The organism is Bradyrhizobium sp. USDA3010, assembly GCF_056429065.1.
Window position 1 is genome coordinate 244,993 of the sequence record NZ_JBWJZD010000001.1, and the last position, 57,671, is coordinate 302,663.

The 57,671-nt window shown below is 64.9% G+C and carries 44 protein-coding genes (1 of these 44 running past the window's edge); 18 read left to right on the top strand and 26 right to left on the bottom strand.

Annotated elements, in window-relative coordinates; genetic code table 11:
• Positions 1–189: 189 nt before the first annotated feature.
• From AC066Y_RS01035 to AC066Y_RS01050, 4 genes are all read right to left on the bottom strand, one after another.
• Positions 190–1,140 (bottom strand): electron transfer flavoprotein subunit alpha/FixB family protein, encoded by a 951-nt coding sequence (locus tag AC066Y_RS01035; protein ID WP_063695509.1) that lies wholly within the window; start codon positions 1,138–1,140, stop codon positions 190–192.
• The gene (locus AC066Y_RS01040) at positions 1,140–1,889 is read right to left on the bottom strand and encodes an electron transfer flavoprotein subunit beta/FixA family protein (RefSeq protein WP_478272274.1); all 750 of its coding nucleotides are present in this window, start codon (positions 1,887–1,889) and stop codon (positions 1,140–1,142) included. Before AC066Y_RS01040 ends, AC066Y_RS01035 begins: the two co-directional genes overlap by 1 nt.
• Positions 1,890–2,006: 117 nt before the next feature.
• Entirely contained in the window at positions 2,007–2,579 is a 573-nt protein-coding gene (locus AC066Y_RS01045; RefSeq protein ID WP_478272275.1) for a cob(I)yrinic acid a,c-diamide adenosyltransferase, read from the bottom strand.
• 32 nt (positions 2,580–2,611) lie between these two features.
• Positions 2,612–2,806 carry a twin transmembrane helix small protein gene (locus AC066Y_RS01050; protein ID WP_092123256.1) on the bottom strand — a complete coding sequence of 65 codons (195 nt, stop codon included), beginning with the start codon at positions 2,804–2,806 and terminating at the stop codon, positions 2,612–2,614.
• Positions 2,807–2,972: 166 nt separating this feature from the next.
• Between AC066Y_RS01050 and AC066Y_RS01055 the strand changes: the two genes are divergently transcribed.
• Positions 2,973–3,833: a YihY/virulence factor BrkB family protein gene (locus tag AC066Y_RS01055; RefSeq protein ID WP_478272563.1), complete on the top strand. Its 861-nt coding sequence runs from the start codon at positions 2,973–2,975 to the stop codon at positions 3,831–3,833.
• On the opposite strand, the gene AC066Y_RS01060 is transcribed toward AC066Y_RS01055, so the two are convergent.
• Both AC066Y_RS01060 and gluQRS read right to left on the bottom strand, forming a co-directional pair.
• Positions 3,760–5,085 carry an ATP-binding protein gene (locus AC066Y_RS01060; protein ID WP_478272276.1) on the bottom strand — a complete coding sequence of 442 codons (1,326 nt, stop codon included), beginning with the start codon at positions 5,083–5,085 and terminating at the stop codon, positions 3,760–3,762. The genes AC066Y_RS01055 and AC066Y_RS01060 overlap by 74 nt on opposite strands.
• Before the next feature lie 133 nt (positions 5,086–5,218).
• Complete coding sequence (gene gluQRS / locus AC066Y_RS01065; protein WP_478272277.1) at positions 5,219–6,088, bottom strand: tRNA glutamyl-Q(34) synthetase GluQRS; 870 nt, start codon at positions 6,086–6,088, stop codon at positions 5,219–5,221.
• Between the two features lie 201 nt (positions 6,089–6,289).
• On the opposite strand from gluQRS, the gene AC066Y_RS01070 reads away from it, so the two are divergent.
• Positions 6,290–6,943, top strand: coding sequence for a DNA-3-methyladenine glycosylase family protein (locus AC066Y_RS01070; protein WP_478272564.1), 654 nt, complete (start codon positions 6,290–6,292; stop codon positions 6,941–6,943).
• A 121-nt stretch (positions 6,944–7,064) separates the two neighbouring features.
• On the top strand, positions 7,065–8,666 hold the full coding sequence (locus AC066Y_RS01075) for a glycoside hydrolase family 17 protein (RefSeq protein ID WP_478272565.1): 1,602 nt from the start codon (positions 7,065–7,067) through the stop codon (positions 8,664–8,666).
• Positions 8,667–8,675: 9 nt separating this feature from the next.
• Here the strand turns inward: AC066Y_RS01075 and AC066Y_RS01080 are convergent, their stop codons facing one another.
• Positions 8,676–9,563 carry a LysR family transcriptional regulator gene (locus tag AC066Y_RS01080; RefSeq protein WP_478272566.1) on the bottom strand — a complete coding sequence of 296 codons (888 nt, stop codon included), beginning with the start codon at positions 9,561–9,563 and terminating at the stop codon, positions 8,676–8,678.
• Positions 9,564–9,737: 174 nt separating this feature from the next.
• Here AC066Y_RS01080 and AC066Y_RS01085 point away from each other — a divergent pair, with 174 nt between their 5' ends.
• The 5 genes from AC066Y_RS01085 to AC066Y_RS01105 all read left to right on the top strand — a co-directional run bounded on the left by AC066Y_RS01085 (position 9,738) and on the right by AC066Y_RS01105 (position 16,491).
• Positions 9,738–10,709 carry an NAD(P)H-dependent flavin oxidoreductase gene (locus AC066Y_RS01085; protein ID WP_478272278.1) on the top strand — a complete coding sequence of 324 codons (972 nt, stop codon included), beginning with the start codon at positions 9,738–9,740 and terminating at the stop codon, positions 10,707–10,709.
• A 59-nt stretch (positions 10,710–10,768) separates the two neighbouring features.
• Positions 10,769–12,364 carry an acyl-CoA synthetase gene (locus tag AC066Y_RS01090; RefSeq protein ID WP_478272567.1) on the top strand — a complete coding sequence of 532 codons (1,596 nt, stop codon included), beginning with the start codon at positions 10,769–10,771 and terminating at the stop codon, positions 12,362–12,364.
• A gap of 104 nt (positions 12,365–12,468) precedes the next feature.
• The gene (locus AC066Y_RS01095) at positions 12,469–13,554 is read left to right on the top strand and encodes a DUF2855 family protein (protein WP_478272279.1); all 1,086 of its coding nucleotides are present in this window, start codon (positions 12,469–12,471) and stop codon (positions 13,552–13,554) included.
• A gap of 112 nt (positions 13,555–13,666) precedes the next feature.
• Positions 13,667–15,454, top strand: coding sequence for a flavin-containing monooxygenase (locus AC066Y_RS01100; protein ID WP_478272280.1), 1,788 nt, complete (start codon positions 13,667–13,669; stop codon positions 15,452–15,454).
• Between the two features lie 62 nt (positions 15,455–15,516).
• On the top strand, positions 15,517–16,491 hold the full coding sequence (locus AC066Y_RS01105) for a peptidyl-alpha-hydroxyglycine alpha-amidating lyase family protein (protein WP_478272281.1): 975 nt from the start codon (positions 15,517–15,519) through the stop codon (positions 16,489–16,491).
• A gap of 161 nt (positions 16,492–16,652) precedes the next feature.
• Here AC066Y_RS01105 and AC066Y_RS01110 read toward each other — a convergent pair whose 3' ends face one another.
• Entirely contained in the window at positions 16,653–18,413 is a 1,761-nt protein-coding gene (locus tag AC066Y_RS01110) for a chloride channel protein (protein WP_478272282.1), read from the bottom strand.
• Positions 18,414–18,605: 192 nt separating this feature from the next.
• Here AC066Y_RS01110 and AC066Y_RS01115 point away from each other — a divergent pair, with 192 nt between their 5' ends.
• The 5 genes from AC066Y_RS01115 to AC066Y_RS01135 all read left to right on the top strand — a co-directional run bounded on the left by AC066Y_RS01115 (position 18,606) and on the right by AC066Y_RS01135 (position 23,108).
• Positions 18,606–19,163, top strand: a complete 558-nt coding sequence (locus AC066Y_RS01115) for an HNH endonuclease (RefSeq protein ID WP_456760521.1) — start codon at positions 18,606–18,608, stop codon at positions 19,161–19,163.
• Between the two features lie 306 nt (positions 19,164–19,469).
• Positions 19,470–19,988 carry a MarR family winged helix-turn-helix transcriptional regulator gene (locus AC066Y_RS01120; RefSeq protein ID WP_478272283.1) on the top strand — a complete coding sequence of 173 codons (519 nt, stop codon included), beginning with the start codon at positions 19,470–19,472 and terminating at the stop codon, positions 19,986–19,988.
• A 2-nt stretch (positions 19,989–19,990) separates the two neighbouring features.
• The gene (locus AC066Y_RS01125; RefSeq protein WP_478272284.1) at positions 19,991–22,042 is read left to right on the top strand and encodes an FUSC family protein; all 2,052 of its coding nucleotides are present in this window, start codon (positions 19,991–19,993) and stop codon (positions 22,040–22,042) included.
• Complete coding sequence (locus AC066Y_RS01130; protein WP_106323233.1) at positions 22,039–22,245, top strand: DUF1656 domain-containing protein; 207 nt, start codon at positions 22,039–22,041, stop codon at positions 22,243–22,245. Before AC066Y_RS01125 ends, AC066Y_RS01130 begins: the two co-directional genes overlap by 4 nt.
• Positions 22,242–23,108, top strand: a complete 867-nt coding sequence (locus tag AC066Y_RS01135; RefSeq protein ID WP_478272285.1) for an efflux RND transporter periplasmic adaptor subunit — start codon at positions 22,242–22,244, stop codon at positions 23,106–23,108. The genes AC066Y_RS01130 and AC066Y_RS01135 overlap by 4 nt, the downstream gene beginning before the upstream one ends.
• Positions 23,109–23,188: 80 nt before the next feature.
• Here AC066Y_RS01135 and AC066Y_RS01140 read toward each other — a convergent pair whose 3' ends face one another.
• Together AC066Y_RS01140 and AC066Y_RS01145 are read right to left on the bottom strand one after the other, a co-directional pair.
• Positions 23,189–24,052 (bottom strand): tetratricopeptide repeat protein, encoded by an 864-nt coding sequence (locus AC066Y_RS01140; protein ID WP_478272286.1) that lies wholly within the window; start codon positions 24,050–24,052, stop codon positions 23,189–23,191.
• A 37-nt stretch (positions 24,053–24,089) separates the two neighbouring features.
• Entirely contained in the window at positions 24,090–24,743 is a 654-nt protein-coding gene (locus tag AC066Y_RS01145; protein ID WP_478272287.1) for a FecR family protein, read from the bottom strand.
• A gap of 400 nt (positions 24,744–25,143) precedes the next feature.
• Here AC066Y_RS01145 and AC066Y_RS01150 point away from each other — a divergent pair, with 400 nt between their 5' ends.
• The gene (locus tag AC066Y_RS01150) at positions 25,144–28,851 is read left to right on the top strand and encodes a DUF5801 repeats-in-toxin domain-containing protein (RefSeq protein WP_478272288.1); all 3,708 of its coding nucleotides are present in this window, start codon (positions 25,144–25,146) and stop codon (positions 28,849–28,851) included.
• 69 nt (positions 28,852–28,920) lie between these two features.
• Here AC066Y_RS01150 and AC066Y_RS01155 read toward each other — a convergent pair whose 3' ends face one another.
• Positions 28,921–30,690, bottom strand: a complete 1,770-nt coding sequence (locus tag AC066Y_RS01155; RefSeq protein WP_478272289.1) for an alkaline phosphatase family protein — start codon at positions 30,688–30,690, stop codon at positions 28,921–28,923.
• Between the two features lie 303 nt (positions 30,691–30,993).
• Here AC066Y_RS01155 and AC066Y_RS01160 point away from each other — a divergent pair, with 303 nt between their 5' ends.
• Entirely contained in the window at positions 30,994–32,424 is a 1,431-nt protein-coding gene (locus tag AC066Y_RS01160) for a cytochrome c peroxidase (RefSeq protein WP_478272290.1), read from the top strand.
• Between the two features lie 9 nt (positions 32,425–32,433).
• On the opposite strand, the gene AC066Y_RS01165 is transcribed toward AC066Y_RS01160, so the two are convergent.
• The 4 genes from AC066Y_RS01165 to AC066Y_RS01180 all read right to left on the bottom strand — a co-directional run bounded on the left by AC066Y_RS01165 (position 32,434) and on the right by AC066Y_RS01180 (position 37,719).
• Positions 32,434–33,102: a hypothetical protein gene (locus AC066Y_RS01165; RefSeq protein ID WP_478272291.1), complete on the bottom strand. Its 669-nt coding sequence runs from the start codon at positions 33,100–33,102 to the stop codon at positions 32,434–32,436.
• 162 nt (positions 33,103–33,264) lie between these two features.
• Positions 33,265–35,322, bottom strand: coding sequence for a phospholipase C (locus AC066Y_RS01170; RefSeq protein WP_478272292.1), 2,058 nt, complete (start codon positions 35,320–35,322; stop codon positions 33,265–33,267).
• A 238-nt stretch (positions 35,323–35,560) separates the two neighbouring features.
• Positions 35,561–36,937: a cytochrome c peroxidase gene (locus AC066Y_RS01175; RefSeq protein ID WP_478272293.1), complete on the bottom strand. Its 1,377-nt coding sequence runs from the start codon at positions 36,935–36,937 to the stop codon at positions 35,561–35,563.
• Positions 36,934–37,719 (bottom strand): EfeM/EfeO family lipoprotein, encoded by a 786-nt coding sequence (locus AC066Y_RS01180; RefSeq protein ID WP_478272294.1) that lies wholly within the window; start codon positions 37,717–37,719, stop codon positions 36,934–36,936. Before AC066Y_RS01180 ends, AC066Y_RS01175 begins: the two co-directional genes overlap by 4 nt.
• Before the next feature lie 233 nt (positions 37,720–37,952).
• Between AC066Y_RS01180 and AC066Y_RS01185 the strand changes: the two genes are divergently transcribed.
• A complete protein-coding gene (locus AC066Y_RS01185) occupies positions 37,953–38,444 on the top strand; it encodes a prepilin peptidase (protein WP_478272295.1) in 492 nt (163 codons plus the stop codon).
• A 19-nt stretch (positions 38,445–38,463) separates the two neighbouring features.
• Here the strand turns inward: AC066Y_RS01185 and AC066Y_RS01190 are convergent, their stop codons facing one another.
• From AC066Y_RS01190 to AC066Y_RS01235, 10 genes are read right to left on the bottom strand one after another with little or no spacing between them, the layout of a single operon-like run.
• The gene (locus AC066Y_RS01190; protein WP_478272296.1) at positions 38,464–39,108 is read right to left on the bottom strand and encodes a hypothetical protein; all 645 of its coding nucleotides are present in this window, start codon (positions 39,106–39,108) and stop codon (positions 38,464–38,466) included.
• Complete coding sequence (gene gspM, locus AC066Y_RS01195; protein ID WP_224944000.1) at positions 39,108–39,671, bottom strand: type II secretion system protein GspM; 564 nt, start codon at positions 39,669–39,671, stop codon at positions 39,108–39,110. Before gspM ends, AC066Y_RS01190 begins: the two co-directional genes overlap by 1 nt.
• Entirely contained in the window at positions 39,668–40,741 is a 1,074-nt protein-coding gene (locus AC066Y_RS01200) for a PilN domain-containing protein (protein ID WP_478272297.1), read from the bottom strand. Before AC066Y_RS01200 ends, gspM begins: the two co-directional genes overlap by 4 nt.
• Positions 40,741–41,661: a type II secretion system minor pseudopilin gene (locus tag AC066Y_RS01205; RefSeq protein ID WP_478272298.1), complete on the bottom strand. Its 921-nt coding sequence runs from the start codon at positions 41,659–41,661 to the stop codon at positions 40,741–40,743. The genes AC066Y_RS01200 and AC066Y_RS01205 overlap by 1 nt, the downstream gene beginning before the upstream one ends.
• Complete coding sequence (locus AC066Y_RS01210; protein ID WP_478272299.1) at positions 41,661–42,368, bottom strand: PulJ/GspJ family protein; 708 nt, start codon at positions 42,366–42,368, stop codon at positions 41,661–41,663. Before AC066Y_RS01210 ends, AC066Y_RS01205 begins: the two co-directional genes overlap by 1 nt.
• A complete protein-coding gene (locus AC066Y_RS01215; protein ID WP_212017817.1) occupies positions 42,365–42,775 on the bottom strand; it encodes a prepilin-type N-terminal cleavage/methylation domain-containing protein in 411 nt (136 codons plus the stop codon). The genes AC066Y_RS01210 and AC066Y_RS01215 overlap by 4 nt, the downstream gene beginning before the upstream one ends.
• Positions 42,750–43,214, bottom strand: a complete 465-nt coding sequence (locus AC066Y_RS01220) for a prepilin-type N-terminal cleavage/methylation domain-containing protein (protein WP_478272300.1) — start codon at positions 43,212–43,214, stop codon at positions 42,750–42,752. The genes AC066Y_RS01215 and AC066Y_RS01220 overlap by 26 nt, the downstream gene beginning before the upstream one ends.
• 13 nt (positions 43,215–43,227) lie before the next feature.
• Positions 43,228–43,707, bottom strand: coding sequence for a type II secretion system major pseudopilin GspG (gene gspG, locus AC066Y_RS01225; protein WP_478272301.1), 480 nt, complete (start codon positions 43,705–43,707; stop codon positions 43,228–43,230).
• A gap of 53 nt (positions 43,708–43,760) precedes the next feature.
• Complete coding sequence (locus AC066Y_RS01230; RefSeq protein WP_478272302.1) at positions 43,761–44,972, bottom strand: type II secretion system F family protein; 1,212 nt, start codon at positions 44,970–44,972, stop codon at positions 43,761–43,763.
• 4 nt (positions 44,973–44,976) lie between these two features.
• Positions 44,977–46,653, bottom strand: coding sequence for a GspE/PulE family protein (locus tag AC066Y_RS01235; RefSeq protein ID WP_478272303.1), 1,677 nt, complete (start codon positions 46,651–46,653; stop codon positions 44,977–44,979).
• Positions 46,654–46,976: 323 nt separating this feature from the next.
• Between AC066Y_RS01235 and gspD the strand changes: the two genes are divergently transcribed.
• Both gspD and AC066Y_RS01245 read left to right on the top strand, forming a co-directional pair.
• On the top strand, positions 46,977–49,355 hold the full coding sequence (gene gspD / locus AC066Y_RS01240; protein ID WP_478272304.1) for a type II secretion system secretin GspD: 2,379 nt from the start codon (positions 46,977–46,979) through the stop codon (positions 49,353–49,355).
• 76 nt (positions 49,356–49,431) lie between these two features.
• Positions 49,432–49,905, top strand: coding sequence for a tetratricopeptide repeat protein (locus AC066Y_RS01245; RefSeq protein ID WP_478272568.1), 474 nt, complete (start codon positions 49,432–49,434; stop codon positions 49,903–49,905).
• Between the two features lie 103 nt (positions 49,906–50,008).
• On the opposite strand, the gene AC066Y_RS01250 is transcribed toward AC066Y_RS01245, so the two are convergent.
• Positions 50,009–57,671, bottom strand: partial view of a filamentous haemagglutinin family protein gene (locus tag AC066Y_RS01250; RefSeq protein ID WP_478272305.1) — the 3' portion only. 4,541 nt of this gene lie beyond the right edge of the window; 7,663 of the gene's 12,204 nt are visible here — the last part of the coding sequence; its start codon lies off the right edge, out of view; it ends in the stop codon at positions 50,009–50,011.

Here is a 57,671-nt window from a genome sequence, read left to right on the forward strand (position 1 = left end):
GTTGCCCAATCCGCCGGAAAACGCTTCCCGGGACCATGATGTGATTACGACGTAATCGCACCCGATCCATCTTCCCTGCCGGACACGATCCTTTCGGAAAACCGTTTCCGGATCGTTGCGCCCCAAGAGTTGCGCCCCAAGAATAGTAACACCGGCCGCAGCTTACCCACCCGGCCGGTGTCTTGTCGCTTACTTTCCGAGCTTGCCGAGCGCTTCGGTCAGCTCCGGAACCGCCTGGTAGAGGTCGGCGACCAGGCCGTAATCGGCGACCTGGAAGATCGGTGCGTCCTCATCCTTGTTGATGGCGACGATCACCTTGGAGTCCTTCATGCCGGCCAGATGCTGGATCGCGCCGGAGATGCCGACCGCGACATAGAGTTCCGGGGCCACCACCTTGCCGGTCTGGCCCACCTGCCAGTCGTTCGGCGCATAGCCGGCATCGACCGCGGCACGCGAGGCGCCGACGCCGGCGCCGAGCTTGTCGGCGAGCGGCTCGATGTACTTGGCGAAGTTCTCGCGGCTCTGCATGGCCCGGCCGCCCGAGACGATGATCTTGGCCGAGGTCAGTTCCGGACGGTCGCTCTTGGCGACTTCCTCGCCGACGAACGTCGACAGGCCCGGATCGGCGGCGGATGCGGCGTTCTCGATCGCGGCGCTGCCGCCTTCGCCGGCCGCGGCGAAGGTCGAGGTGCGGACCGTGATCACCTTCTTGGCGTCCTTCGACTTCACGGTCTGGATCGCGTTGCCGGCATAGATCGGCCGCTCATAGGTGTCGGGCGCGACGACCTTGATGATCTCGGAGACCTGCATGACGTCGAGCAGCGCTGCGACGCGCGGCATCACGTTCTTGAAGCGCGAGGTCGCGGGCGCGACGAACGCATCGTAGCCCGGCGCCAGCGCGACGATCAGCGCAGCCAGCGGCTCGGCAAGATCGTGCTCATAGGCGGGGCCTTCGGCCACCAGCACCTTGGTGACGCCGGCAAGCTTGGCGGCCGCTTCCGCCGCCGCCTTGGTGCCCTGGCCGCCACCGGCAACCAGCACGTGGACGTCGCCGCCGAGCTGGCTCGCCGCGGTCAGCGCCTTGTTGGTCGAGTCCTTCAGCGTCTCGTGGTCGTGTTCAGCAATCAACAGCGTCGTCATCAGAGAACCCCGGCTTCGGTCTTGAGCTTGTTCACGAGTTCGGCGACGTCCTTGACCTTGACGCCCGCCTTGCGGTCTGCCGGTTCCGCGGTCTTCAGCACTTCCAGACGCGGCGTGAGATCGACGCCGTAATCCGACGCGCTCTTGTCGTCGATCGGCTTCTTCTTCGCCTTCATGATGTTGGGCAGCGACGCATAGCGTGGCTCGTTGAGGCGCAGGTCAGTGGTGACGATCGCCGGGCCCTTGAGCTTGATGGTCTGCAGGCCGCCGTCGACTTCGCGCGTGACCTTGAAGTCGGAGCCTTCGACCTCGAGCTTGGAGGCGAAGGTCGCCTGCGACCAGCCGAGCAGCGCGGCCAGCATCTGACCAGTCTGATTGCTATCGTCGTCAATCGCCTGCTTGCCGAGGATGACGAGGCCGGGCTGCTCCGCCTCGACCACCGCCTTGAGGATCTTGGCAACCGCGAGCGGCTCGACATTACCTTCGGCCTTGACGAGGATGCCGCGGTCGGCACCCATCGCGAGCCCGGTGCGAATGGTCTCGGAAGCCTGCGCCGGTCCGATCGACACCACCACCACTTCGGTCGCCTTGCCGGCTTCCTTCAGCCGCAGCGCTTCCTCGACGGCAATTTCGTCGAACGGGTTCATCGACATCTTGACGTTGGCGAGCTCCACGCCCGTCCCGTCACTCTTGACGCGGACCTTGACGTTGTAGTCGACGACCCGCTTTACCGGCACAAGAACCTTCATCGATCCTCTTTCGCTTTGATTTTATGGGTTTCGGTTGGCTGGCGCGGAACCTAAAGGTCCCGTACCCCCCGGTCAACGCGGCAAAGCCAAAAAACCGTCCCTCGATTTTGAACCAGTTTAGCGGTTCTGGCCCGGCACCCACAACACGTCACCGGCCCCTTTATTATTCTGGAAGCGGCTGGCCACGAACAGGAAATCCGACAGTCGGTTCATATACTGGATGCCAGCGGCATTGACCGTCTCGTCCGGCCGGGCTGCGAGTTCCACCATCATGCGTTCCGCGCGGCGACATATCGTGCGGGTGAGATGCAGATATGCAGAAGCCGGCGTGCCGCCGGGAAGCACGAACGAGGTCAGCGGCGCCAACTGGTCGTTGAGGCTGTCGATGTCATGCTCGAGCCGCTCGACCTGGCTCGCCAGCACCCGCAGACGCTCAGCCTTGCCCTCGCGCTCGGGCACCGCAAGGTCGGCGCCGAGATCGAACAGATCGTTCTGGATCCGGCCGAGCATCGCATCGACCTCGGGACTGTCGGCCAGGTGCAGCCGCACCACGCCGATCGCGGCATTGGTCTCGTCGACGGTGCCATAGGCTGCAACCCGCAAATCGTATTTCGGCCGCCGTTCGCCGGAGCCGAGCGCGGTGGTGCCGTCATCGCCGGTGCGCGTGTAGATCCGATTGAGTACGACCATGGCCGTGATCCTCTAAGGTTTGCGCATCGCGTCTATCGCCCCATCGCCCAGACCGCGAGCATCGCGATGACGATGGCGACGAACTGCAGCAGCACGCGCAGCCGCATCAGCTTCTGCGATGTGTTCGGCGAGCCGCCCTTCATCATGTTGACGAGGCCGAGCAGGAGCACCAGCGCGACGGCGCCGACGGCAACGGGAAGAATGATCGTGCTGAGGACAGATGTCATCTGCGGTACATAACACCGCAGGACGCGGACTTCCACACAGGCGGCGCATGCAACCAACTGGCTTTTCACTGCGTAATATCAGATGCTGGGTCCGTCCTCGGACCGAGCGGTTTTCGACAATGCCGGGTGGAATGTGAAGCAGCTTCGTTACGTCTACCACGTCGTGATGGATGCCTTTTACACGTTCCTCGCCGACGACGGCTGGGCGATCGCGAGCCACATCGCGCTGTCGACCCTGATGGCGCTGTTTCCGTTCCTGATCGTGCTGACGTCGGTGGCCGGCTTCTTCGGCTCCAAGGAGCTTGCCGACCAGGCCGTCGGACTGTTGCTGCAGGTCTGGCCACAGCAGGTCGCCGAGGCCTTGTCCGGCCAGATCCACGACGTGCTGACCAACACCCGCGGCGGCATCCTGACCATCGGCGCGGTGCTCGCGGTGTACTTCGCCTCCAACGGCGTCGAGGCGCTGCGGGTGGCGCTGAACCGCGCCTATGCCGTGATCGAGCCGCGGCGCTGGTACTGGCTGCGGCTGGAATCGATCGGCTACACGCTGGTCGCGGCGTTCACCTCGCTCGCGATGGCATTCCTGATCGTGCTCGGGCCGCTGATCATCGAGGCGGCGCGGCGCTATATTCCGTTCTTCGTCGAATCGAACGAGAGCCTGCTCAACACCGCCCGTTACGGCATCACCGTGCTGGCGCTGGTCGTCGCGCTCTTCATCCTGCACGCCTGGCTGCCGGCGGGCCGCCGCGGCTTCACGCAGATCCTGCCCGGCATCATCTTCACCATAGTGGCGTCGCTGATCTCGGGCATCGGCTTCGGCATGTATCTGGCGCGCTTCGCCAACAACTACGTCACGATGTATGCGGGGCTCGCCTCGGTGGTGATCGCACTGGTGTTCCTGTATTTCATCGCCGCGATCTTCGTGTTCGGCGGCGAGCTGAACGCGGCGATCATCAAGTCGCGGCTGCCGCACGGCGTGCCGCTTCAAGCAGAGCAGTCGCGAGCGCCCGCGGAGAAACAGGTTTGACCAGGAAGGCGTCGGCGCCGGCGGCGCGCGCCGCGGCCTCGTCCTCGGCACGCCCGGAGATCCCGACGATCACGATGCGGCCGTGCGGCGGCGGCAGCGCGCGGATGCGCTTGATAGCTTCGACACCGCCGATGCCGGGCAGCACCATGTCCATCAGCACGGCATCGAAGGCCCCCTGTCCGAGCCGATCGGGCGCCCCCTCACCCTGACCGATGAATTCGGCATGGTGACCGAGTTCGGTCAGGATCGTGTTGAGCACGACGCGGCCGAACGGATTGTCCTCGACGCTGAGCAGCCGCAGTCCCTGCGATGACGGCACCGCCGCGCCTTCGCTCGACGCAGCGCCGGCCGGTCCTGCGGCTGAAACCAGCACCACGTTGAGCGTGAAGACGGTGCCGCCGCCCTTGCGCTGGGCCACGACGATGTCGCCGCCCATGGCGCGCGCGAGCTGCTTGACCGAGGACAGGCCGAGCCCGGCGCCGCCGAACCGCGCGGCGATCGAGACATTGGCCTGCGAGAACGGCCGGAACAGGCGCTTGACCTCCGATAGCGTCAGGCCGATGCCGCTGTCGGAGATCACAAAGGCAACGCCGATCCTGCCGTCCGCCTTTCCCTTGGCCGCTCCCTTGACCGCTCCCTTGGCCGCGCGCACCGGCGCGACATGCAGCTCGATGCTGCCCTGCTCGGTGAACTTGACGGCGTTGTCGATCAGGTTTTCCAGCGCCGCCCGCAGCCGGACGGGATCGCCGACCGCAAACGCCGGCAGCTTCGCGGAGATCTCGACCGAGGCCCGCAATCCCTTGGCTGCGGCACGGCCGGCCAGCGAATCCCCGGCGTGGCGCGCCAGCGTGCGCAGGTCGAAGAAATCCTGCCGGATCTCGAGTCCCGGCCCCTCGCTCCGGGCAGCGTCGACGAACAGGGTCGCAAGGCTCGCCAGATGCTCGGCGCCGGCCTTGATGGTATCGACCCAGCGCCGCTCGCGCTCGCCGAGATCCGATGTCGCGAGCAGGTTGCTGATCGCCAGGATTCCGGTCAACGGAGTCCGGACCTCATGGGCAAAGGAAGCAAGCGCGGTCTCGATCAGGCCGGGACCGGCCTTCGGGGAGGCCTTCGGCGCAGCCCGCTTGCGGCCCGGCTTGGCCGCCGCCTTCACGGCGCGCGTCTTGGTAGCGCGCGTCTTGGCAGCGCTCGGCTTCGGCGGCATCCGTTTGGATTGCCGCTTGCTGCGCCGTACGCGCGATTTTGACGCCATGGTCTCCGTGATCCCCGCCCCTGATAACAACATGGCATGCCCGGCGGGCCGGTGTCACGGCGCCGTTTGCGGCTCGCCGCAGCGGTGCCCTGTGATGGTAACCACCGTGCTTCGCGATCAAATGCGGCCGGATCTATGGCAAGCCGACCAGGCGGCGGATATCGGCCGGGCTAGCGCCCTCCGCCCGCAGCTCGCGCAGTCCGGTCGCCCGGGTCGATTTCGACAGCTTTTGGCCGGCGGCGTCCCGGATCAGCGCATGGTGCCGGTAGGCCGGCACGGGCAGGCCGAGCAGCTTCTGCAGCAGCCGATGCACGCTGGTTGACCAGAACAGGTCAACGCCCCTGACCACATCGGTGACGCCTTGCAGGGCGTCGTCGATCACGACCGAGAGATGGTAACTGGTTGGGGTCTCCTTGCGCGCCAGGATCACGTCGCCCCAAGCCTCCGGCCGGGCCGCCACGTCCCCGGTCTCGCCGGCCGGACCCTCACCCGCTTCCTGCCAGCGCAGGCCGCCGCTGCGCGCGCATGCTGCCGCCATGTCGAGCCGCAGCGCGAACGGCGCGCCCTGCCCGATCAGTCGGTCGCGCTGCTCGGCCGAGAGGGATTTCGCCGTTCCCGGATAGAGCGGCCCGCCGTCCGGATCGCGCGGCCACGCGCCAGCGGCCTCGCGTTCCGCGACCAGCCGCGCGATCTCGGCGCGGCTCTCGAAGCTCGGATAGACCAGCCGCTCGGCCGACAGGCGGTCGACCGCCGCGCGGTAGGCGGCAAAATGCTCCGACTGCCGCCGCACCGGGGTCTCCCAGGCGATGCCGAGCCAGGCCAGATCCTCGTAGATCGTCTGCTCGAATTCGACCCGGCAGCGCGTCGCGTCGATGTCCTCGATCCGCAGCAGGAAGCGTCCGCCCGCGGCACGCGCCAGGTCGTGGTTGAGCAGCGCCGAATAGGCATGGCCGAGATGCAGGTAGCCATTCGGACTCGGGGCGAAACGGAAAACGGGTGGCATGGCGTTCGATCGCGGGTCATTGCCGGGCCCGACCCGGCGATCCTTGTTTGGGCATGATCTTCGCGCAAACGCATTGCGTTTGTCGCAAGCGAAAACCGGTTTCCACTTTTCCGGACCATGCGGCTGGACAAGACTCTGTTACGATAGGAGATGGATGCGCGGGTCAAGCCCGCGCATGACGAGCCGAATGCAGATCCCGCAATGCTGATCCATCTCGAAACCCAGGCCGACCTCGACGAGGCCATCCACAAACTGGTCGACCAGGATCGCCGGCTGCGCCCGATCCTCGAACTGACCGGCATGCCGGCCATCCGGCAGCGCGAGCCGGGGTTTGCGGGGCTTGCCGCGATCATCTGCGGTCAGCAGCTGTCGACCGCGAGTGCTGCCGCTATCTGGGGCCGCGTGAGCCAGGCGTTCGACCCGTTCCACCATGATGCGATCCGCAAGGCGCGGGCCGACCGGCTCGGCCGGCTCGGGCTCTCGGCAGCCAAGATCAAGACGCTGAAGCATATCGCGCGCGAGCTCGCCGAGGAGCGGCTGAATCTCGACGTGCTCGCCAACGAAGAGGCCGATGCGGCGCACAACACGCTGACCGCGCTGCCCGGGATCGGCCCGTGGACCGCCGACGTCTATCTCTTGTTCTGCCTCGGCCATGGCGATGCGTGGCCGGCGGGCGACCTCGCCGTCCAGGAAGCGGTCAGGGTCGGGCTCGGGCTGAAGGAGCGGCCGACGCCGAAGCAGATGGCACCGCTTGCCGAGCCGTGGCGTCCGCTGCGCGGCGCCGCCGCGCATCTGTGGTGGGCGTATTATCGCGTGCTCAGGAATCGCGAAGGCGTGATCGCCGGCGCGAAGTAGGTCGTCGAGAAAACATTCCAACTGCGTGAACGCGTGTTATAGCATCAACAGACGAATACTCATTCAATTTGCCGGCCTCGCCCATTTTGCCCAGCACATCCTTCCTGCAAGGAGGACGGACCTGGTTTCACTTCGCACTCCGCTGCTTCTCCTGATATCCCTCGGGGCTATCGCCGCGGCGTGGTGGTGGCTGGGCATCCCGGTCAGCCTGGTGCGCGCTCCGATCGATCCGAGCGATAAAGTCCAGTGCATCTCCTACGCCCCGTTCCGCAACAATCAGACATCACTTGCTCCCGCGACGCAGGTCACGCCGGAACAGATCGCGGAAGATCTCGCGCAACTCGCGAAGATATCCGACTGCATCCGCACCTATGCGACCGATCTCGGTCTCGACCAGATTCCCGGGCTCGCAGCCAGGGCGGGGCTGAAAGTCATTCAGGGCATTTTCCTCGATCGGGATCGAAAGAAGAATGCAACGCAGGTCGAAACGGCGATACGCCTCGCCAAGCAATATCCAGACACGATCATTGCTCTCGTGGTCGGCAACGAGGTTCTGCTGCGCAAGGAAATGTCGGCGTCCGACCTCGGTGACCTGATCCGCTCGATCAAGGCGCAGGTTAGCGTCCCCGTCACCTACGCCGACGTCTGGGAGTTCTGGCTGAGCAATCGCGAACTTTCCGACGCCGTCGATTTCGTCACGGTTCATATCCTGCCCTACTGGGAGAATATCCCAATCCCCGCGGAACGTGCCGCGGCTCACGCCGACGAGATGCGCCGGCAGATCGCGGCGGTTTTTCCGGGCAAGGAGATCTTTATCGGAGAAATAGGTTGGCCGAGTGAAGGGCGGATGCGCGAATCCGCGCTGCCATCGCGCGTCAATCAGGCGCGGGTCGTCTCGGAAGTGCTCGACCTTGCCCGGCGCGAGCATTTCCGCGTCAACCTGTTCGAGGCCTATGACGAGGGATGGAAGCGGGAGATCGAGGGCACGGTCGGCGGATCCTGGGGCCTGTTCGATTCGGAAGCGCGCACGCTGAAATATCCGCCTGGCCTGCCGATCAGCAATTTTCCGTTCTGGAAACTGCAAATGTGCAGCGGAATGGCGCTGGCGATCCTGGTGTTCGGCGCAGCCTGGCTGACCTCGCGCCGCAAGCCGAACGAGCCCGAATTCGTGTCATGGCTCGCGGTCGGACTCTCGGCGACCACAACCGGAATCCTGTTCGGGGTGGCCACGCAAAGACTGGTCTATGAAAGCCATGGAACGGGAGGCTGGCTTGTGTGGGGCTCGCTTCTGGCGGCGGCAACAGCCTCGCCGGTGTTCGGCGCCAACGCGCTGATGTCGGGTCGCGCGCCGCCCAGCTTCCAGGAATTGTTGGGTCCGAAGGGCTACCACACCGAAACGGTGCTGGTGACCGTGCACGGATTGGCCTTGATCGTCACCACGGTGATCGGGACGGCGGCCGCACTGGGCCTGATATTTGACCCGCGCTTCATCGATTTTCCTTTCGCGCCTCTGACCATGGCGGCGGTGCCGTTCGCGGCCATGACATTGCTCAATCCTGCTACGAAGGGAGTCCGCCCTCTGGCGGAATCGATCTTTGCCGGCATTTTTGTCGCAGCCGCCATCTATGTGGGCTTCAACGAAGGACCAGAGAACTGGCAGGCGCTGTGGACGTGCGCCGTCTTTATGCTGCTTGCGTTGACGCTGTGGCGGGCGCGAGCCTGAGAACCGGCTCTAGCCGCGCAGCCTGACGCGATCCTCGCGCGCGCAATCGGTGACGAAGCCGATGACGGCACGCACCGGGGGAAGCTCGACCAGGTCGGGATGGGCGAGCAGCCAGAGATCGGAGAGGCTCGACAGCTTTTGCGGAGCGACCCGAGCCAGATCGGGATAGTCGGCCCCGACCAAACAGGACAGCGCGCAAATCCCAAGCCCGGCCCGCGCCGCCGCCAGCATGTCGCCCTGCGAGGAGCAGCGCATCACCAGCGTGCCCTGCCGCGTGATGACATCGCTCCACCGCGCCAGCCGCGCATTCGATGCCTGGTCGGCAAACCCGATCACGCTGTGCCCCCGCCACTCGTCCGGCCGCTCCGGCAGCTTGCGCCCGGCGGCATAGCCGCGTGACGCGTAGAAGCCGGCGCCGAGCCGTCCGATCTTGCGCCCGATCAGGTTCTCGTCGCCGGCGTCGACCGGCCGCAGCACCACGTCGGCCTCCCGGCGCCTGACACTCGCCGGAAACGGGTGGGTGATGATCTCGAGCTGGATGTTGGCGTGATCGCGCAGGAACGGCCCGAGGCGCGGCATCAGCCAATGCGCGGCCAGCGTCGCGCCGATCGACAGCTTCACGACGCCGCGGGCCTGCTCCCCGGTGGCGGACGCGGCCGCCTCCGCGCGCAGGGCTGCTGCCGCCATTACCTCGGTGTGCTCGCGGAACTTGCGGCCATGCGATGTCAGGGACAGGCCATCATTCGAACGGGCGAATAGGCGGGTCCCGAGCTGCTTCTCGAGCGCTGCGACGTTGCGGCCGACGGTGGGGTGGCTGATGCGCAGCCGCCGCGCCGCGCCGGCGAAGCTGCGCGTCTCCGCCACCGCGACGAACGTCTTGCAAAGCTCCCAGTCCATGCCGCCGCCCGCGCCTCTGTTCATTTCTGGCCAATCAGCTGTTCAATATTGAACGTCATGACGCAGCCGTCCAGCCTTATATTGCCGCGCCAAGGGAGCCGCCGCTCCAGCCATCACAACAAATCGCGATTCGCCCCGGCACCGGCCGGGCGGCGCACATGGAGGATCCGAACAATGTCGCTGCCCGCCTCGCTCGCCAACCGGCTTGAACTGCCGGTCGTCGGTTCCCCGCTGTTCATCGTCTCGGGGCCCGAGCTCGTGATCGCGCAGTGCAAGGCCGGCATCGTCGGCTCATTCCCGGCGCTCAACGCCCGCCCGGTCGAGAAGCTCGACGAATGGCTGACACAGATCGAGAACGAGCTCGGCGAGTACCAGGCGAAGCATCCGGAGAAGAAGGTCGCGCCCTACGCGGTCAACCAGATCTGCCACGCCTCCAATGACCGGCTGATGCATGACATGGAAACCTGCGTGAAGCACAAGGTGCCCATCATCATCACTTCGCTGCGCCCGCCGTCCGAAATCGTCGAGGCCGCGCATTCCTATGGCGGCGTGGTGTTCCACGACGTCATCAACGTGAAGCACGCCCGCAAGGCCGCCCAGCAGGGCGTCGACGGATTGATCCTGGTCTGCGCCGGCGCGGGTGGCCATGCCGGCACGCTGTCGCCGTTCGCGCTGGTGCGCGAGGTCAAGCAATGGTTCAAGGGCACCATCCTGCTGTCGGGTGCGATCTCCGACGGCTGGAGCATCGCGTCCGCACTCGCGCTCGGCGCCGACCTCGCCTATGTGGGCACCCGCTTCATCGCGACCGAGGAGGCCAATGCCGACATCAGGTACAAGCAGGCGCTGACCGAATACGCCGCGCACGACATCGTCTATTCGAACCTGTTCACCGGCGTGCACGGCAACTACCTCGGACCGTCGATCGCAGCGGCAGGGCTCGATCCCGGCAACCTGCCGGTCGCCGACAAGTCCAAGATGAATTTCGGCTCCGGCGGCAACACGAAGGCCAAGGCCTGGCGCGACATCTGGGGTTCGGGCCAGGGCATCGGCCAGATCACCGACGCCCCGCCGGTCGGCGAACTGGTGGCGCGAATGAAGGCGGAGTTCAACGAGGCCCGCAGCGATTTCCTGCGCGCCAGCGCCTGACGTCGCTCGAATCGTTCCGGCCGTGACACCATCCGCCGGGTCGATTATCTGTCATTCCGATCAGCGCGGCCCAGCCGTTCAACGGCCGGGCCGGACCAGCTTCGGCGACTTCTCAGGCGCGCCAGGAGAAACGCAATATGATCATCAGCGGCGACAGACAGATCGGCTACGGCGACATTCACGCCCGCATCGCGCGGGCGGCGACCGGCTTCCGCGCGCTCGGCGTTCGGGGCGGCAAGCCGGTCGGCATGATGCTGCGCAACGATTTCGCGCTGTTCGAGGTGGTCGCCGCCGCAGCCGCGCTCGGCAGCCCGGTGGTGCCGATCAACTGGCATCTGAAGGCCGACGAGGTCGCCTACATCCTGTCCGACAGCGGGGCCGACACGCTGGTTTGTCACGCCGATCTGTTGCCGCAGATCCACGACGGGCTGCCGCCGGGGATCACGCTGCTGGTGGTGACGACGCCGCCGGAGATTGCCGCGGCCTATGGCGTGGCGCCGGCGTCCACGCGCGTGCCCGACGGCATGACCGATTGGGATATCTGGCGTGAAACGCATCAACCGCTGACCGAGGCGCCGATCGGCGCAGCGCCGATGTTCTACACGTCCGGCACCACGGGACTGCCGAAGGGCGTCAAGCGCAAGCCGATGCCATCAGAGCAGCAGGCGGCGGCCACGCGCGTCGGCGCCATCACCTACGGCGTCAAGCCGAACGAGGATCAGGTGATCCTGATGAACGGCCCGATGTATCATTCGGCGCCGCACTCCTATGGCATGCTCGCATTCCGCTGCGGCTGCGTGATCGTGCTCGAGCCGCGCTTCGATCCCGAAGATCTGCTGCAGTTGATCGAGCGCCACCATGTCACCCACATGCATATGGTGCCGACCATGTTCGTGCGGCTGCTGCGCCTGCCGGAAGAGACGCGACGCCGCTACGATCTGTCGTCGCTGCGCTTCATCGTGCACGGCGCGGCGCCCTGCCCGGCCGACGTCAAGCGCGCGATGATCGAGTGGTGGGGACCGGTCATCAACGAATATCTCGGCTCCACCGAGACCGGCATCCCGGTCTGGCATTCGTCCGCCGAGGCGCTGGCCAAGCCCGGCACCGTCGGCCGCGCCATCGAGGGCGGCATCGTCAAGATCTTCCGGCCCGACGGCACGCAATGCGACGTCGGTGAACCCGGCGAGATATTCATGCGCCAGACGTTGATCTCGGACTTCGACTATCACGGTAATGCCAAGGCACGCGCCGAGGCAGATCACGACGGCCTGATCAGCGTCGGCGACGTCGGCTATCTCGACGCGGACGGCTATCTGTTCCTGTGCGACCGCAAGCGCGACATGGTGATCTCGGGCGGCGTCAACATCTATCCCGCCGAGATCGAGAATGCCCTGATCGGTATGGAAGGCGTGCGCGACTGTGCGGTGTTCGGCGTGCCCGACGACGAATATGGCGAGCGGCTGTTCGCCTGCGTCGAGCCGGAAGCCGGCAGCATGCTGTCGGTTGCGGCGATCCAGGAATTCCTCCGCGGCAAGCTCGCCAATTTCAAGGTGCCGAGGGACATCCGCTTCATGGAGGCGCTGCCGCGCGAGGCCACCGGCAAGATCTTCAAGCGCAAGCTGCGCGACCTCTACCGCGACGGACAGCTTCGCTGACCAAGGTGACGGTGAGGCGAACGGCGTTTGAAACTTAGTTGCTGTTGCAAAAGGCCGGCGATCGACGCAACGATGCCGGCGCATCTGACGCCGGGATCATCGCCATGAACTCCACTGACTTCATCGTCATCCGCAACGACCTGCAGCAATGCAAGGTGATCGAAACGCAGTTGCCCGATGCCGCGGCCCTGCCGGCCGACGCGCTGCTGGTGAAGGTGACCCGCTTCGCCTTCACCGCCAACAACATCACCTACGCCGTGATCGGCGAGCAGCTGAAGTACTGGCATCTGTTCCCGGCGCCCGAGGGTTACGGCATCATCCCGGTGTGGGGCTTTGGCGAGGTGCTGGCCTCGAAGCATCCCGCCGTCGCGGCCGGCGAAACGCTGTTCGGCTATTTCCCGATGGCGACGCATCTGGTGATCGAGGCCGCCGACGTCAGCAAGCGCGGCCTGCGCGACGGTGCCGCGCACCGGCAGGAGGTCTCGCCGGTCTACAATGCCTATGCCCGCGTCTCCGGCGATCCGACCTATGCCGGCCGGCAGGGCGATTTCCGCGCGCTGCTGCTGCCCTTGTTCATGCTGTCGTTCCTGGTCGACGACTTCCTTGCCGAGAACGAGTTCTACGGTGCACGCCGCGTCATCCTGTCGTCGGCCTCGAGCAAGACCGCGTTCGGGCTCGCCCATCTCCTGCACAAACGCGGTATCCGGGTGATCGGGCTGACCTCGAAGGGCAATGTCGATTTCGTCACCTCGCTCGGCTGCTATGACGACGTCGTCACCTATGACCAGGTCACCGCGATCCCTGCGGCCGAGCCCACAGCCTATGTCGACATGGCCGGCAACAGCGCGCTGCGCGAGACCCTGCACCGGCACTTCGGCGCGCAGATGGTCTATTCCGGCCGGGTCGGGCTCACGCATCGCGCGAGCGAGCCGGACGAGCCGACGCTGCCCGGCGCCAAGCCGGTGTGGTTCTTCGCCCCGGACCAGATCCGCAAGCGCGCCAAGGAATGGGGTCCCGGCGGCATCGACCAGCGTTTCGGCGCCGCTTGGACGGAGCTCGTGCCGCATCTGCCCAACTGGCTCGATGTCGTCGAGCGGCGCGGCCCGGCCGCGGTGCGCGCGGCCTATCTCGATACCCTGCAGGGCCGCGTTCCGCCGGATCAAGGCCTGATCCTGTCGCTGGCCGAATAGGCGATATCCCGTCACGCCCTTTCTGCGGCCTCGCCAATGGGTATAGGCTTGCGCGCAAGGGAACGCCGCCAAGAAAACGTCACCAAGGGCGGCCGATGACGAGAAACGCTCAATGCTCGACAAGACGGACGATATTTCGGTCGCCGCCGACAATTGGCTTGTGCAGTTCGAGGATGCGCTGGCGGGCCCCGACGATGTGCTGCTGAAGCCGCTGTTCCATCCCGAGAGCTACTGGCGCGACGTGCTGGCGCTGAGCTGGAACATCCAGACCGTCAACCGCGCCTTTGCAATCATCGAGGAGCTGCCAGCGCATGCCCGCCGCAGCGCGCCGCATGATTTCCGCATCGATGCCGAGCGCGCGCCGCCCCGCCGGGTGATGCGCGCCGGCACGAACGCGATCGAGGCGATCTTCAAGTTCGAGACCGCTACTGGCCGCGGCCACGGCATCGTGCGGCTGATCCCTGACGCCGCCGACGACGATCGGCTGAAGGCCTGGACGTTGCTGACGGCGCTGGAGGAACTGAAGGGATTCGAGGAGCAGCAGGGACACACACGGCCGCGTGGACAAGCCTATTCCCGCGACTTCCGCGGCCCCAACTGGCTCGACCTGCGCAAGGCATCCGCCGAATACGTCGACCGCGATCCCGATGTGCTGGTGGTCGGCGGCGGACAGGCGGGACTTGCGATCGCCGCGCGGCTGCAACAGCTCAAGATCGACGCGCTGATCGTCGACCGCGAGGCGCGCGTCGGCGACAATTGGCGCAAGCGCTACCACGCGCTGACCCTGCACAACCAGGTGCAGGTCAATCATTTGCCCTACATGCCGTTCCCGCCGAACTGGCCGACCTACATCCCGAAGGACAAGCTCGCCAACTGGTTCGAATCCTACGTCGATGCCATGGAGCTGAACTTCTGGACCGGCACGGAATTCGTCGGTGGCAGCTACGACGATGCACAGGGACGCTGGACCATCGAGCTGCGCCGCGCCGACGGCACGGCGCGGAAACTGCAGCCACGCCATGTCGTGATGGCGACCGGCGTCAGCGGCATTCCGAGCGTGCCTGATATCCCCGGCTTGAAGAATTTCTCCGGCAAGGTGCTGCATTCGAGCGGCTATGAAGACGGCGAGCATTGGGCAGGCAAGCGCGCGCTGGTGATCGGCACCGGCAACAGCGGCCACGACATCGCGCAGGACCTGCATTCCTCCGGCGCCGAGGTGACGCTGGTGCAGCGCTCCTCGACGCTCGTCACCAATATCGAGCCGTCCGCGCAGCTCGCCTATGCCGCCTACAATGAAGGCTCGCTTGAGGACAACGATCTGATCGCGACCTCGATGCCGCTCGCGCTCGCCAAGCGCAGCCATGTGCTGATGACCGAGCAGTCGAAGGAGCTCGACAGACCGCTGCTCGACGGTCTCGCGCGCAAGGGTTTCAAGCTCGATTTCGGCGACGGCGGCACCGGCTGGCAGTTCAAGTACCTGACCCGCGGCGGCGGCTATTACTTCAACGTCGGGTGCTCCGATCTCGTCGCGAGCGGCGCGATCGACCTGAAGCAATTTGCCGACATCGAGACCTTCGTGAGCGAAGGCGCACGGCTGAAGACCGGCGAGACGGTCGCCGCCGACCTGATCGTGCTCGCGACCGGCTACCGGCCGCAGGAAGAGCTGGTGAAGAAACTGTTCGGCGAGGCGATGGCCGCGCGCGTCGGCCCGATCTGGGGTTTTGGCGACGGCCAGGAGCTGCGCAACATGTATACGCGCACGCCGCAGCCCGGCCTCTGGTTCATCGCCGGCAGCCTCGCGCAATGCCGCATCAACTCGCGCTATCTCGCGCTGCAGATCAAGGCGATCGAGGAAGGCCTGTTGCCGCGCGATGTCGGGCCGGTGGCGAAGCTAACTTGATCATCCGTCATTCCGGGGCGCGCATAGCGCGAGCCCGGAATGACGAAAAGGGGGAGACCGCGATGCCAACCATCCTCGGCACCGGCGAGCACCGCTATCGCCCGGTGGAGAATTTCGCGAAACTCCCCGATGGCTGGAACCTGACGGATGTCGCCTCCGTCGCGGTCGACAGCAAGGACCGTGTCTATGTCTTCAACCGCGGCGAACATCCGATGGTGGTGCTCGACCGCGAGGGAAACTTCATCCGGAGCTGGGGCGAAGGCCTGTTCGCGCGCGCCCACGGCCTGCATATCGATGCCGACGACAATCTCTATTGCACCGACGACGGCGACCACACCGTGCGCAAATGTTCTGTTGACGGCAAGGTGCTGCTGACGATCGGCATCCCGAACAAGCCGGCGCCGTTCATGAGCGGCGAGCCGTTCCACCGCTGCACCCATACCGCGCTGTCGCCGAACGGCGAGATCTATGTCTCCGACGGTTACGGCAATGCCTGCGTTCACAAATACACGCCGGACGGTAGGCTGATCAAAACCTGGGGCGAGCCCGGCACCGATCCCGGCCAGTTCAACATCGTGCACAACATCGCGGCCGACGCCGACGGCTGGGTCTATGTCGCCGACCGCGAGAATCACCGCGTCCAGGTATTCGACGGCAACGGCAGATACGAGACCCAGTGGAACAATCTGCACCGGCCCTGCGCGCTGTGCTGCTGCGGCGGCAAACAGCCGAACTTCGTGATCGGCGAGCTCGGCCCCGGCATGGCCGTCAACCGCAAGGTCCCAAATCTCGGCCCGCGGCTGTCGATCGTGGATCACACCGGCAAGCGGATCGCCCGGCTCGGCGGCGAGCACGGCCCTGGCGTCGAAACCGGCAAGTTCCTGGCGCCGCACGGCATCGCGCTGGACTCGCGCGGCGACATCTATGTCGGCGAAGTCGGCGTCACCGACTGGAAGACCAGCTTTCCGGACACCGAGATGCCGGCCGCGGTGCGCGTGACGCGCTGCTTGCAGAAGCTGGAGCGGGTGACGGTGTAGTCGCGCCGTATTGAAGAACAGTGCCCCCTCTGTGCCCGTCACCCTGAGGTGGCCGCGAAGCGGCCGTCTCGAAGGGTCGACGGCCCGGCTGGTGGCCGTGCATCCTTCGAGGCTCGCTGCGCTCGCACCTCAGGATGACGGGTCGAAAGCGCCCTCCGCAATCAAATCTCGCCGATCACCTCGCGGCGGCGCTGCTCGGATTCTTCCGCATAGCGCCGCATCGCGTGCGCCTCGGTGAGCAGGCCGATCGGCCGCCGGTCGCCGTCGTCCTCGACCACCGCGAGCGATTCCGCTTCGGCGGCGTCGAACACCGCGATCGCCTCCTGCACATTCATGGCGGGATGCAGCACCACGTCGGCGCAGCGCAGGATGGCGGCAAGCCCCTTGTCGGCCTCGAGATCGGGCGCGTGCGCTTCCGCGACCAGCGCGAGCCCGGCATAACGTCCCTGACCATCGACCGCGACGACCTGGGTCTTCGAGCCGGGCGGGAATTCCTCGCGAAACGCCTCGATCGGCATCGCGGCGTTCACCGTCGTCATGTCCTGCCGCATCATCTTGCTGACCGTGAGATCGCGGATCCAGCCGATATCGGCGGCACTACGGATGGTCTCGCCGCGCAGATGCAGCCGCCAGGTCGCGAACGAATAGCCGAACAACTCACGCGTGATCGTGGTCGAGATGATGACCGCGACCAGCACCGCGGTGGTGAGCCAGAGATTGCCGGTGGATTCCAATGCGATGAACGACATCGTCAGTGGACCGCCGATCACCGAGGCCGACAGCGCGCTCATGCCGATCACGGCATAGGCGTTGGGATCGAGGTTGAGCCCCGGCCACACGATGTCGACGCCGGCCGCGAACAGCCGGCCTCCGAGCGCGCCCATGAACAGCGTGGCGAAGAACAATCCGCCGCGGAAGCCCGAACCGAGCGACACGATCGAAGCGACCGCCTTCAGCGCGAACACGCCGGCAATGAAGGTGAGCGGCATCGCCACGATGCCGGCGAAGCGCAGCGCGCCGTGGCCCGACGACATCACTTGCGGCGTCAGCAGCGCCATTGCGCCGACCGCAAGCCCGCCCAGCGCCGGCCGCAGCGGCGGCCAGAGCCGGGTCTTGGCGAGCAGCGTCTCGCACAGCGCCACCCCGCGCATGATCGCAATCCCGGTCAGGGCCGCAACGACGCCGAGCAGCGCGGCGATCGCAAGATCCCGTCCGAGCACGTCGCCGACGGTTCCGACGCCGACGCCAAGTGGCAGCGGCTCGAAAGCATGGGCGACGAAATAGCCGGCCACCGCTGCCACACCGACCGGGGTCAGGCTCGCCGGCGTATAGCCGCCGATCACAAGTTCGAAAGCGTAGAACGCGCCCGCCAGCGGCGCGCTGAAGGCGCCCGCGATCGCCGCCGCCGCGCCGCAGCCGACCATGATTCGCTGGTCGTTGCGGCGGAGATGAAAGCCGCGGCCCAGCGAGGCGGCCAGACCGCTCGAAAGCTGGGTGTAGCCGGCCTCGAGCCCGACCGAGCCGCCGACGCCGCTCGACCAGATGGTCTGCAGCGCCACGATCACGCTGCCGCGGAACGACATCCGGCCGCCATAAAGCGCGTTGGCCTCGATCGGGTCGATTTCCCGGGCCGGCCGGACCCTGAGCAGCAGCAGGAACGCTACCCCAAGCACCAGTCCGCCGACCGTGGGAACCACGAGGGCGCGCACGGGATCGATGCTGGGCTGGCTCGACAGCCGATCGCCCAGCGGCAGATTGAACAGCACCGAATGCAGCACCGTGACGAGGCCGCTCATGACCGCCACCACCAGACCGCCGATGGCGCCGATCAGCAGCGCCAGCACCACGAGGCTCGTCTCGTGCGCGCGCACGAATGCGCGCAACCGGCGCGGCGCCTCGAGATAGCTTGTGGTCGTGGTCATCGGCAGGGTCCGTCACTGGCCGACAGGGCCTTGCGGCTCCCTTTACGGGCCTCGCGGGCGGGAGGCAATCGGGGCAGGAACATGGCAGGGCATGGCGGATAAGCCGCTCATTGCTCTTCACAATCCCGTCACGCTGCCTGTAGTATGTGATTGCATGCTGCTTCGCAGCTAATGGGAGATCAGGAGCGTTATTTGAACGCACATGTCTCGCAAGGCGGTTGGCCGGTGCTGGTCTTGAATGCGGACTTCCGGCCGCTGAGTTATTACCCGCTGTCGCTCTGGTCCTGGCAGGACGCGATCAAGGCGGTGTTCCTCGATCGTGTCAACATCGTCGAATATTACGACCGGGCGGTACGAAGTCCTTCCTTCGAAATCCAGTTGCCGAGCGTCGTATCCCTCAAATCATTCGTCAAGCCAAGCACCCACCCCGCCTTTACCCGGTTCAACGTTTTCCTTCGCGACCGATTCAGCTGCCAATATTGCCTGTCGGGCGACGACCTCACGTTCGATCACATCATTCCGCGCAGCAAGGGTGGCCAGACCACCTGGGAGAACGTCGTCGCCGCCTGCTCGCCGTGCAATCTGCGCAAGGGCAATCTGACGCCGCAACAGGCCAAGATGTTTCCGAAGCAGACGCCCTACGCCCCAACGGTGCATCAGCTCCACCGCAACGGCCGGCTGTTCCCGCCGAACTATCTGCACGAGAGCTGGCTCGATTATCTCTACTGGGATACTGAGCTCGATCCGTAGAGCGCGCTGTATTGGTCAGCCTGGCAGTGCAGAACACCAAGCTCGGCGCATTGAGATCGAGCCGCGTGCTGCACGAGCTTGTGCAGCGCTTGCCGTCGGCGATCTCCTCGAGCCGCCTGGTTCGACTAAAATATCGAAAACAACCCCATGCACGGTAGGGGTTGGGGCCACTCGTCATCCACCGACATCAGGTAGACGCCCATCCACATACCGACACCCCTGCTGCCTGATCGCATTTGCGTGATCATCGGCAATGCTCGCAGCAATATTATTGCAGCCTAATAGTTTGTATCCTATCTAATTTGCATGCCTCCTTCGCAATCCCATATCCACGCCGAGATCGGTCGCCTGATCACCAGGCTTGGGCGGATCTGGCGGCGCGAGTCGGATCAAGCGCTGTCCGATCACGGCCTGTCCTACGCGACGGCGATTCCGCTGCTGGTGCTGTCGCGGCAGGGCGAGAACGTCCGCCAGGGCGTGCTCGCCGACGAGCTGGGGATCGAGGGGCCTTCGCTGGTGCGGCTGATCGATCTGCTGCAGTCCGAAGGCCTGGTCGAGCGTCGCGAGGACCCGACCGATCGGCGCGCCAAGACACTGCATCTCACCGCGGCCGGCGAAGCCAAGGTCGAGGAGACCAACCGGGTGCTGCGCCGCGTGCGGGCCAGCGTGCTGAAGGATATCGGCAGCGAGGACCTTGCGGTAACCTTCGAGACGCTGCAGCGCATCGAGGCGCGGGCGAGCCGCCTGCAAGACGCCAAGAGCGCTGCAGCCAAGAGCGCTGCAGCCAAGACCGCTACAGCCAAGACCGCTGCAGAGGCGAAATAGTCATGCGCGCGGAAGAGCCGTTCCTGGTCCGCCACGCGGACCTCATCTTCGCGTTGAAGACATTCGCCGCGTCGATGCTGGCGCTTGTCATCGCATTGGCGATCGATCTGCCGCGGCCCTATTGGGCGATGGCGACGGTCTATATCACGTCGCAGCCGCTGGCCGGCGCGACCAGCTCGAAGGCGTTCTTCCGCGTGATCGGTACCCTGGTCGGCGCGAGCATGACGGTCGCCCTGGTGCCGAACCTGATCAATGCGCCGGAGCTGCTGTGCCTCGCGATCGCGCTCTGGGTCGGACTGTGCCTTTATCTGTCGCTGCTCGACGGCACGCCGCGCAGCTATGTCTTCATGCTGGGCGGATATACCGTCGCATTGATCGGCTTTCCGTCGGTCGCCGATCCGGGCAGCATCTTCGATGTCGCGCTGGCGCGGGTCGAGGAGATCTCGCTCGGCATCATCTGTGCGAGCCTGGTGTCGACCGTGGTGTTCCCGCGCAGCGTTGCGCCGGCGGTCGGCGGCCGCATCAGGAGCTGGCTGTCGGATGCGCGCCGCCTCTCCCGCGACGTGCTGCTCGATCACGGGACCAGCGAGACACGCCGGGCCCAACGCCTTCGCCTTGCGACCGACATCGTCGAGATCGATACGCTGGCAACCCATGTCGCCTATGACCGGCTGGCCGATGCCGGCACCGCGCGTGGCCTCGGCGAGGTCCGGCTGCGCATGCTGATGCTGTTGCCGATCATCACGTCGATCGAAGACCGGCTCGCCGCGCTCGGCGAAGCGGCGCTGCAAAGGCAGCCGGAGCTGCGGCGCCTGATCGGCGATCTCGCCGCATGGATCGTGGACGAGGATCGCCAGCGGCAATCCGGCAACGAGATCCGCGCTGCGATCGCCGAGCGGCAATCTAGCCTCGACGGCCTTGCGCCGCGCGAGCGCATCATCACGATCAGCCTGCTGCTCCGGCTCCGCGAGCTCGTCGACATCTCGGCCGACTGCCGCGCAATCGGCGATGCGATTGCCGCAGGCCGGGATATCTCCACCGTCCCGCTGGCGTTCCACCCGGAATCGGGCGCCGCGCCGGTCCGTCACCGCGACCACGGCATGGCGCTCTGGTCGGCCGCGGGGGCGGCGGTCGCCATCCTGATCTGCTGCGGCCTGTGGATTGCGACCGGTTGGGCCGATGGCGCCTCGGCGCCGATGATGGCGGCGGTCGCCTGCTCCTTCTTCGCCGCCCAGGATGAGCCGGCGCGCAGCATCCGGGCCTTCGGCCTGTTTTCGCTGGTCGCGATCGTCGTCGTCGCGATCTATCAGTTCGCGCTGGTGCCGGGCATCTCCCATGTCGAGGTTCTGATCGCCGCGCTGGCGCCGACCTTCCTGCTGTACGGCTTCCTGATCGCGCGGCCCAAAACCGCGCCGATCGGCATGGCGCTCGCCGCCAACACCGCGACGCTGCTGGCGCTGCAATCGACCTACAGCGCCGATTTTGCCAGTTTTGCCAACACGTCCGTCGCCTTCTTCCTCGGCGTCGTCATCGCCGAGATCGTGACGCGGGTCGCGCGCGGCGTCGGCGCCGAATGGATCGCCAAACGGCTGATGACGTCGGGCTGGCAGACGCTTGCGGTCGCGGCGGAGCGGCGCGGCCACGGCGATCGTGCGCAGTTTGCCGGCCTGATGCTGCATCGGCTCGGCCTGTTGGTGCAGCGCATCGCCTTCATCTCCGAGAGCGACCGCCGCGATGCCGACAGCCTGGTCCAGCTGCGCATCGGGCTCAACATCATCGACCTCAGGCGGGCCCGTTACGGCCTCGCCGCATCGACCGTGCGTGCCATCGACGACATGCTGGACGACCTCGCGGCGGCGTTTCGCGCCCATGCGGACGCGGCGATGCCGACCGCATTGCTGTCCTGCATCGACGCGGCGCTGACCGCGGTCGTCAAGGATCCCAATGAACGCCCGCGGGACGATGCGTTGCTCGGCCTGGTCGGCATCCGCCGCGGCCTGTTTCCGGATGCGCCTGCGTATCGATCGCAGCCCGAGGAGAGTTTTGCTGCATGAGGTATGAGCTCGACATCTATGGTGTCCTGGTCCCGGCGCTGCTGCTGTGGCTCATCATCGCCTATGCACTGAGCGCGGGAATCAGCCGGATCATGCAGCGCTTCGGGCTCTACCGGCTGGTCTGGCACCGCGCGCTGTTCAACTTCGCACTGTATGTCTGCCTGCTCGGCGTCGTCGTCTATCTCTCGGAGTTTCTGCCATGAAGGGGAATTTCGCCTGGCTCGGCCGGGTTGCGCTGACCGCGATCGCGCTCGTCGCTGCGCTCGCCGTCGCTCACGCGCTCTGGGTCTACTATATGGAGTCGCCATGGACCCGCGACGGCAGGGTCCGTGCCGACGTGGTTCAGGTTGCTCCCGACGTCTCCGGCTTCGTCACCGACGTGCTGGTCAAGGACAATCAGCAAGTGCATCGCGGCGATATCCTGTTCCGGATCGATCGCGCGCGGTTTGCCCTGGCCTTGCAACAGGCCGACGCTGCGGTCGCCGGCCATCGCGCGACGATGGATCAGGCCGACGCCGACCTCAAGCGCTACAGCACGCTGACCACCGATGCGGTGTCGCAGCAGAAGCAGGAGCAGGTCCTGGCCACCCAGCTCCAGGCCAAGGCCGCCTATGACCAGGCGGTCGCCGATCGCGCGGTGGCGCAGCTCAACCTGGATCGCAGCGAGGTGCATGCGTCGGTGAACGGCACCATCACCAATATGGAGCTGCGGCCTGGCGTCTACGTCACCGCGGGCAAGGGCGTGATGGCGCTGGTCGACAGCGATACGCTGCATGTGGAAGGCTATTTCGAGGAGACCAAGCTCGCGCGCATCCACGTCGGCGACAAGGCCCAGATACGGCTGATGGGCGAGCCGGTCCGGCTCACCGGCCATGTCGAGAGCATTGCGGCCGGCATCGAGGATCGCGACCGCGGGCAAGGCGCGAGCCTGCTCGCAAACGTCAATCCGACCTTCAGCTGGGTCCGGCTCGCACAGCGCGTCCCGGTGCGCATCGCGCTCGATCACCTGCCGGATCGCATCGCACTGGTCGCCGGCCGTTCGGCCACGGTCGAGATCATGGACTAGCCGGCCGGACCGACCGACCGCATTCATCGGGACGGCATCAAGCCGGTTCGCCCGTCCTTCGTCTACGTCGGAAGCGCTCGCTATTGCACGCCGTAGCGCGTGAAGTCGTCAGCGATGCTGCCCTGGATCGCCTTGGCCGCCGAGATGTCGGCATTGCCGCCGGCCTTGTCGCCCTGCTTCAGCTTCGCCAGTCCGCGTCCATAGAGTGCGCTTGCCAGCTTCGGCTCGATGCGCAGTGCGGAGCTATAGTCGTCAATCGCTGCGCGGAGTTCGCCGGTCTTCAGATAGATCAGGGCGCGCGAGTCGTAGGTCGCGGCATTGGCCGACCCCGATTGCAGCGCCTTGTTGCAATCTTGCAGCGCCTCCTGCAACGCGCCGAGGATGGCCCGGCTCCAGCAGCGTCCGTTCCACACGCCGTCGAGGTTCGGCTCGAGGCGAATGGCCTGATCGTAATCCTGCACGGCGCGGGCATATTCATTTTTCTTCAGGTAGGCACCGGCGCGGTTGGCAAAGGCTTCGCCGTAGTTCGGGTTGAGTCGGATGGCCTGATCGAACGCGTCGGTCGCGCGATCGTATTCGCGCTTCCTGAAGTAGGCCACGCCGCGGTTGTTGAACGGCTTGGTGTAGGTTGGATTGAGCTCGATGGATCGATCAAAATCCCCGATGGCGCGGTCATAGTCTTCCTTGGCGGCGTAGGCGTTGCCACGGTTGTTGTAGGCGATCGCAAGGCCGGCCGGCGTCATGTCCTGTGCCGCATCGATCAGCGCCGTGCATCCGTCAATGCGCGCGTCGACGGGCGCATGGTCTCGGCCGCTGCACAGTTCGACGTTCCGCAGATAGCTGTCCTTTGGCTTCGGCTTCTGCGCGACCGCCGGCAACGCAAAGAGCGCAACGACAGGCAATATCAGGCTGACAATTGCGCCGGCGGTTGCACAAGATTTCATGTCGGCCCTTGCTTCCTCGAAAAGGCCCACGCCTGGCCTAGCATCCTCGACAGATGTTTGGATTGAATTTGTGGAGGATGTTTTGCTCAGGTTGCTGCGTCGTTCGTATCCCGGTCTTTCTGACCTTGCTCTTGCCCTCTTCAACGAGCGTCGCGAACTTCACGGTTCCATCCTCGGATATTTCGATGCGCGGCGTGGTGCCTCGAATTCCCATCGTCGCGGCTGGCGTGTCGATCTTCATGTCACCGGTCTTCGCGACATTGCCGGCGACGAAGGTGAACGTTCCATTGGCCAGCTTGAACAAGGTCGAGTTCGACTTGCCGTTCGGGTCGTACACAAATTCGGTCATCGCCATCTTGGCGTTGCTCGACAGATTGAACGAGGTGCCATCGGTGAAGTTGATCCCCACCCGACCATCGGCTCCGGTTTGCACCACATCGCCCAAATAGACGGGGTCGCCAACCTGCGTCTGCGGCGGTTTGTCGGGCAGCCCTGCTTGAACGACGACTGCACCCGCGTGCTCGATCGTGACCGAACCGGTGGCCGTCACGACTCTCCCGATGAATTTCAATGGAGAATTCTGGACTGCGGGCTGCGCCGGCTCGGTTTGCGCCTGCACCTGGCCGGGCGCGAGGGTTGCGAGCGCCAGGACGAAGCCTGCAAGCAATTGAACAAGCAAATGGATGCGCACGATCCCCTCCTTTGAGAAGATTTCGTCGTGTCGCAGCGCGATGGTAACCGGACCGTCGGGCCGAGACCGCAGGACCTGGAGTGCCAATTGAGTTGCCGCGGACAGGCCTAAGTACCTGACGCGGTTAGACTAAAAATTAATAAGTAGACAATTTGCTTGGTAACTATACTATTAATTTTGCGGGGCTGCACGCGCGATAAAGGACAGCTGTTCTGCCATTTTCGTAAGGCTCCGCGCAGCACTGGAATTCAATTTTCACTACCGAATTTAGTTTCAATCAGGACGTTTCGGCGGGCAAGCCTATGGCTGCTGACGCGAGTATTTTTCACCTCGCGGCGAGCCAAACCAAAAAACTACGGCAACCGCGTTCCGTCTGAATTGCTTAGCAGGCGAAAAGCCAATGTCAGTTGCGTCCGGCGTCGAGTTCGGGGGCGTGTGCGTGGCCGCTTTGGGCCAGCCGCCCCGATTGATCGGCAACATTGAGACGGCGATCGGCTGCGGCACTATCAGGCGTGCAAGCGGCATCGCGGTTCGCGGCGCGATTGGCGACCCCGTTCGCGAGGGTGACGTCATCGAGGTCGCAGCCGGCGGTCGGATCGAGATATGCTTGATCGATGGCAGGGTGCTCGACGTGCCAGGCGGCACCTGCCTCGAGCTAAATGGGTGCGCGCAGGACCCTAGCGACATCGCGCAACCGGGCCTGCTCGCGAAGACCAGGGGCATCTTCCGTTCCATTGGCGGTTGGCTGGCAAGGTCGGACACCCCCACCGCGGCGGCCCCGTCGGTGGGCAACATTCGAGCGGGCGGCTTCGGCACGCTGTCGCTCACCGCGCTGACCTTCTCGCTCCTGGAGGACGCCCGGGCTGCGGAGCCGAACGTCACGTTCCTGGACGACGACAGCATCAGCTACAAGGACCTCCACCACGGCGTGTTTGAGCTCGTGACCAAGGAGGCGATCCCCCGGCACATCATTGTCGAGGATCCCGGCGAGACGATCATCCTGAGCAAAAGAGGGTCCTCTGTCGGCGTAAGCCATGTCGCGAATTCCCCTGCGCACATGGAGGAATTACGGGAGGCCCAACAGGAGGCGCTTGCCAATTTCGAGAAGGGAGCAGGATCAAAAGGGTCCGGCATGCCTGCTTCCGAAGGGTCGCCGTTGCTGCAACCGATCAATTTTCAGCCTGGCGCCCCGCCGCTGACGCAAGATCCGCTCCCGCCCGTGCCGGAGGTTATCTTCGCCACCATTCAGACCTTCAAGCCACCGCCGGTGCCGCCGAGCCTGAACCTCGGAGCCGGGCTCGCAGAAATCGACACGGCGAAATTTGACAACTTCAGTGCAGCGAGCGGGACCTTTTCCGCGAGCAGCAAGAACGGTGCAGTGTCATTCGGCATCGGCGGAGGAATTGCCGGTAACGTGGTGCTGGGTCAGCTGACCTACGACGTGTCGAGCACCGGACAATTTGGCACGCTCTACCTCAACAGCGCGACGGGAAACTACACATTCGTTCCGAACAATGCCGCGATCAACGCGCTGAAGGTCAACTCGAGCCAAAGTTTCGTTATCACCGTATCGGACGGCACGCTCGCGACGAGTGAGAGCTTCAACATCACCATTGTTGGTGTCGATGATGCCTCCATCATCTCCGGCGCCAAGGCTGGCGCGGTTGTGGGGGCAGTCGGCGTCAGCGGAGCCTCGCCCGGTCTGCTCATCGCGACCGGCACGCTCACCGACACCGATGTCGACGACCCCGCCAACACCTTCACCGCGGTGAACGTGCCGACGACAAGCGCGGGCGGCCATGGCACATTCACACTAACGACGGCCGGCGGGTGGACCTATACGCTCAACAACGCTGACAGCTCCGTGCAAGCCCTCCACGTCGGCGACACGCTGACCGACAGCTTCACGGTGACCACGATTGGCGGAACCCCGCAGGTGGTGACGATCACCATCCACGGCCCGCTGATCGAGGCCAGACCGGCGCCGTCGCTGACGCTGAGCGAGACGCATCTGACGGCGACGGCGCTGGACGACAACATCGCCGGCTCGGCACCGGACGCCGCGTTGACGACGACCTCTGGCGAGTTCTCGGCGGCATTCGTTACCGAAGCGGGTCTGGCGGTCAGCTACGCGCTGACGATCACCGGCGGCAACGGTGCAGCGTCGGGACTGATCGATTCGCACACCGGCCTCGCCGACGTGCTGGTTCTGAACGGTAACACCATCGAAGGCCATGTCGGCACAGCAAGCGGCACGCTCGCATTCACCATCACGGTCGATCCGGCCACGGGCCGCGTGACCTTCGTCGAACACCGAGCGGTGGAACAATCGTCCGGCACCAGCCCGGACAGCGGCGAAGCGATCGCTTTGGGGACGGGCATTGTAAACCTGATCGCGACGGTGACCAACAGCGACGGCCTGTACCAGGATATAAGCATCGATCTCGGCAAGCAGCTGACGATCACCGACGACGGTCCGCACATTGCGGCGACGTGCACAGCCCCCTCGCTGACGCTGAGCGAGGCGCATCTGACGGCGACGCCGCTCGACGACCACATCGCGGGGTCGGCGCCGTGTGCGGCGCTGACGACGATTTCGGCCGATTTCTCGACGGCATTCACTTCGGTTCAAGGCGCCGATGGCGCGACGACCCACTATGCGTTGGCGATCAACGGCGGTAACGGCACAGCGTCGGGCCTGATCGACTCGCACACGGGCTGCGCCGACGTGCTGGTTCAGCACGGCAACACCGTTGAAGGCCATGTCGGCACGGCAAGCGGGGAGCTGGCATTCACCATCGCGCTTGATCCGGCCACGGGGAGCGTCACTTTCACCGAGTATCGCGCGGTGACGAATCCGTCCTGCACCAGCGCCGACGAAGCCGTGTCGCTGACCGCCGGCATCGTGAACCTGGTTGCCACCATCACAGACAAGGATGGCGATACCCAGAGCGCGAGCATCGACCTCGGCAAGCAACTGACGATCACGGACGATAGTCCGACCATTGGCGGCTTCCCAAAGATCTGCATTGCCAATGAAGACCATCAGTTCGTCAACGGGACCTACGATGTCAATTTCGGCGCGGACGGCGAAGCCGCGATGCTCGTTGCCATCCACAGCGGAGCCGTCGGCGACACGGGCTTCGATCTGGCGACCGCGCAACTGGGCGACGGCGTCACTTCGGTGAACGTCACCGGAAATTGCGACCACTTCACTTTCTATTATTCGACCCACGAGGTGGGCGGCGGAGTCGAACTGGATGCCTATCTAACGGATTGCGGCGGCACGCTGGCGGATCCGTACTTCAAGTTGCTGATCGAACCGGACGGGACCTTCTGCTTTGATCTCAAGAGCGACGATCTGCTGAAGGAGGCCACCGTGACCGGCTCCGATTTCGGCGCCTCGGGTGGCGGCACGCCGTCTCTGACGGCGCCGGATGGCGAGCTCGTCATCACCGGATCCAACAGCAATGGCCATCCGCTCGATGTCAAGGCGTCGAGCAATGGCATCGCGGTCGGCGATACCGGGCTGAGCATGGATCCCTGCGAGCAGTTGAATCTCGCGTTTTCCGAACAGCAGCAGAAGACCAGCTTCACCCTGACCCAGTGGCAAGGTAACGGCACGGCAAGTGTGATTTTCAAGGTTCTGGATGGTAGCGCCCACGTTCACGACTTCTGCATCGATGTTCCAAAGCCGCAAGGCGGCAGCGCCAGCATCGTGGTGCAGGAAACGTCGGATACTTCGCTGATCAACACCGCGGCCTTTGACAACACGACATCGACCTACACGCTCTACGTCGGAAAGGCGTTCAATCAGGTCCAGGTCGATTACGATCATGCGGCAACCGGAAACGCCACCTTCACGGTCAACAACATCACCTATACCGAGAAGACGAGCATCCCGGGCACGAATCTGCTGTTCGATGTATCTGCCGCCGACAGGGACGGCGATTCAGCGACGGCCCTTCTTCAGGTCGATATTCAGGGCCACACGACCTGGACACCTGCCTTCACATTCGCGCCCAGTCCGGAAAGCGCTGCCATGGTCGGCGATAGCACCCACATGACAGCGCTGGTCCCGCAGGTGCAACACGATCTGATCCTGTAAGGGCCCTGAAGCCTGGTGAAGGTCCTGGCCCGCGCCAGAGGTTGGCGCGGGCCAGGATTATTTCTCGGGTCAGTGCCAGCCTTCGCCGGCCTTCAGCGCCGCCGAGAGGCTGCGCACCGGGCGCGTCACCAGCGGATCAAGATCGAAGCGCTTCTCGAGCAGCCGAAGGATCGACGTGGTGTCGAAGTCCTCATGCGCGACGCCCGATTTGTTGAAGCGCTTGGCGATCAGCAGCGCCGGAATGCGGGTGCCCGGGCCCCACTGATCGGCAGCCTTGGCCTCGGCGCCGTGACGGTTGTACGGCGGCGGCGGAACGTGGTCCCACTGTCCACCGAACTCGTCATAGGTGATGACGATCAGCGTGTCCTTGCCATCCGGGCCCTCGACGATCGCCTTGACGAGATCGACGAGATGCTGGCTGCCTTCGGACTCGCTGGTGTAGCCGGGATGCTCGTTTTCCTCACCGATCGGCTTGACGAAGCTGACCTGCTTGAGCCGGCCGTTCTTGGCCGCCTGAATGAACTCCGCTTCGTCCTTCAGGTGATCCCTGCGGGCCTGCGTTCCCGGCGCGTAGCTGGCGAAGTAGTTGAGCGCCTGATGGTGGAACTGGAAGTCCACGTCGGGGCAGTTCGGGAACACAGCGTTGGGGTTGTGGTTCGGATCGGCGCAGGTCGTGCCGGTACCGTTGGTCCAGCCGGACGCGCCGACGTCGCCATTGGCATTCGACCAGCCGCCCGAATACCAGGCCCAGTCGACATGCTTGGCCGACAGCCGATCGCCGATGTTCGGCGTATGCAGCGGCGGCAGGCGCTTGATGTCGGGGGTGCCCGGCGAATAGGGCTGGTAGGTCGGCTGCGTGGTGTTGACCGCATAGTCGCCGCAGGCGAGGCCCGGCGGCAGACCGGCCTGGCTGCACTTGGCGGTCAGCTGCGCATCCTTCACCGTCGCGGTCGGCGTGTAGAGCGGCGTGCTGGTCGGCATGCCGTTGGCGTCGACGATCGAGTGGAAATCATTGGCGCTGCCGTCGTTCAAGGCACCGACGAACTGCGGCGCCGCAGCCGCGACCAGGAACTGGTGGTTGAGGAACGAACCGCCGAAGGCACCCTGGAAGAAGCTGTCGGCGATCACGTAGTTCGGTGCGCCGTGACCATGGAGATAGGTGTAGATCGGCAGCTTCTTGGTGTCGTAGTAGCCCATGACAAGACCTGCGGCGTCGCTGCCGGTCACGTAGCGGTTCTGCCGGCCGCCGTTGAGCTGGTACTGCTCGCTGTAGAAGCGATGCACGATGTCCTCGGTGCAGCCGCCGGGCGCGCCGGTGCCGTTGAGGAAGCCGTGCGCCGCAAAAGACCCGAGCGGTTTCGGGCAGGTGGTTGCCGAGGTCGGGATGAAGTCGTTGATCTCGAACGGCTTGTTCTTGAAGGCGCTCAGGATCGCGACCGAGCCCGTATTGTCGGTGCAGGTCGTCGGCTGCGGCGACGGAGAGGTCAGGTTGACGTCAGTCTGCAACAGACAGGCATAGACGGTCTGGTTGTCTTGCCGGACCTGCAGCGTATGGGCCTGATCGGCGTCGGAGGTCCCATTGACCCGGTCACGGCCGACATCGCCCCAGTGTCCATAGAGGTTATCGAAGCTGTGGTTCTCCTGGTAGATGACGACGATGTGCTTGTACTGATGCACACCTTCATGGCCGCGATCCCGCAGGTCACGCAGTTCGTCCCTGACCTCGTGCTTGAACTCATCAATGATCTTTTCGACCAAATTCTCGGCGTTTGCCACCGGTGAGATGGCAACAGCGCCAGCAACAACTGCGAGCGCCGGAATGGCTCCCCAAAGCCGCATAGTGCTCTCCTGATTCAGAAAGAAATAGAAATGGAGTTACACGCTATGCAAAACACATTTCGCCGGGATGACCGTTTTTCGACGCGCGCACAAACGCGTGAAAAGATGCACGCGCCGATCAATCTTCGTTCTGTCAAATTCAGATCGGCCTGCGTCTCGTTGATCGATCGTCATCAAACCGCAATCAACGGTCGTCTATCCAAACAGATGGTCATTGATCCTGCCGACAGGAAACTGTCACCTCCGTGACATCTTCCGACGTACGGCAGTGCGAATGCATTGTGACAGGGGCGTTTTCTCGCAATGGTTTGGGATATTCTGGCGTCCGGCTCCGGGAAATGTCGTGCGGCATCGGCCGATCGTGGCGTTCGAACCGCACGGGTCGCGCTACTGGCAGTCGTCGTTGCGCTTCTCCCGTCGCGCGCGACGGCATTCCCGCTCGGCGGCGACCAGACCGTGCTGCCGGCCGGCACCGAGTTTTCAGAGGAAGCGCTGGCACGGCCGCGCGAAATCTTTCATTCCGAAGCGATGGGCGGACGCAAGTCCTATCTGGTCAATCTCGGCGATCTCGCGTTCAATTCGCCTTCCATCCTGGGCGGCAAGGCCCGCCAGGCCGAGATGAGCTGCGGCACCTGTCACGTCAACGGCGCGTCGAACCCGAAATTGTTCGTTCCGGGCGCATCCTCCCGCCCCGGCACCTTCGACACAACCAGTCTTGTCTTCAACGCGAAGACGTTCAACAGCATCCTCGATCCGGTCAGGATCCCGAGCCTGCGGGGCGCCCGCTTCCTCGCCCCCTACGGACATGACGGGCGCATCACCTCGCTGCGCGATTTCGTCTATAATGTCATCGTCAATGAGTTTTCCGGGCCACGGCCGAGCGATGCGGTTCTCGACGGCCTCGTCGCCTATATCAACGATATCGATTTCCTTCCCAATCCGAAGATTGCGCCCGGCGGAAGGCTTGCCGCGCAGGCAAGCCTTGCTGAGCGTCGTGGCGAGGCTTTGTTCTTCAAACCGTTCCCGAAGCAGGCCGAGCTGAGTTGCGCCGGCTGTCATATTCCGGCCGGAACCTTCAACGACCAGCTGCGTCACGACGTCGGGTCGGGCGGGCTGGTCAAGACCCCCACCTTGCTCAACGCCAATTCCAATGCGCCGTATTTTCACGACGGCCGCTACGACAGCTACGAACAGGTGGTCGATCATTTCGATCGCGTGTTCGACCTCGAATTGTCGACCCAGGACACGCAGGATCTCGTGGCCTATCTGAATGCGGTCGGCGACGGCGAACGTCCGTTCGACAAGGACGGCGTCGTGCTCCGGATGAAGGAAGTGCTGGAGCTCTCGAGCGTGCTCGAGGTCGCGATCCCGGCCGCCGACACCGCGGTGGTGTCGCTGGCCGTGACCGGGGTCGGCGCCGAACTGCGCGAATTGACCGAGCACATCCCCGACATCAGGAACACCTCGGTCGGCGGCAAGGACGAGCGGCTCGCCGCGCGCGCGATCCTGAAGGATCTCGTTCTGACCTTGCGCCGCATCGACCTCGAGGTCGGCGCCGGCCGGATCGACGAAGCGATGGCGGAATACCGCAAATTTGCCCAGCTGGTGAATTTCGACGTTCCGGTCGCGCTGAAGAAGGCCGAGCCCTGGTCCCTCTTCAACAGCAACGTGCATCAGTCGCACTACACGGCGCTCGGCCGGATACTGCCGGTGACGAGCCAGCAGCCGCAGTAGCGCACGCGCTCACTGCGAGGCCGGCGGCGCGACCCATACGTCGCTCTGCTGGATCCGGCGGATCAGCGCCTCCGGGTCGAACTTGCGCAGACCTGCGGGAATTTCGAGGGTTTGCGCCGGCTGCGGCTCGTCGCGGATGTGATCGGCGACGATCACCGTCCCATCCGCGGTCTTGATCTGCACCGGAAACCCGCGCGCGCGGTCGACCCAGCCAATAAAGCTCAAACCCGACGGCGCCGTGATTCGATAGACGTCGGTGTCGCGCCCCGCGATCGCTTCCTCTCCGTCGCGCTGACAGTGCCATGTCGCGAGATCGACCGGCGCGGACAGCTGCGCCATCGCCAGCCATTGCCGGCAGGGATCGTGCGGATCGACCGGGACGAACAGCTGGGTGAGCGAGCTCGATTGCATGGCCTTCATATAGACGTGTGCGGCCGGGCGGACGAAATAGGCTGCGGGCTTGGCCGTATCGAGCAGAAAGAAGCCGTCCGGCAGCGCGGTTGGATCGATCCGCGCTTTTCCGCCCGAGACCCGCAGCGTTCCCATGGCGGTTGCCATATCGTCCTTCCGCGCGAGGAGGTCGGCGGAAAACTGCTGCGCCGCGGCCGCCAGCGGCACGTTGGCCAGGATGACCATTGCGAACAGGCTGGCCGTAGCGCTCCTGCTGCTCTTCCACATCCTCTTGCACATCCTCTTGCACGTCGTCTCGTGGCGCTTCATCGCATATCCCCGGTCGATCGGCTGGCGGGCCGGCAGAACATGACAGCGCCGACCGAACCAATGGTTCGATCGGCGCCGGCCTCGGATGGACTCAAGACCTCGTCCTGGACGAGAGCTCGATCACTCGGTGTAGGACAACGTGACCGGCTTGCTGAAGTCGAACGCGTCGAACAAGTCAGACAGCGCCGGGCTGTTGGTCGGGACGTACTCGTTGTTCTTCGAGTAGGTCGGGTTCGGCAGGTTGTCGCGGCTGCGGTGCGTGAGCGGCTCGAGAGCCCAGTTGCGCTCGATGAACTTCAGCAGCGAAACGTGGTCGGCGTAGTTGTGGTTGACCTTGCCGCCCGTCGAATAGGGCGAGAGGATCAGGGTCGGAATACGCGGTCCGTCGCCGAAGAAGTCGATCGACTGCGTGTAGCCGGAGTCCCAGTAGCCGCCAGCTTCGTCCCAGGTGATGAAGACCGCGGTGTCGGCCTTCAGCTCCGGATTGTTGTCCAGCGCGTTGAGCACGTTCAGGACATAGGCCTCGAACAGATCAACCTTCGAGCTCTGCGGATGACCGTCGAGCAGACCGTCCGGCTTGCCGAACGACACTGCGGGCAGCGTGTTATGCTGGATCGCCGTGATCAGATCCGCCGTGTCCTTCATGTGAGCCTGACGCACGGCCGGATTGGCCATGATCGAGGTCGCATACTGGAACGGGTTGCAGATCTGGCAGTAGGCAACACCGAGCGCGTGCGCCGGATCGGCGACCGCGGCGGCGCCGAGGTTGGGGTTCGAGGGGTTGGCGGCAACCGCGGCGTTGGAAAGCGCCACGGCGTCGTTGAACGCACCACCATAGAACGCCCAGCTGATGTTCTTCTCGATCAGAGCGTCACCGATCGTACGAACCGACGACGGCGGGACGTTGTTGCCGCCGGACAGCGCGCCGTTCGGCAGATAGCCCGGATTGACGTTGTTGAGCATGTAGTAGTGGTTCGGCTTGCAGTTCGGCTCCGCCGCGTACGGCAGATTGTTGAGGTAGGTGACGATCGGCTTCACGCCGGGCTGGAACACGTCCGAGCAGTTGCTCCAATTGCCGTCGACGGTGTAGCGGTTGACCGAGCCCGCGACCGGGTTCGGGTTGGCGATCAGGTTGGCCGGCGGCGTCACCGGATTGCCCTTGCCGTCGCTCCAGAAGGCCGCATCGCCGGTACCGAGCATGAAGTGGTTCGCACCGGTGCCGCCGTGGAACGACTGGTGGAAGTTGTCGCTCAGCGTGAAGCGGTCGGCGAGCATCTTCAGGATCGGGGCCTGACCTTGCTGGACATTGTAGAAGCCCATCGAGTTGGCCATGCTCTTGTTGGACGCCGAATAGGTCGCCATGACGAACGGGAACAAATCGTTCAGGCAGCCCGAATTGTTCTTCTTGGTGGCGCTGGCGGCGCTGCAATCTTCCTGCTGCCAGTCCTGATAGAAGCGATGGGTCGAGTCGCCGGTGTAGTCGTCGTCGCTGATCTGCTCGCCCTGCAGCGGGAACGGTCCGTTCAGACCGCCGGCGCCGGGAACGCGGGTATCAAGCACACCGGTGGGCAGGCCGCTGAAGCCGGTGGTCAGGATGTCGAGATCGGCCGGGTCCATGTCCTTTTCGACGCTAGCTTCGGCGATCGTCTTGAACGGGGGCGACGTGTCGCCCTGCGCGGTCGGCGTACCGTTGGTGTTCGGCTGCGGCATCAAATTTGTCGCATTGTAGGGCGACTTCGCGATCGCCGGCGCGCCGATGTAGAAGGACGGCTGGCCCGCAACCGAGTACTGCTGCGCCTGCGCAAAGTTCGGTCCCGGCGTTCCATCCTCGTTGACGATGCCCTTCGACAACAGGTTGGAGATGGTCTGCCCCTTGCCCTTCGGCTTGTAGATACCGAAGGTGTGATCGAGGCCGCGGTTCTCACCGATCAGGATGATGACGTGCTTGATCGGCGAAGCGGTCTTGCCCTTGCCGCCGTGATCCTTGTCGTCATGATCGTTGTCATGCTTGACGCGATCAGCTTCCTGATGCGCCTGATGATTGTGATGCGGACGCTTGTCCCAATCACTGTGGCCGCCCGGATAGTGAGCGGCATATGCGGCTGTTGCGACGAGCACCGTTGACGCGATGCAGAGCGCGGTGCTGGTTCGCCAGTGCTTTTTGTAGTTCAAACTCATTGTCGACCTCAGGGTGTTTGCGGTTAGCAACACACACTGCTTAGTGCGACAATATGACGCATGGTTTTCGCTTGCGTGAAAGCGCGCGAGAAATTTCGAAACGTTCAAACATTTTCTATGGAGACACCGGCTGCTGCACGCCGCATCTCCATGATTCGACTCTTCAACTGAAGATCGAAAGTAGACGAAGCGCTCCACGCAGCGACGCGGATCGCAAATGCTCTACAATTCAGTTCAATCAATGCGAGATGTGCCTGGAGCGCATCACCTCGCGAAGCGCGGCGTAATGCTGATCATGCACATCTTGATTGAACAACGACCATGGCTCGGCGCTCGCCAGTAACGCAGGCACCGCAGCAGCCATCAGATTGCGATAATTCCTGAACTCGGCGGCAGCATCCGCGTTGCGCCCCGCGGCAACGGCCATCTCGATTCGCCGCAGCGTGAGCACGAGCTCCTTTAGCCCGCTGCGCGCAAGCACGCGCTGCTGCTCGCCGCCGGACACGCTGGTGTTCTTGCGATCGGGATATTGCTCGGTCAACTCGCGCAGCTCGCGGCCGATCGTATCGACGGCAAGTGCGACGATGTCCTTGTCGCCGGCGGGAATCGCGGTCACGAGCACCGTCGAGAAATCGTTGATCTCCTTCAACGTTGCACCGGCACCGTCGCGTTCATAAGGCTGTACGCCGTCGCCGACGGCCGTGAGATAAGCGACGAGGTCGCCCTTGTCCTGCGCCGAGAGGTCGAGCTGAAAGGTCCGGTCGAAATATTCGACGACCTGGTTGAAATTGTCGAAGCGGCCATCGTGGAAATATGGCGCGTTGAAGTCGGCGTTGCGCAGGGTCGGCGTCTTGAACAGGCCGCCCGAGCCGACATCATGCTGCTGGTGATCGACAAAGCCGGACGATGGAACGTGGCACCCCGCGCAGCTCAGCGCGGGATCGTGCGGGAACGGCTTCGCGAACAGCGCTTCGCCGCGGCGCTCCGCGTCGGTGATCTTGCCGGCCAGCCGCCCGGCGGGACCAAGGCTCGGATTGGGCAGGAAATCGATGTCGTGAAGATAGGCCACGATCGCATCGAGCGTTGCCGGCGACGGCTCGGGACCTGCGAACTCGCTGGTGATGACGTTGTGGACGAAGTCACGCAGCGAAGCGAACCGGCCATCGGCGCCGTAGGGTGCAAGATAGCGGGCGCCGCGCAGGCTCGGAATCCGCACCGGATCGAACGAAAGGTTGTTGGCCTTCGGATTGAACAGAGCCCCCGTGGTGTCGAACGTGCCGGGCCGGCTCGACATCTTCGGCATGAAGAATTTGGCGTTGTTCGCGCCGTTGACGTGGCAGGTGCCGCAGCTTACGCCGGCCTGCCGCGCCACCTCGCCGAGCAGCCCCGGCGAATTGAAGGCGAGATCGCCGAGATTCACCAGATACGACTTGGCTCCGGTGCGCTCAGACTGGAACACCTCGCGCGGCTTGTCGAGCGCATCCTCGTTCAGCTCGGTCGCAACCGGCAGCACGGTCTTGTCGCCATCGACCGGAAACGCCGCCGCACGCCCGAGCAGCGCAAGGGCGATGAGCGCGGAGAGCAGCGCAGCCGGACGCAGGTGAAGCGATCTCATCGCGCCTGCGCCTCCAGGGTCGGGCGCTGCAGCCCGAGCTTTGCCGAGGCACTCTGCAATGCGACGACCAGTTCCTCGCTGGTCTGGCGCAGATCGGCGATATTGACGTGCGGCAGGTCGGGCGTCGCGACGATCGCCTCGAGCTGCTCGATCCGGTTCGTCACCATCTCGTCGAGCTTGCCGTCGACCGTGTTGAGCGCGGCGGAGAAAATCGTGTGATAGGCGAAGTCGATGCCGGCGATATTGTTGCGCATATCGTCCAGCGAGGTGCCGCTGATGCGCGACTCGCCGCCATCGGCTTTGCTCTCGCCGACTTCGTAGGCGAGCCGCACGGTGCCATCCAGGAGGCCTTGCGGCGTCAGCTTGATATCCTTGAGCTTGCCGTGAAGATCGTTCAGGTGCTCGACAAGGCCAGTCGCATCGGTAGCGACGTCGGTACTACCCGCTCCGAACAGTTTCGCCTCGATGGCGTGGAACCCGCCGTCCGCGTTCGGCCACGCGTCGATCTGCGCATCGAGCTCTGGCACGAAGCCTGCGGTAAACACCTCCGAGCGCTCCCAGCCGGCGCGCGCCGATAGCCAGGCCTTCCGCGCACCGGGCAAATCCGCCGCAGCGGCGCGCTCGCGCATCGCACGCGCACCCGCCAGCGCACTGGCAACGCCCTCGATCAGATACGGCCGATAGCGCTCGGCGCCGTCCTCGAGAGCGCCCGCGTTCGCGGCGCGCACGCCTGCCGACGCTGCCAGCAAAGCCAGGCACGCCGCCACTCGCATCTTGTGCATAGCCAACCCACTCGTCTGCCGCAAAGGGCTCGCGGCACGTAATCGGCCGAACTATTGTCGGTATCCTATGCGGATTTGTGACAGCGCAGACTTTTTGTCGCATCTTTTCTGCTTCGCGATCGTTGTTGACGATCACAATTCCGCAAACGCATTGCTCGATTGAAAATGGGCTGTTCAACGCACGCGAGTTGTTGCAACACAGTGTGTTCACGCGTCACACTTGTCCCGCCACCATGCCAATCGATCGCGAAGCTCTTTATTTCATTGCATCTTACGGCGCGCTTTGCGTGCTGTGCTGCATCGTCGCGCTGATCGATCTGCGCCACGGCATCATTCCCGATTGGCTGAATCTTGCGATCGCGGCACTCGGGCTTGCACATGTCGTCAGCACTGAAAGCATGACAGCCGCGTTCAGTGCGATGGCGATCGCCACTCTCGTCGGCGCCCTGTTCTTTCTGTTGCAGCGCCTCTACTTCGCCTTGCGGCACGTGGACGGCTTGGGACTCGGCGACGTCAAGTTTCTTGCCGCCGCGACGATCTGGGTCGGAGCCTTTGGGATTCCGACCTTGCTGCTGATCGCGGCGCTCGCAGCACTTGCTGTCGCCGGCAGCCTGCAACTCGCAGGCCACGAGATGAAGCGCCAGACGTCGATCCCGTTCGGTCCTTTTCTGGCGCTCGGACTTCTCCTGACGCCGGCCCTGCAGAGCTGGCTGGGATCGAACTAGCGCGGGAGCGAGACCGCAGTCACCGCTGGATCCGCGCAGCCAACGGCCTCCTGTCGGTACTGACCGGAACGAGGCGGACATCGCCGCTCTCCTCGGTGCCCGGCTGGGGCAATGTGAGCACGGCATCATGCTCGTCTTTCTGCATGGTGACTTCGCGTCCGCTGATGGCTCGCAGCTTCCATCCCTGGAAATCGTCGCCGAGCTTCAGCCGCAATGCGGTCTTGTTCGCTTGGTCGAGAAATATCCCGAAACTTTCATCGTCTCCCGCGATCGTGCCGACGAGCGACAGCGGCGGCGGCTCGAGCGCGATCTTGCGTGGCGGCGGCGGCAATGGCTTGCTGACTTCCGGCTCTGCAACGACGGCCGGCGGCGGCCGCCGCGACGGCGAGAACACCGGGCGGTCGCGGGTGTTGGACAGCGTCTTGAGCGGAATGCCCCACAGCGGATTTGCGCTGAGCGGCCGGGGCGTCGGCGCCGGCGAAGGCGCCACCCGGACCGACGTCACCGGTTCGGACGGCGGCGGTGAACTCAACACCGGCCCACCGAGACGGGTATCGTCGAGCATCCCGGCGTCCAGTGCATCGCCGGATGGGTCAGGCACCGCAGCCGGCGCCGAATAGGCCGACACCGCCAACAGCATGATGGTTGCAGCGAAGCGTCGCATCACTTGGCTCCTCGCCATTGTCCGGATACGCCGAGCAGCACGCGCAGCTTGCCGGGATCGGCGCCCTTCGCCGCCTCGTCGGCGACGGGTTGCACGACCAATTGGTCGATGAACAGGAACGGCATGCCGGCTTCGAGATCGTAGAGCACCTGTTGCAACTGCGCCTGTTCGATCTCGCTGCTTGCGACCATGCTGATGAAGCCGGCCTTCGCGGGCGCGTTGGGAACGTCGAGCTGCGTCGACAACACATTGCCGCCGGCCTTGATCACCGCGCCCGACACGCGCTGCAGCAGCGTGGCGCCGGCAACCGTGACGGTCGCCCCCTCGAGATAGGCGGAACCGGTCGGCATCGGGGACTGACCGGGCGCGGTATTCGCCTTGGACCGTCCCTCCAGCTGCTCCAGCATTCCGGCCGACGCCGCAACATCGCTGCGCAGGCCGATGATGTCGGAGAGCGACGAGATGACGACGAAGAGCAGCAGCACGAAGAGGCCGAGATAGCTCGCGGTCGCGACCAATGGCGAAGTGCTGACGGCCGTCAGCGATCGGGATGCTGCGCTCATGAGCCGGACCCAAAGGAAGCGGATATATTGGCCTCGACGTGGAACCGCTCCGCGGATTCGTTCGCGGCGCGGGTCGTCGGCGCGAAGAACGTCGCGCGGGTGAATTGCGGCGACTGTTCCAGCAGGCGGATCAGGGATGGCGCATCCTGGGTCAGTCCCACCACCTGCACCTTGTTGCCCTCGATGCGGAGCTCCGTCACATAGGTCGTGTCGGGCAGGACGCGCGAGATCGCTTCCAGAACCATGACGCTCGACGGCGTCGTCTGCTTGCGCTTGGCGAGCAGGCCGAGACCGGACGAGTCGCCATTGGCATCGAGACGCAGCGCGGCGCGGCGCTGCGAGATGCGGTGTTGCAAGTCCTCCTGCTCGGATTGCAGCCATCCGCCGACATAGACGTTGAGCAGCAGGGAGACCGCTGCCGTAGCCGCCGTCGCGACCAGGCCGATGCGCAACAGGCGCGGAACCGCAGGTCCGGCAAGGCCGCGCAGCGATCTGTCGAGCAGCGTCACCTGCTGCGGGACGCCATCGCCGCCAACCGCCGGCGCCGAGACCGCAACGGTGGCGGCGCCGAGCATCCCAGCCATCCGGATCAGCGGATCGACCTTGCTCGCCGCGGTCGCACTGAACGCGACTTCGATACGGTCATTGGAGATCGGCTGCGGCGCCCCCCAGCCAAACACCGCATCGGCGGCGGTCCATGGCGTCAGGCGGTCGACCTGCGCGCGGATCATGCCATCGAGGAAGTCGCCCGCCTGGCTCGGGAAATCAAGCACGCGGCTGACCACGTGATCCGATCGCAAACGCACCTCGATGCGGCTGCCGTCGAACGCCGTCTTCCACTCTGTTGACAACGGAGGCTGCGGCGCATCGTGGTCGAGCCGGAACGAAACCGGAGCTGACGGCGAGCCATCTCTCGACGCGGTGGCGCGGGCTGTGAACGTACCGTCGGCATTTTCGTCGAGCTCGATGCTGCGCCGGCGCATGAACCTGCCGGCGACGCCGTCGACGGCAGTCGCGACCGCGCCGATCCATTGCTCGAACCATTGCCGTGCTTCGGCGAGTATTGCCATCAACCTCTCCTCCGCGGCAGAACCGTGCTTCGCGGCTCGACATCGTTCTGCCAGGACAACACACGATATGGCTCGACCTTGTCGCCGAGCGCAATCACCGCTTCAGACGTGGTGCGGTGACCGTTGCGGAACCGGATCGAGATTGCGATCCGGTAGCATGGGCTCTGCGCAGTCGATGCCGCACTTTGCGGGTTCGGCGCCTGCGATCCGGCGCTGAGGCCGCCGTTCGGCGACGGAGCAGGCGCGCCGAAGCTGTCCTGCTGCTTCCCCGATGCCTTATCCACGGCAAGAGCCACTTCCGGCGCAGCGATCGCCGGATCGACATCCGGACTGCCGTTGAACACCGTCACGAACGGCAACACGCGATCGACGAAGGCCTCGGGGATACCGGCGACCAGCGCCAGCTCATTGACATGGGTGAACAGCCCCTGCCGCGGCGAATAGCCAAGCGCGTTGTAGCGCGCGGCCTCCACATTCTCGCTGCCCGGCACCGGCCGGGTTCGCCAGCCGACGATCCGGTCGGCGTATTCGCTGGCGGCGTCCTTTCGGGCGCCGAGCACGACAAAGAGGCCGATCAGCATTTCCTTCGACGCGTAGTTCAGGTCAACGCGGCCGGCCTCCGACGTGAAGGAGACACCGACGCTGGCGTCGTCCAGCCCGAAATGAAACGCTCCGTACTGCGGCCTCGTCTTCTCATCCGTCAGCGTCAGCTGATAGGCGGTGAGTTCGAGCCCGGCCGACACCAGCGCCTCGGTCTGCAGCGACAGGTCGCTGGCCGCCAAGGCGCGCGCCGACGCGGCAAGATAGGCCGAGAAGATGATCGCCAGCGACGACAGCGCAAGCAGAATCCAGAGCACCGCAACGATGACGAAGCCGCGATTGGGCGGCGATCGGCCGATATTATTGCCAGACGCCGCCATCACGTCTTCCCCTGATCGGTGGCACCGTCGGAACTTTGCTTGTCGCCGCAATTGCCGTCCGGCTTGGTGCAGTCGCTCGGAATCTGCACATGGACCGGCGCGATGGTCGACACCGACAGGACGCGCTGGCTTGCCGCATCACGCACGGTCAACCGGATCATCGCCGGCAGCTTGTTGGCATCCTTCCACACGCTCTTCCAGGCCCGGTCAGGACCGGCATAGGCGAACGACAGGCGATAGGGTGCGCGCAGCAGCACGACCGGGCTGCCGAGATGCACCTGCTCCGACAGCGACACCCCGTCGGCCAGCGGCGTGAAGCGCGCCTGCGAACGAACCGTGACGAACTCGCTGCGATCCCGGGTTTCACCAAGGTGCACCACGTCGAGCCCCGGCCCCGCATTCGGCCCCACCGACGTGCGCACGAACGTGACCGACAATTCCGATCCGTCGAACAGCGGCTTGTGGGTATCGCGGTTGGCGGCAACGAACTCCGCCGCGGCGAGATCGGCGCCGATCCGCTCCAGCGCGATCCCGATCAATTCGCTGCGCTGGATCCGGTCGAGCCCCCGGTTCCAGCTCGGCAGCCATTGCGCCGTGATGCTGGCGAGCGCCGACAGCAGCAGCCCCATCAGCGCTAGCGCGACAATGGTCTCGATCAGCGTGAAGCCACGCTCGCCCGTTCGCTGTGCTGCCCTTGCCGGGGTCATTCCGAAGACCTCGGCATCAGGCGCACGGTGCGAATGTCGGACAACGCACCGCCCGGAGACTTGACGCGAATGCGTACCAGCTCAGGCGCCCAGGGCACGTTGCCCTCGGGCACGGTCCAGTCGCCACCGAGCGGACTGACCTCGATGGTCCAGCGGTAGCCCTCCGCCTGCCCCGTCGACGTGCCCGACTGCAACTCGGCGCGCGGCGGTATGCCGACCGTCATCAATGTGCGCACCGCCTGCATCAGCGCGACGTGCTGCTCCATGGCCCGGACGCCGCGCGTCTTGACGCCCATGACCGCGCCGATCGCAACGATCGAGACAGCCACCAGCGCCAGCGCCACCAGCACCTCGATGATGGTGAACCCCGCATCAGTGCGGTTAGTTGGCGGCGACGTCGCGAGCAACGATTTCAACCCTTCCGGTGAGCCAGTTGACGCGGACCTCATATCCCGTATCGAGCCGCGTCAGCGCGATGGAGCCGCCGCAGGAACCGCCATTGGCGAAGAAGCGGATGGTCGACAGTGCGGCGCGGCGCTGACAGCTCTGCGGCAGCACCGCATCGAACCGCACGTCATCGGGGATTCGCACCGTCATGCGCGACGCGCCCGAATGGATCACCCGGCTCGCCGCATCGACCAGCGTCGCAACGCTGGTGCTGCGCTCGATGGCGGCATTGCGATCGGCCTTCAGCAGCGTTGCGGTTTGCAACGCATAGGCCTGCAAGCGCGATCGCGAGGTCTGGTGCGGAATGAACGGGAGCAGCACGGCCGCCAGCAGCGCGATGATGGCAAGCACGCACACCATCTCGAGCAGGGTGAAACCGCGCTGCGTCGCCTCATTCATGCTCCATGCATCCTTATTGGTCGTTGTTGGCGGCTGTCGTCTTTTCGAGCGAGATGTCGGCCGAGGTGCCGCTGCCGCCCTCCTGACCGTCAGAGCCATAGGAGACGATGTCGTAAGGTCCGTGTTCGCCGGGCGAACGATAGAGATAGGGATGGTTCCAGGGATCGTTCGGAACGTTGCCGCCCTTCAGATAGGGCCCGTTCCAGGCGGCGACGCCGGGCGTGCGCCGGACCAGCGCGGCAAGTCCCTCCGCTGTGGACGGGAAGCGTCCGGCGTCGAGGTAGAACAGGTCGAGCGCACTGGAGAAGCTCTGCAACTGGATACGCGCGGTCTTGACCTTGGACTCGCTGAGATAGTTGAGCACGCGCGGCCCGATCAACCCCATGATGAGGCCGATGATCGCGATCACCACCAGCATCTCGACGAGGGTAAAGCCCTCCTGCCCCGACGGCCTTGGCCGTTGTGAGCGGCCCGGATCGCGTCCCGCTCGCATGGAGAATGTTTCGATGATCGTGTTGCGCGATATCATGACCGATGACCCCTGCTCTAACCGACTAGCTGCGTGACCGAGAGCAGCGCCGTCATGACCGATACGATCAGTCCGCCGACGACGGTGCTGATCGTGATGATCGCCAGTGGACCGACGATGCCGACGACACGGTCCAGGCTGCGCTGCAATTTTGCTTCGTAGAATTCCGCGACCCGCCCGGCCAGCACCGGTAGCTGCCCGGTCTCTTCACCGAGCCGCAGCATGCGGACCGCCATTGGCGGCAGGCTGTCCGCCACGGCGAGCGCGTCCGACAATTTTCCGCCATGGCGGACACGGTCGGCGGCGGCGGTCCAGTTCGCCCCGCTGCCGGTCACCGCCATGATGTCGACGAGGATGCGCAACGCGGCCGTGAGGTGGACGCCGCTGCCGAGCAGGACGCCCAGATTGCGGCAGAACAGGCTTGCGCGATAGAACTGGAAGGCGCTGCTGATGCCCGGCACCCGCGAGATCCCGCTGACCACCGCGGCGCGCACGCGCGCCTGCCGCAGCAGCCACCATGCGAGCGCAATCGTGGCCGCACTGATCAGGCTTGCCGCCGTGGCGTTGGCGCGCAGGAAATCCGACACCGCGATGAAGCTGGCGAGCGCCGTATCCGACTTGCCGCCGAAATCGCCCAGCACGGTCGAGAATTGCGGCAGCACGAACAGCAGGAAGAACAGCATCACGCCGGATGCAGCGACCAGCACGAAGGCCGGATATTGCATGGCGTCGGTCAGCTTCCGTCGCATCTGCTCGGAACGCGCGCGCTCGGTCCCCAGCATCTCGAGCACGGAGTCGAGCGTGCCGGAGATTTCCCCAACCCGGACCAGGGCGATGTACATCGGCTGGAACAGGGTCGGATGATCGGCCACCGCGTCGGCGAAGCTCTCGCCGGTGAGCAGGGCTGCGCGGATCTTCGCCACCACCGGACGCATCCGGCCGACATCGGCGTCGCCGGACAGCAGCTCCAGCGCGTCGTCGAGACGCGCGCCGGCCTTGAGCAGCAGCGCGAGATCGCGCGTGAAGGTGGTGACCTCGGCGGCACTCGGCCCGCCGAACAGGCTGCGGCCACCGGTGGCGCCGGATGCGCGCTTGTCCTCGGTGGTTTCGATCGGCAGCAGCTTGAGATATTCGATCCGCCGTGCCACCTCGGCCGCCGTCGGAGCCGAGATCGTGCCGTTCACGATCTCGCCGGCCTGGGTCAAAGCGCGATAGCGATAATTCGGCACGGCGTCACCGCACCGTTGCAACGCGGAGGATCTCGGCGGGCGAGGTCAATCCGGCGCGGCATTTGGCAACCCCGTCATCGAGCATCGTGGTCATGCCCGCCCGGATCGCCATCGTATCAATCTTCATTCCGTCGCTTCGCTCTCCGATCAGTTCGCGCAGCTCGTTGGATAGTTCGAGCAGCTCGAATACGCCGAGACGGCCGCGATAACCGGTCCCGCCGCAACGCTCGCAGCCGCATGGCTCGTGAATGATCTCGCCTTCCCGGAATCCGAGTGCGGCGAGCCGGGGATCCTCGGTGAAATCGGCCGTTGCCAGCTGCCGCGCCGTCTTGCAGCGCTCGCACAATTGCCGGACCAGGCGCTGCGCGATCACGCCGCGCAGCACCGAACGCAGCAGATAGCCTTCGACCCCGAGGTCGAGCAGGCGCGGCACCGCGGCGGCCGCGGTCTCGGTGTGCAGCGTCGTCAGCACCAGATGCCCGGTCAGCGCCGCATGCACCGCGACATGCGCGGTCTCGGAATCTCGGATTTCACCGACCATGATGACATCAGGGTCCTGGCGAACGAAGGAGCGCAGCGCGGTGGCGAAGGTCAGGCCGATCGCCGGCTTGACCTGGGCCTGGTTGACGCCGGGGATCTCGTATTCGACCGGATCCTCGATGGTCAGAATCTTGCGGCTGGGCTCATTGAGGATCGAGAGGATCGTCGCCAGCGTCGTGGTCTTGCCGCTGCCGGTCGGCCCCGTGATCACGACCATGCCGTACGGCAGCTTCAGCAGCCGCCGCAACTTGGCTTCGTCATTCTCCGAGAATCCCAGCTTTTCGACAACCAGCAGCCCGCGATCCTTGGGCAGGATGCGGATGACGGCGGATTCGCCGTGTTGCATCGGCATGATCGCGACGCGGATATCGATGTCGGTGCGCCCGACCCGCAGCCGCGCCGCACCGTCCTGCGGCAGGCGGCGCTCGGCGATGTTGAGATTGGCGATGATCTTGATGCGGGAGACCACCGCCTGTGGCAGCACCCCCGACAGCGCCGCGACCGGCCGCAGCAGGCCATCGATGCGCAAGCGCACCATGAGGCCGGCGGAAAACGGCTCGATATGGATGTCGCTGGCGCGCAGCTCGACGGCCTTCTCGATCAGATCGTTGACCGCGCGCACCACCGGCGCACCGCTGGCGAGATCGCGCAGGCTCTCGATGTCGTCCTCGCGGGGCAGCGTCGCCGCCGTATCGGCGGTTTCGGCCTCCTCGGCGCTGGAAGAGTTGTTCAGCGCGATGGCGACATCTTCCGACGATGCCACCTTCATGTTGATGCCAGCGCCGAGCACGATCTGCGCCGCCCGCAGCGTCGCCTGGTCGGTCGGATCGACGACCGCGAGGATAGTGCTCCCATCGGCCGCCCGGCACGGATAGACCATGGTCTCGCGCAGGAAGCGCGGCGAGAACGCCCCGACCAGCGGTTCGGCCGAGGTCATCTCCTGCAGCGTCAGGCGGCCGAGCGCGAAGAAGCGCGCGGCTTCGTCGGCGAATTCCGTCGGTGAGAGACTGGTGATCTCCCACAGTTTCAATTGCCTGGCGTCGGCGCCCTGCCCGCTCCGCTCCGCCGATCCGTCGATCGGCGCCAAATGATTGTTCTGGCGCAGATAATCCACGAACCGAACGGACAGGTCGTTGGCCATTCTCGATATCCCGCCACACTATCCCGGATCAGTCCGTGCCATCCGCCGCCGCGTCGGCTCCCGGCAATTCTGCGGTTATCGATCCGAAGTGTGACAGCTGTGCGAAGTCACATCGTTCGCCTGGCTCAAGAAACCTTGACGTGGCATCGCGGCCACGGCGGCGCGCCGGCTGCGCAGATTTGGTGCGATGCGATGGTCAGGTCGCGAACGCCGATCATGTAACCAATTTATTTCTGTCATGTTCGATCGCTAAGAGTCCCAGCGGGGTAGGACCGATCGTCGCACGCCGTCGAAATTTCAGTTAGTCAGAGCGAAGGGCCTTCATGCAACGCGTAGGCACAGTGGGCCGCTGCCCGACGATCCGTGGCGGCCTGGCAGCCATTTTTGCCCTGACGTCGCTGGGGTTGCTGGCGTCCTGCAATTCCGCGACGGTCGGCGAGAGCGTGGACGCGTCCCAGGTCGACGTCACCGACAAGGTGCGATCGCTCGATCTCTTGCCGCGCCAGCCGCAACCAGTGAGCGGGCTGGCGGCGACGGGCGGCGGCCAGGGCGGCAGTGTCCGCGCGGCGATGTATGAGGGAAGCGAGGTAACCGGGGTCGCCGACGCGCGGCCGCAGCCGGCCTCGAACGGCAACGGCTTCGATCTGAATTTCGAGAGCACGCCGGTTGCGACCGTCGCCAAGGTCGTGCTCGGCGACATCCTGCATGTCGGATACACCATCGACCCGCGGGTACAGGGCACGGTGAGCCTGGTGTCGGTCCGACCGGTGCCGAAATCCGACATGGTCTTCGTGCTCGAAAACGCGCTTCGCCTGAGCGGCGTGGTGCTGCTGAAAGATACCGCGGGCTATCGCCTGACGCCGCTCGGCGACGCCGTCGGCGGCGGCCGCGTCGATGCCGCGGCGGCCAATCCCGAACCCGGATTCGGCATCTCGGTGGTCCCCCTGCAATATGTGTCGGCGCAGACCCTGCTGAAGCTGACCGACAGCTTCGCCACCAGGGCAGGCTCGATCCGCGCCGACACGACGCGCAATCTGCTTCTGATCCAGGGCACCGGCGCCGAGCGCCGCACCGCGGTCGACACCGTGCTCAGCTTCGACGTCGACTGGATGCGCGGCCAATCGGTCGGCATCTTCCCGATCTCGAGCGGCTCGCCCGCGCCCGTCATCGCCGAGCTGGAGAAGATCGTCGATTCCGGCGAGAACGGCCTCAGCCAGAACGTCATCAAGTTCATGCCGATCGCACGCCTCAACGCGGTGCTGGTGGTGACCAAGAAGCCGGACATGTTGCACACGGCGGCGACCTGGATCAAGCGCCTCGACCGCAACGACACCGCGCGCACCTCGGTCCATGTCTACCGCGTCAAATACGGCGATGCGCGCCAGATCGCGCGAGTTCTGACCGACATGTTCCTCGGCGGATCGTCCGGCAATTTGCTCGACAGCGCCGACAGCCAGCTCGCGCCCGGCTCCGGCACCTCGTCGACATCAAGCGTCGCCGACCGTCTGTCGGCGAACGGCAACTCGGGCTCGAACTCGGGCAGCTTTGCCTCGCGCGGCACCTCAGGGACAGGCGCAACGGGTCAGGGCCTCGGCCAGGGATTTGGCGCCGGCGGGCAAGCGAACAGTCCCAATCAGGGCCAGGGCAACAATGCCGCGCTGGATAGCGGACGCGGCGCTGGCTCGGGCTCTGGCAACGGCCAGCCCGTCATGCAGGACGTGCGGATCACGCCCGATGTCGTGAACAACAATCTCCTGATCTATGCCGACCAGGCCAACTACCGCATCATCGAGGCGACGCTGCAGCAGATCGACGAGCCGCAGCTCCAGGTCGCGATCGATGCGACGATCGCCGAGGTCACGCTCAACAACACTTTGTCCTATGGCGTGCAGACCTATCTTACCAGCCGGAACCTCGGCCTGAAGCCGAACACCGGCTCGATCCTCGGCACCCAGGCGACCACGGCGCCCGCGACCACCACGGACGCGACCACCGGGGCCGTCTCCGTCGCGGGCTCGGTCACCAATGCCTTCATCAACCGCGCCTTCCCGGGCTTCAACTTCCTGATCGGATCGGAGACGCAGCCGAGCCTGATCTTGGATGCGCTGCATGCCGTCACCAGCGTCAAGGTGCTCTCCAATCCGTCGCTGGTCGTGATCAACAACCAGGTCGCGACCCTGCAGGTTGGTGACGTCGTCCCGGTGTCGACCGGCAGCGCGACGGTGCTGACCGGGAGCAACACGGTGGTCAACACCATCGACTATCGCAACACCGGCATCATCCTGCGGGTCTCGCCGCGCGTCAGCGTGAACGGCACCGTGCGGCTCGATGTCGAGCAGGAGATCAGCAACGTTCCGCAGACCAGCGCGAACAGCCTGACCCCGACGGTGTCGGAGCGGAGGGTCAAGAGCCAGATCGCGGTCGCCAACGGCCAGACCGTGCTACTGGCGGGCCTGATCAGCGAACAGCAGAGCGGCAATCGCAATGCGCTTCCCGTGCTTGACCAGATTCCCGGCCTCGGCGATGCCTTCGGACATCAGAGCAACGGCACCCAGCGCACCGAGCTGATCATCTTCATTCGCCCGCAGATCATCCGCAACAGTTCCGACGCCCAGATGGTGGCCGAGGAGCTGCGATCGAAATTGCGCGGCAACATCGCAACGACATCGACCAATGCGCCGATCACCACCGCCTACCACTGAGCCGGGCCGCACGATGCGCCGCCTGCTCACGCAACGGACCGCCCTCTGCGCCTCGGTTGCGGTCGCGCTTTGGGGCATGACCGCGTCCGTCGCGAGCGCTGACAGCGTGGCGCGGGGAACGGCCGCCTTCCATCGCGGCGACTATGTCAGGGCGTCCCGGGAGCTCGCGCCGGCCGCCGACCGCGACAACCCAAGGGCCCTCGGCCTGCTCGGCTTCATGTATGAGCACGGCTTCGGCGTCCCGCAGGCCTATGATGCCGCTGCCGATCTCTACTATCGCGGCGCGGTGCAGGGCGATCCGTTCGCGCAAGCCATGCTCGGCCTGATGTACGACAAGGGCCACGGCGTTCCGAACGACTATGTGCTGGCCTACAAATGGCTCAATCTGGCGGCGGCCCGCACCGGCAGGCGGCAGCGCGACGCCTACCTCCGATTCCGCGATGCGGTTGCCTCAAAGCTCTCGAGGAATGAGATCGTCGCCGGTCAGCGGTTTGCCTTGGGATGGGTCCCCGGCCGGCCGGCGCCGGACATGCACCTGACGGTCAAGTAATCGCCGACCGCGTAAGCCGGGGCTGCGCATAAGGCGCTGCCGATTCCGGGAAAGCGACATTTGCATTGTGCTGTCGCTTTCCCCGGCCACGCCCCATCGCGCGTCACCTGTCGGACGAGCCCGTCGCATCGCCGAGCCCGATGACCTGGAAGGCGCTGTTCTCGTTGTAGCTGTGCTGATCTTGCACACGCCGCTTACGTCGCTTTTGTTCGTCCTCCGTGGGGTCATTCGGCGCGCCGCCATCACCGCCGCCATAGCCGAGCACTTCGACGATCACGACCGACGGCTGGTCGTTGTTCTTTGGCGGCGGCGCCGCGGCCTGCTGACTGGCGGCGGTGGTATTTGACGCTGATGTCAGCGCCCCGACCGGCGGCCCCTGCACCGTCGGAATGCCGGTCGAGGTGCCCTGCACCTGGATGTTGGCGGCGTTGACCACCTGCAGCGCGGCGAGATTGACGTTGCCCGACACACGGATGCCTGCTTCGCCCGCATCGATGGTGCCGAGCGGTGCGATCAGGTCGATATTGCCGGGCGGGACTTCCGGAATCGGATTGAGCGTCGCGATGCCCGCGCCCGTCGAGGGCACGGTCGGCGAGAGCGTGACAGCGCCGTAGTTGTCGTAGGTGCGCTTGGGCGGGGTGAAGATCGTCGTCGTCTTCGAGCCGCGGCCGGCGTTGATGTCGCCGGTCGCCGACCACGCCAGGATGTTGCCGCCGAACGTCGTCATGATGCGGCTCTGGCCAAGCAGCACGCTGCCGAGCGAATAGATATCGATATCGCCCTGCCCTTGCGTGATCAGGCCCGCACCGGCACCCGGCGTCACGCCTTCCACGCCGATGATCGTCTGCCCGCCCGGATTGAGGATCTGGATGCCACCGCCGGACTGGGTGTTGATCCCGGCGTCGCTGGTCACAGGAACGGTGGTGCCATTGACCGTCGTCGAGCCGGTGACGCTGCTGAACATCGTGATCTTGCCCGCATACGCCACCGGATCGCCTTGGGCATCGTGATCCGGGAACAGCGCGGCAATCGCCTGGCGACCGCGCAAATAGCTTCTGTGGCGGCTGCTGTCCTCGTTGTTGTACTCGCGGCCGCTTTCCCTTAATTCGGTGTAATAGACCTGCCGGACGAAGACGCCCTGCTGCTCGACCGGCAAGGTCAGGAAGAAAGCGAGCGCATCTGCCTTCGTGCCGGTGAATACGTAGGCCTGGCCGTCTTGCGAATAGTTCCGGCTCGGCGAGAACCGCTCGCGCAGCCAGTCGTAGAGTTCGTCAGCATAGGTCTTTGCCACCTTGCCGCTGCCGGCGAGCGGCGTGCCGTCACCGGGAAGCTGGTTGGCGGCGTTGAAATACAGCTTGGCAAAGTCGGTGTAGTCAGGGCCGCCGGCGCCGACACCGGCAACCGTGACGATGCCGGCACCGCCCGCGGTGTTGGACTGATTGACGATATCGCCCACGCTGAGCAGCGAGCCGTAATAGCCTTGGTACAGGTTGCGGCCGGCTTGCACTTGAAGCAGGCCAGGACCCAGAATATTGGCCGACTGAAAGAAGATGTCGCGGCCGGCCTGCATCAGCGAAATGTCGTTCGGTCCGGTGTTCAGGAACACACTGGGCACGGGACCGGTGCCGACGATATCGCGGCCGGCAATGACCTCGAAGGGCTTGGCAGCGATATACCAGGTGCTGTGGGTGGGGTAGAAATACTTGCCCCGATCGGGGTTCTCGGGCAGCGCCTGGCCGAGAGTGAGGTCGACGATGTCGATGCCCGCGTAGGCCAGGGCAGGCCGATCATCCGCTGCATGCAGATTGGAGACGAGCGTGTCCTCGCCGAAGGTGATTGGGCTGATGGGATTGATCCGATTTGCGGCATTCGCCCACGCGTTGCTGCTCCCGGAGCCGCCTGCGCCGGTCGAAAACACGGGATTGAACGGCGTCGCCAGCGTGCTCATGTCCGCACCCGACATCGCCACGACCTGGCTCGTCCCGAAGATTGACCCGGCAGCGAGCAGTTCAAGCTGGCCGAACGGCGACGGCATCAGTTCGATTGTCGACGCCCCGCCGCCGGGTCCAGGCTCCGTAAACCGTATGTCGCCGTTGGCGGCCGCGACGATCAGCGTTCCCGGGAAGAAACCTGTGCCGCTGGACGAGATTCCATTCAGTACGGCCGCATCACCGCCCGCGGCGTAAAGATTGATCGCGGTCGCCGGCGTCCACAATGTGAAGTTCGATTGCCCGCCGCTAAAGCGTGATGTGGTACCGTCCGCGTTGCGCATCGTGTACGCAATGCCATTCAGATCGACCGATGCCGCCATGCCGGCGTCACCCGCGCCGCCAAGCACGAGGTCGCCGCGCGTAACAATGCTGACACTGCCGTCACCCGGCACGACCAGTGGCCCCGGTGTCTTGAGCGAGCGCTTGAAGACGTTGGGATCAACGGCGCGCGGATCGTACGAAACCAGATAGGATGCCCAGGTGTTCGGGGCCAGTGCGCCGACGGACCCGGCACTGACGATGGTATCGCCACGCAGGTTGGTGAACGAGCCGAAATAGTCTGACGCCTGACCCTGACCGTCGGGCGTTGTCGGCACCACCGGATTGAGTCCGCCGCCGATCTTCACGACCAGATTGCCGCCACCGGTCTGCACCAGCGTGCCGTTCGGCAGAACACGGCCGGTCGAGGCGACCGCCAGATCAAGGGCGGTCGAGCCATTACCCGTCACGCCGGCATTGCCGCCCGCGATCACGGTCAGGTTGCCGCCACCGAGCGTGCCGATGCCCTGGAAGCCGATGAGCTGTTGGTTGTTGCTCCACGCGCCGGTCTTCGCGAGCGCGCCGAAATTGATCCACCACGCGACCGGGTCGGCAGAGGCGCCACCACCTTGCAGCCGGAGCCAGTTGGCGGTGACATTGGAGTCGACGTAGCGGGTGTTGTTGTCCGCGATCTGGATATTGCCGGTGATATTCCCTTGCGCGGTGAGCAGAAGATCGCCGCCATGCTCGGTGTACCATGCGTGTGAATTGCCGCTGCTGGCGACACCGACAAGATCGTAGGGATTGCTGCCGTCGGCCGCCAGGATCGGCGCCGCCTGCGTGCCGGCCGTATAGACGCCATAAGGCGTGGCCTCGCTGAAGCTTCCGCCGGCCGACAGGTCGAGGCTGCCGGTGCCGGTGCGGAGCACGCTGAAGAACGTGCCGTTGCGCGACGAATTGTAGGCCGGATCGTTCAGCGTCAGGTTACCGCGCCCGTTCAGCACCGACGTCGTCTGCAGCGCGCGCTGGTCGGCGGCGGCGAGATCCGCACCCGCGACGAGGCGGATCGATGCGGACAGCGAACCCGGCGCAAGCAGCATGGCCGCTGCCGACGAACCCGAACCGCCGGGGACGCCGGGGGTAACCACCGCTCCAATCGTCGGCAAATGACCTATTTCGAAGAACAGCCACCCAATCCCGCCTTCCGAAGTTCCGACATCCAGGATGGTACCAGCCGGAATAGTGGTCCCTGGGCCATATGAGTGACCAGCGGTATCGACATATGCGCCGTAAGAACTATTTAGACCCTGATAGAAATCATCATTTGGTATTGTCCAATCCGCGGTAAGCATTGCGTTGCCGGTATAACCGTAACTGGCGCTGCTCAGGCCTGTGTCGCTGGCTGACCAGAAAGAAGAAAGCGGATCTGTCGAAAGGTCGATCAGGCGATAGACCGGCGGTGTTCCTGGCGTCGACTTAAATCCATCCGAGATACTTCCCTTAACGGTCAAGTTGCCGCCGGCGCGGATCACGAGCGCCATCGGTTCGCCGGCGCCGTAGCTTGCGGAGGTCGCGTCGCGATTGGCGTTCGGCCCATAGCGGTAGCCTGCAAGATCGAGATCGCCTGACGTCGAGAGGTCGCCGCTCGAGGTGATCTGGACGCCCGGCCGCAGATGGTAGGCACTGCCGAAAGCGGACAGACCAGCGACGCGCGTCGCCAATCTCGCGTTACCCAATGCAGCGTTGATGAAGGCCGTGCTCGCAATGTCGTAGCCGTCGAGTGTCGTCTGGGTGATGGTGCTGCCGCCCGGCAGGTCGTAGGTCCAGAACGCGTTGAGCGCGATGCTGTAGGCGCCTTTGATGTTGAGCGGACCTGCTGCGTTGATCGCGATATCGCCCGAGGTCTCGCCGGTGCGCTGCGCGTTCAGCACCACGTCGCCATAGGCGATGCGGTTCGGCGTCGTGAGATCCATGGTCGCGCCTGACGACAGGGTGAGCACGCCGCCTGCCGCGGTCAACTCGATATGGCCGCGGTTCCTCGCCTCGATCGGCTGGCCGTAGCTGTCGACCTGCAGCACCGTGCCATGAGCATCGAGCACGCTGCTCGATGCGAGCGTCAAACCGTTGCCGGCCGAGAGCCGGATCGTGCCGGGCGCAACACCGGATGCATCGATGGTGCCGATGACGGCCAGGCTGCCGTTGTCGGTGGCGATCGTGACGTTGCTGGCCTTGACGCCGTCGCCGACGACAAGATCGCCATTCGTGATGTCGAAGCCGCGCGCATCGAAGAAGCCGCCCCGGGTCAAGAGCGCATTGAGCGCGGCGAAATCCGAGCTGGACAGCCGGCCGGCGGTGACGCTGAAATCGCCGCTCGCGTAGCCATTTGTTGCCGCCCCGTTGAGCGCACCGCCGAGCGTGACCGGTCCATTCGCCGCCGCGATGCTGATCGACCCGGCACCGGCGTTGGTCGCGGATACATCGATCACGGAGCCGGCAAGCTGCGTCAGGCCACCCTGCGCGCTGTTGAAGATCGCCGTGCCGCCGAACCCGTAGACGGTCGCCCGCTGGATCGTGGACGGTTGACCGCTGAGATCGATGCGGCTTGCACCGTCGAGCACGATATCTCCGGTCGCATTAACGACGAGCTTGCCGCTCGGCAGCAAGATCGTCGTGCCGATAGCAACGCTGCCACCGGTCAGGTCGATCTCGGCGCCGGCCACCGTCGACTTGGCGAGGCTCGGCGCAGCGCCCGCGGGCGCAACGACATCGAGCGCGCCGCCCGCTGAATAGGCCATGATCGACTTCTGCACGCCGGTCAGAAGCGGCGTCGTCAGCGTCAGGTTGCCGCCGCTGCCACTCTGGCCGAATACGGCGCCAGCATCGAAGCTCGGCGACTGATAGACGAACAGCTTGCCGTTGCCGGCCGAGACGATCCTGGAATTGCCGGTGATGTTGACGCTGCCGAAGCCGTAGATCACACGGCTCGCGGTCGAGGTATCGAGCGATGCGAACCGGCCGAAGTCGATCTCGTTGGCGACGAGATTAAGGATACCGGCTCCGGTGCCCGGCCCGCCTGCGGCGATGGCCGGCGGCGTCGCACCGCTGATGCCATTCCACGTGATCTTGTCGGCAGCGATGGTCGAGCTGTCGCCGGCGCCGCCGTAGCCATAGATCGCCGAGGTGTTCAGCACCAGGTTGACACCGCTGCCGGTGGCGTCGAGCCCGGCACCGTCGAACAGGTTGATCGAATTCGCCGCGGCAAGCGTGATCGTCTTCAACGCGGGCGCATTGTGCAAGGGATCACCATGGACCAACGTGTTGAACAGCGTCTGATCGAACAGCAAGCCGGCGGGTGCGCCGCTCGCCGCGATGGTCGCGGCGTCGCCGATGTTGATGGTGCCGACCGCGAGCGCGATGTTGCTCGATCCGAAATGGGCGGTCGGATCGATCGCGGAAGCGCCGTTTGTCACGAACGCCAGCGTCCCTTCGGAATAGAGCGACGAGCCGGCGCCGATCGTGATGGAGCCGTTGCCGACATTCGAGGGCAGGAAGTTGATGTTACCATTGGACAGCGCCAGCACAGTGAACTGGCTGACCGCATAGCTCATGCCGGTGGACACAGAATCGAACGGGACTGCGCCCTGTCCGATGGTACTGAGCGTCACGCCATTACCGACGTTGATATTGTTGCCGATAAAGAACATCTCCCCGGCGGAAAGGGAGACGCCATCGCGGATGAAAAGATCATGACCGTAGGGTTGATTAAGGAACAGCGTGCCATTCGAGACGAAGACGGTTCCGTTGACCAGGAGGCGCGGCGCCTTGAGCGCATTGAGATCGGCAGCGCCGACCGAGGGACCAGAAAAACCTTGGGTCGGCGCGTCAGCATAGATTTCACCGACATTCAGCAACGCCACCTGGCCGGTGCTCCCGCCCGGCGCGCCCTGAAACAGCGCCGTTCCGTCGAAGGTGAGCGCGGCTCCAATCGAGGTTGACCCCGGCATCTCGAACATGATCTGGAGCGTCTTGCCGTCGCTAGGCAGCAGCGGACGCACGCCGCCGAATTGCGCCACGTTGGCAAGCAGGAAATCGCTGTAATTCTGCTCGTTGAATTGCGAGTATTTGCGGACGGAGGTACCCGCGGTGATCAGCGCCGTGACCGGCAGGCTGCCCTTGACCGCGGTGTTGGCGACGCCGGTGGTGACCGAAGCGGCGTAGGTGCCATTGCCGATTGTGATGGGGTTGCCAACCGGCGTCGTGGTGCTGGCCCCGAGCTCCACGCGGTATGCGCCGGGCAGCAGCGCGTAATTGGACGGCAACAGCGTATACGTCCCGGCCGGCAGCCCTGGGACGCCGGCTGGCACGGTGATCTGCTGGCCAATCGCGGGATCACCGGCGCCGTTTTCGGGTGCGATCGGCGCGTAACCTGAACCGTAGCCGGGGAGGATGGCGTAGACCTTGTCACTCGCCTTGCTGACGGGGGTAGCGGGGTTGGCGTTGACGAGCGGCGTATTGATCACATTGACCGAGCCGCCGCGTCCGGAGACGAAGCCCGCGCCGGCGAGGGTGCCACCGCCCGACATATCCAGGATCGCGCCGCTCGCGACGCTGATCGACTGCCCATCCAGAATGATGCCGGACTGCGACCCGTTACTGTTGAAATTGGTCAGGCTGATCGCACGAACAGCGCTGCCGTTGTACGTGTAGGTGACGCCGTCGATCGTGCCGCCATAGGGGATGGTCAGGCCAGCCATCGAGACGGAAGTTACGCTGCCGGGCAAAACATCAATATGCGGTGTGTAGACCGGCCAGCCCAGGCCGAAGGTCAAAAGCCCGAGCGGCGCGCGGACGATGCCGCCCTGCTCGATCACCGGCGCTTGGAACGCGAGCTGGCCGAACGCGGAGAACGGTGTATCCGGAATGGTGGCGGTGGTGCGTCCGATAGTGAGCGTCGTCGTGGGATCGGAATTTCCACTGCCAGCGATGACTGTGGCAACGGAGTTGGTCGCGGGATAGATCTGTGTGGCAAGAAGATCGAGATTTCCGCTGGTCGACAGCTGGGTCGCGACCACCCCGGGCATCGACAGGAAGCGGATGTCGCCCTGGCTGACCAGCTTGGTGGTCAGGAATCCCGGCGCGTACATGTTGTTCGGCGAACGCGCCGAAAATCCGATGAGGCCCTGGATGTCGATCTGGTTCGCGTCAGCCTCGAACGTCGCCGTGGTCGGCAAGGCCGCGCCGCCGGGATTGCGGATGCTGCCGCTGACGGTCCCATCGGGGACATTGGCCGTCGCTTCACGAAACAGGATGTAGGGCGCTGACACCTTCACGCTGCCAGCCGTGGTCGGCATCGAGGGATCGACCGGTCCAGTCACCGGAGCTCCCGACGTGAACGCTGCCGCGGTCAGCGTCAGGCTGCGGCCCAGCGCCAGCGAGACGTTGGCGGAGAACTGCATGTAGTCGCCGGAGGTGAGCGTCAGGCTGTCGAACCCACCGGCCTTCACCATGTCGGCGCTC

What these genes read in the sequence shown, in the direction of transcription:
- AC066Y_RS01035 (WP_063695509.1), bottom strand. Translation starts at nt 1,140, where the DNA reads ATGACGACGCTGTTGATTGCTGAACACGACCACGAGACGCTGAAGGAC.
- AC066Y_RS01040 (WP_478272274.1), bottom strand. Translation starts at nt 1,889, where the DNA reads ATGAAGGTTCTTGTGCCGGTAAAGCGGGTCGTCGACTACAACGTCAAG.
- AC066Y_RS01045 (WP_478272275.1), bottom strand. Translation starts at nt 2,579, where the DNA reads ATGGTCGTACTCAATCGGATCTACACGCGCACCGGCGATGACGGCACC.
- AC066Y_RS01050 (WP_092123256.1), bottom strand. Translation starts at nt 2,806, where the DNA reads ATGACATCTGTCCTCAGCACGATCATTCTTCCCGTTGCCGTCGGCGCC.
- AC066Y_RS01055 (WP_478272563.1), top strand. Translation starts at nt 2,973, where the DNA reads ATGGATGCCTTTTACACGTTCCTCGCCGACGACGGCTGGGCGATCGCG.
- AC066Y_RS01060 (WP_478272276.1), bottom strand. Translation starts at nt 5,085, where the DNA reads ATGGCGTCAAAATCGCGCGTACGGCGCAGCAAGCGGCAATCCAAACGG.
- gluQRS (WP_478272277.1), bottom strand. Translation starts at nt 6,088, where the DNA reads ATGCCACCCGTTTTCCGTTTCGCCCCGAGTCCGAATGGCTACCTGCAT.
- AC066Y_RS01070 (WP_478272564.1), top strand. Translation starts at nt 6,290, where the DNA reads ATGCTGATCCATCTCGAAACCCAGGCCGACCTCGACGAGGCCATCCAC.
- AC066Y_RS01080 (WP_478272566.1), bottom strand. Translation starts at nt 9,563, where the DNA reads ATGGACTGGGAGCTTTGCAAGACGTTCGTCGCGGTGGCGGAGACGCGC.
- AC066Y_RS01085 (WP_478272278.1), top strand. Translation starts at nt 9,738, where the DNA reads ATGTCGCTGCCCGCCTCGCTCGCCAACCGGCTTGAACTGCCGGTCGTC.
- AC066Y_RS01095 (WP_478272279.1), top strand. Translation starts at nt 12,469, where the DNA reads ATGAACTCCACTGACTTCATCGTCATCCGCAACGACCTGCAGCAATGC.
- AC066Y_RS01100 (WP_478272280.1), top strand. Translation starts at nt 13,667, where the DNA reads ATGCTCGACAAGACGGACGATATTTCGGTCGCCGCCGACAATTGGCTT.
- AC066Y_RS01105 (WP_478272281.1), top strand. Translation starts at nt 15,517, where the DNA reads ATGCCAACCATCCTCGGCACCGGCGAGCACCGCTATCGCCCGGTGGAG.
- AC066Y_RS01110 (WP_478272282.1), bottom strand. Translation starts at nt 18,413, where the DNA reads ATGACCACGACCACAAGCTATCTCGAGGCGCCGCGCCGGTTGCGCGCA.
- AC066Y_RS01120 (WP_478272283.1), top strand. Translation starts at nt 19,470, where the DNA reads ATGCCTCCTTCGCAATCCCATATCCACGCCGAGATCGGTCGCCTGATC.
- AC066Y_RS01125 (WP_478272284.1), top strand. Translation starts at nt 19,991, where the DNA reads ATGCGCGCGGAAGAGCCGTTCCTGGTCCGCCACGCGGACCTCATCTTC.
- AC066Y_RS01130 (WP_106323233.1), top strand. Translation starts at nt 22,039, where the DNA reads ATGAGGTATGAGCTCGACATCTATGGTGTCCTGGTCCCGGCGCTGCTG.
- AC066Y_RS01135 (WP_478272285.1), top strand. Translation starts at nt 22,242, where the DNA reads ATGAAGGGGAATTTCGCCTGGCTCGGCCGGGTTGCGCTGACCGCGATC.
- AC066Y_RS01140 (WP_478272286.1), bottom strand. Translation starts at nt 24,052, where the DNA reads ATGAAATCTTGTGCAACCGCCGGCGCAATTGTCAGCCTGATATTGCCT.
- AC066Y_RS01150 (WP_478272288.1), top strand. Translation starts at nt 25,144, where the DNA reads ATGTCAGTTGCGTCCGGCGTCGAGTTCGGGGGCGTGTGCGTGGCCGCT.
- AC066Y_RS01155 (WP_478272289.1), bottom strand. Translation starts at nt 30,690, where the DNA reads ATGCGGCTTTGGGGAGCCATTCCGGCGCTCGCAGTTGTTGCTGGCGCT.
- AC066Y_RS01160 (WP_478272290.1), top strand. Translation starts at nt 30,994, where the DNA reads ATGGTTTGGGATATTCTGGCGTCCGGCTCCGGGAAATGTCGTGCGGCA.
- AC066Y_RS01165 (WP_478272291.1), bottom strand. Translation starts at nt 33,102, where the DNA reads ATGTGGAAGAGCAGCAGGAGCGCTACGGCCAGCCTGTTCGCAATGGTC.
- AC066Y_RS01170 (WP_478272292.1), bottom strand. Translation starts at nt 35,322, where the DNA reads ATGAGTTTGAACTACAAAAAGCACTGGCGAACCAGCACCGCGCTCTGC.
- AC066Y_RS01175 (WP_478272293.1), bottom strand. Translation starts at nt 36,937, where the DNA reads ATGAGATCGCTTCACCTGCGTCCGGCTGCGCTGCTCTCCGCGCTCATC.
- AC066Y_RS01180 (WP_478272294.1), bottom strand. Translation starts at nt 37,719, where the DNA reads ATGCACAAGATGCGAGTGGCGGCGTGCCTGGCTTTGCTGGCAGCGTCG.
- AC066Y_RS01185 (WP_478272295.1), top strand. Translation starts at nt 37,953, where the DNA reads ATGCCAATCGATCGCGAAGCTCTTTATTTCATTGCATCTTACGGCGCG.
- AC066Y_RS01190 (WP_478272296.1), bottom strand. Translation starts at nt 39,108, where the DNA reads ATGCGACGCTTCGCTGCAACCATCATGCTGTTGGCGGTGTCGGCCTAT.
- gspM (WP_224944000.1), bottom strand. Translation starts at nt 39,671, where the DNA reads ATGAGCGCAGCATCCCGATCGCTGACGGCCGTCAGCACTTCGCCATTG.
- AC066Y_RS01200 (WP_478272297.1), bottom strand. Translation starts at nt 40,741, where the DNA reads ATGGCAATACTCGCCGAAGCACGGCAATGGTTCGAGCAATGGATCGGC.
- AC066Y_RS01205 (WP_478272298.1), bottom strand. Translation starts at nt 41,661, where the DNA reads ATGGCGGCGTCTGGCAATAATATCGGCCGATCGCCGCCCAATCGCGGC.
- AC066Y_RS01210 (WP_478272299.1), bottom strand. Translation starts at nt 42,368, where the DNA reads ATGACCCCGGCAAGGGCAGCACAGCGAACGGGCGAGCGTGGCTTCACG.
- AC066Y_RS01220 (WP_478272300.1), bottom strand. Translation starts at nt 43,214, where the DNA reads ATGAATGAGGCGACGCAGCGCGGTTTCACCCTGCTCGAGATGGTGTGC.
- gspG (WP_478272301.1), bottom strand. Translation starts at nt 43,707, where the DNA reads ATGCGAGCGGGACGCGATCCGGGCCGCTCACAACGGCCAAGGCCGTCG.
- AC066Y_RS01235 (WP_478272303.1), bottom strand. Translation starts at nt 46,653, where the DNA reads ATGGCCAACGACCTGTCCGTTCGGTTCGTGGATTATCTGCGCCAGAAC.
- gspD (WP_478272304.1), top strand. Translation starts at nt 46,977, where the DNA reads ATGCAACGCGTAGGCACAGTGGGCCGCTGCCCGACGATCCGTGGCGGC.
- AC066Y_RS01245 (WP_478272568.1), top strand. Translation starts at nt 49,432, where the DNA reads ATGACCGCGTCCGTCGCGAGCGCTGACAGCGTGGCGCGGGGAACGGCC.